The sequence below is a fragment of the Amycolatopsis kentuckyensis genome (assembly GCF_041679295.1).
GTDB lineage: Bacteria > Actinomycetota > Actinomycetes > Mycobacteriales > Pseudonocardiaceae > Amycolatopsis > Amycolatopsis kentuckyensis_A.
Genome location: NZ_JBGDMD010000014.1, coordinates 113,174 through 167,471, shown reverse-complemented (window position 1 = coordinate 167,471; position 54,298 = coordinate 113,174). Strand labels below are relative to the sequence as shown.

General features: G+C 71.6%; 58 protein-coding genes (2 of these 58 cut by a window edge). 28 read left to right on the top strand and 30 right to left on the bottom strand.

Annotated features, from left to right (window positions below; all coding sequences use genetic code 11):
* On the bottom strand, positions 1-78 hold the start of the coding sequence (locus ACERZO_RS43935; protein ID WP_372671918.1) for a class I SAM-dependent methyltransferase. 564 nt of this gene lie to the left of the window's left edge; the window shows 78 of its 642 coding nt (coding positions 1-78); the start codon lies at positions 76-78; its stop codon lies off the left edge, out of view.
* Positions 79-86: 8 nt separating this feature from the next.
* Positions 87-1,523 (bottom strand): neutral zinc metallopeptidase, encoded by a 1,437-nt coding sequence (locus ACERZO_RS43930; RefSeq protein WP_372671917.1) that lies wholly within the window; start codon positions 1,521-1,523, stop codon positions 87-89.
* Between the two features lie 128 nt (positions 1,524-1,651).
* Between ACERZO_RS43930 and glgP the strand changes: the two genes are divergently transcribed.
* Together glgP and ACERZO_RS43920 are read left to right on the top strand one after the other, a co-directional pair.
* Positions 1,652-4,180 carry an alpha-glucan family phosphorylase gene (gene glgP / locus ACERZO_RS43925; protein ID WP_372671916.1) on the top strand — a complete coding sequence of 843 codons (2,529 nt, stop codon included), beginning with the start codon at positions 1,652-1,654 and terminating at the stop codon, positions 4,178-4,180.
* Between the two features lie 63 nt (positions 4,181-4,243).
* The gene (locus tag ACERZO_RS43920; protein WP_372671915.1) at positions 4,244-5,230 is read left to right on the top strand and encodes an LLM class F420-dependent oxidoreductase; all 987 of its coding nucleotides are present in this window, start codon (positions 4,244-4,246) and stop codon (positions 5,228-5,230) included.
* Between the two features lie 230 nt (positions 5,231-5,460).
* Here ACERZO_RS43920 and ACERZO_RS43915 read toward each other — a convergent pair whose 3' ends face one another.
* Together ACERZO_RS43915 and ACERZO_RS43910 are read right to left on the bottom strand one after the other, a co-directional pair.
* The gene (locus ACERZO_RS43915; RefSeq protein ID WP_372671914.1) at positions 5,461-5,856 is read right to left on the bottom strand and encodes a rhodanese-like domain-containing protein; all 396 of its coding nucleotides are present in this window, start codon (positions 5,854-5,856) and stop codon (positions 5,461-5,463) included.
* Entirely contained in the window at positions 5,853-6,398 is a 546-nt protein-coding gene (locus ACERZO_RS43910; protein ID WP_372671913.1) for a cysteine dioxygenase, read from the bottom strand. Before ACERZO_RS43910 ends, ACERZO_RS43915 begins: the two co-directional genes overlap by 4 nt.
* A 311-nt stretch (positions 6,399-6,709) precedes the next feature.
* Here ACERZO_RS43910 and ACERZO_RS43905 point away from each other — a divergent pair, with 311 nt between their 5' ends.
* The 7 genes from ACERZO_RS43905 (at position 6,710) to ACERZO_RS43875 (ending at position 12,635) form a co-directional block, all read left to right on the top strand.
* Positions 6,710-7,531 carry an ABC transporter ATP-binding protein gene (locus ACERZO_RS43905; protein ID WP_372671912.1) on the top strand — a complete coding sequence of 274 codons (822 nt, stop codon included), beginning with the start codon at positions 6,710-6,712 and terminating at the stop codon, positions 7,529-7,531.
* 55 nt (positions 7,532-7,586) lie between these two features.
* On the top strand, positions 7,587-8,366 hold the full coding sequence (locus tag ACERZO_RS43900; RefSeq protein WP_372671911.1) for an enoyl-CoA hydratase/isomerase family protein: 780 nt from the start codon (positions 7,587-7,589) through the stop codon (positions 8,364-8,366).
* A 4-nt stretch (positions 8,367-8,370) separates the two neighbouring features.
* On the top strand, positions 8,371-9,336 hold the full coding sequence (locus tag ACERZO_RS43895) for a class I SAM-dependent methyltransferase (protein WP_372671910.1): 966 nt from the start codon (positions 8,371-8,373) through the stop codon (positions 9,334-9,336).
* A gap of 1 nt (position 9,337) precedes the next feature.
* Positions 9,338-10,498 carry a class I SAM-dependent methyltransferase gene (locus ACERZO_RS43890; RefSeq protein WP_372671909.1) on the top strand — a complete coding sequence of 387 codons (1,161 nt, stop codon included), beginning with the start codon at positions 9,338-9,340 and terminating at the stop codon, positions 10,496-10,498.
* Between the two features lie 82 nt (positions 10,499-10,580).
* Positions 10,581-11,345: an HAD family acid phosphatase gene (locus ACERZO_RS43885; RefSeq protein ID WP_372671908.1), complete on the top strand. Its 765-nt coding sequence runs from the start codon at positions 10,581-10,583 to the stop codon at positions 11,343-11,345.
* 62 nt (positions 11,346-11,407) lie between these two features.
* Positions 11,408-11,788, top strand: coding sequence for a DUF427 domain-containing protein (locus tag ACERZO_RS43880; RefSeq protein ID WP_372671907.1), 381 nt, complete (start codon positions 11,408-11,410; stop codon positions 11,786-11,788).
* A 1-nt stretch (position 11,789) separates the two neighbouring features.
* Positions 11,790-12,635 carry a LysR family transcriptional regulator gene (locus ACERZO_RS43875; RefSeq protein ID WP_372671969.1) on the top strand — a complete coding sequence of 282 codons (846 nt, stop codon included), beginning with the start codon at positions 11,790-11,792 and terminating at the stop codon, positions 12,633-12,635.
* Between the two features lies 1 nt (position 12,636).
* Here the strand turns inward: ACERZO_RS43875 and ACERZO_RS43870 are convergent, their stop codons facing one another.
* Positions 12,637-13,602 carry a chitinase gene (locus tag ACERZO_RS43870; RefSeq protein ID WP_372671906.1) on the bottom strand — a complete coding sequence of 322 codons (966 nt, stop codon included), beginning with the start codon at positions 13,600-13,602 and terminating at the stop codon, positions 12,637-12,639.
* Between the two features lie 171 nt (positions 13,603-13,773).
* Between ACERZO_RS43870 and ACERZO_RS43865 the strand changes: the two genes are divergently transcribed.
* Both ACERZO_RS43865 and ACERZO_RS43860 read left to right on the top strand, forming a co-directional pair.
* On the top strand, positions 13,774-14,715 hold the full coding sequence (locus tag ACERZO_RS43865; protein WP_372671905.1) for an SDR family NAD(P)-dependent oxidoreductase: 942 nt from the start codon (positions 13,774-13,776) through the stop codon (positions 14,713-14,715).
* Between the two features lie 10 nt (positions 14,716-14,725).
* Complete coding sequence (locus ACERZO_RS43860) at positions 14,726-15,244, top strand: GNAT family N-acetyltransferase (RefSeq protein WP_372671904.1); 519 nt, start codon at positions 14,726-14,728, stop codon at positions 15,242-15,244.
* Between the two features lie 7 nt (positions 15,245-15,251).
* On the opposite strand, the gene ACERZO_RS43855 is transcribed toward ACERZO_RS43860, so the two are convergent.
* The 6 genes from ACERZO_RS43855 to ACERZO_RS43830 form a co-directional block, all read right to left on the bottom strand.
* Positions 15,252-15,746 carry a hypothetical protein gene (locus tag ACERZO_RS43855; RefSeq protein ID WP_372671903.1) on the bottom strand — a complete coding sequence of 165 codons (495 nt, stop codon included), beginning with the start codon at positions 15,744-15,746 and terminating at the stop codon, positions 15,252-15,254.
* 34 nt (positions 15,747-15,780) lie between these two features.
* Positions 15,781-17,217 (bottom strand): FAD-dependent monooxygenase, encoded by a 1,437-nt coding sequence (locus ACERZO_RS43850; RefSeq protein WP_372671902.1) that lies wholly within the window; start codon positions 17,215-17,217, stop codon positions 15,781-15,783.
* 11 nt (positions 17,218-17,228) lie between these two features.
* Entirely contained in the window at positions 17,229-17,804 is a 576-nt protein-coding gene (locus ACERZO_RS43845) for a PadR family transcriptional regulator (RefSeq protein WP_372671901.1), read from the bottom strand.
* A 54-nt stretch (positions 17,805-17,858) separates the two neighbouring features.
* Positions 17,859-19,067, bottom strand: a complete 1,209-nt coding sequence (locus ACERZO_RS43840; protein WP_372671900.1) for an RNA polymerase sigma factor — start codon at positions 19,065-19,067, stop codon at positions 17,859-17,861.
* Positions 19,067-19,462: a YciI family protein gene (locus ACERZO_RS43835; RefSeq protein ID WP_372671899.1), complete on the bottom strand. Its 396-nt coding sequence runs from the start codon at positions 19,460-19,462 to the stop codon at positions 19,067-19,069. Before ACERZO_RS43835 ends, ACERZO_RS43840 begins: the two co-directional genes overlap by 1 nt.
* 65 nt (positions 19,463-19,527) lie before the next feature.
* The gene (locus ACERZO_RS43830; protein WP_372671898.1) at positions 19,528-19,923 is read right to left on the bottom strand and encodes an MmcQ/YjbR family DNA-binding protein; all 396 of its coding nucleotides are present in this window, start codon (positions 19,921-19,923) and stop codon (positions 19,528-19,530) included.
* A 22-nt stretch (positions 19,924-19,945) separates the two neighbouring features.
* Between ACERZO_RS43830 and ACERZO_RS43825 the strand changes: the two genes are divergently transcribed.
* On the top strand, positions 19,946-21,097 hold the full coding sequence (locus ACERZO_RS43825) for an MFS transporter (protein ID WP_372671897.1): 1,152 nt from the start codon (positions 19,946-19,948) through the stop codon (positions 21,095-21,097).
* On the opposite strand, the gene ACERZO_RS43820 is transcribed toward ACERZO_RS43825, so the two are convergent.
* Positions 21,087-21,881: a helix-turn-helix transcriptional regulator gene (locus ACERZO_RS43820; RefSeq protein ID WP_372671896.1), complete on the bottom strand. Its 795-nt coding sequence runs from the start codon at positions 21,879-21,881 to the stop codon at positions 21,087-21,089. The two genes, ACERZO_RS43825 and ACERZO_RS43820, sit on opposite strands and share 11 nt — an antisense overlap.
* Before the next feature lie 78 nt (positions 21,882-21,959).
* Between ACERZO_RS43820 and ACERZO_RS43815 the strand changes: the two genes are divergently transcribed.
* Positions 21,960-22,811 (top strand): SDR family oxidoreductase, encoded by an 852-nt coding sequence (locus ACERZO_RS43815; RefSeq protein WP_372671895.1) that lies wholly within the window; start codon positions 21,960-21,962, stop codon positions 22,809-22,811.
* Here the strand turns inward: ACERZO_RS43815 and ACERZO_RS43810 are convergent.
* On the bottom strand, positions 22,801-23,433 hold the full coding sequence (locus tag ACERZO_RS43810; RefSeq protein WP_372671894.1) for a winged helix-turn-helix transcriptional regulator: 633 nt from the start codon (positions 23,431-23,433) through the stop codon (positions 22,801-22,803). The two genes, ACERZO_RS43815 and ACERZO_RS43810, sit on opposite strands and share 11 nt — an antisense overlap.
* 60 nt (positions 23,434-23,493) lie before the next feature.
* On the opposite strand from ACERZO_RS43810, the gene ACERZO_RS43805 reads away from it, so the two are divergent.
* Positions 23,494-23,862 carry a VOC family protein gene (locus ACERZO_RS43805; RefSeq protein ID WP_372671893.1) on the top strand — a complete coding sequence of 123 codons (369 nt, stop codon included), beginning with the start codon at positions 23,494-23,496 and terminating at the stop codon, positions 23,860-23,862.
* Positions 23,863-23,866: 4 nt separating this feature from the next.
* Here ACERZO_RS43805 and ACERZO_RS43800 read toward each other — a convergent pair whose 3' ends face one another.
* A complete protein-coding gene (locus tag ACERZO_RS43800; protein ID WP_372671892.1) occupies positions 23,867-24,232 on the bottom strand; it encodes a winged helix-turn-helix transcriptional regulator in 366 nt (121 codons plus the stop codon).
* Positions 24,233-24,330: 98 nt separating this feature from the next.
* On the opposite strand from ACERZO_RS43800, the gene ACERZO_RS43795 reads away from it, so the two are divergent.
* Both ACERZO_RS43795 and ACERZO_RS43790 read left to right on the top strand, forming a co-directional pair.
* Positions 24,331-25,173 (top strand): alpha/beta fold hydrolase, encoded by an 843-nt coding sequence (locus tag ACERZO_RS43795; protein WP_372671891.1) that lies wholly within the window; start codon positions 24,331-24,333, stop codon positions 25,171-25,173.
* Entirely contained in the window at positions 25,170-25,991 is an 822-nt protein-coding gene (locus tag ACERZO_RS43790; RefSeq protein ID WP_372671890.1) for a hydrolase, read from the top strand. The genes ACERZO_RS43795 and ACERZO_RS43790 overlap by 4 nt, the downstream gene beginning before the upstream one ends.
* Positions 25,992-26,039: 48 nt before the next feature.
* Here ACERZO_RS43790 and ACERZO_RS43785 read toward each other — a convergent pair whose 3' ends face one another.
* The 6 genes from ACERZO_RS43785 to ACERZO_RS43760 all read right to left on the bottom strand — a co-directional run bounded on the left by ACERZO_RS43785 (position 26,040) and on the right by ACERZO_RS43760 (position 30,589).
* Positions 26,040-27,179, bottom strand: a complete 1,140-nt coding sequence (locus ACERZO_RS43785; RefSeq protein WP_372671889.1) for an RNA polymerase sigma factor — start codon at positions 27,177-27,179, stop codon at positions 26,040-26,042.
* Positions 27,180-27,181: 2 nt separating this feature from the next.
* Complete coding sequence (locus ACERZO_RS43780; protein WP_372671888.1) at positions 27,182-27,397, bottom strand: hypothetical protein; 216 nt, start codon at positions 27,395-27,397, stop codon at positions 27,182-27,184.
* A 67-nt stretch (positions 27,398-27,464) separates the two neighbouring features.
* Complete coding sequence (locus tag ACERZO_RS43775) at positions 27,465-27,962, bottom strand: pyridoxamine 5'-phosphate oxidase family protein (RefSeq protein ID WP_372671887.1); 498 nt, start codon at positions 27,960-27,962, stop codon at positions 27,465-27,467.
* Between the two features lie 4 nt (positions 27,963-27,966).
* The gene (locus tag ACERZO_RS43770; RefSeq protein WP_372671886.1) at positions 27,967-28,374 is read right to left on the bottom strand and encodes a YciI family protein; all 408 of its coding nucleotides are present in this window, start codon (positions 28,372-28,374) and stop codon (positions 27,967-27,969) included.
* 98 nt (positions 28,375-28,472) lie between these two features.
* On the bottom strand, positions 28,473-29,609 hold the full coding sequence (locus ACERZO_RS43765; RefSeq protein ID WP_372671968.1) for a C40 family peptidase: 1,137 nt from the start codon (positions 29,607-29,609) through the stop codon (positions 28,473-28,475).
* Positions 29,610-29,626: 17 nt separating this feature from the next.
* On the bottom strand, positions 29,627-30,589 hold the full coding sequence (locus tag ACERZO_RS43760) for a nucleoside hydrolase (RefSeq protein ID WP_372671885.1): 963 nt from the start codon (positions 30,587-30,589) through the stop codon (positions 29,627-29,629).
* 52 nt (positions 30,590-30,641) lie between these two features.
* Here ACERZO_RS43760 and ACERZO_RS43755 point away from each other — a divergent pair, with 52 nt between their 5' ends.
* Entirely contained in the window at positions 30,642-31,394 is a 753-nt protein-coding gene (locus ACERZO_RS43755) for an acyltransferase (RefSeq protein ID WP_364457597.1), read from the top strand.
* A gap of 43 nt (positions 31,395-31,437) precedes the next feature.
* On the top strand, positions 31,438-31,812 hold the full coding sequence (locus ACERZO_RS43750) for a hypothetical protein (RefSeq protein ID WP_372671884.1): 375 nt from the start codon (positions 31,438-31,440) through the stop codon (positions 31,810-31,812).
* A gap of 1 nt (position 31,813) precedes the next feature.
* Here the strand turns inward: ACERZO_RS43750 and ACERZO_RS43745 are convergent, their stop codons facing one another.
* Complete coding sequence (locus tag ACERZO_RS43745) at positions 31,814-33,139, bottom strand: APC family permease (protein WP_372671883.1); 1,326 nt, start codon at positions 33,137-33,139, stop codon at positions 31,814-31,816.
* Complete coding sequence (locus tag ACERZO_RS43740) at positions 33,136-34,011, bottom strand: carbon-nitrogen hydrolase family protein (RefSeq protein WP_372671882.1); 876 nt, start codon at positions 34,009-34,011, stop codon at positions 33,136-33,138. Before ACERZO_RS43740 ends, ACERZO_RS43745 begins: the two co-directional genes overlap by 4 nt.
* A 75-nt stretch (positions 34,012-34,086) precedes the next feature.
* Between ACERZO_RS43740 and ACERZO_RS43735 the strand changes: the two genes are divergently transcribed.
* Positions 34,087-34,794 (top strand): FadR/GntR family transcriptional regulator, encoded by a 708-nt coding sequence (locus ACERZO_RS43735; protein ID WP_372671881.1) that lies wholly within the window; start codon positions 34,087-34,089, stop codon positions 34,792-34,794.
* Between the two features lie 30 nt (positions 34,795-34,824).
* On the opposite strand, the gene ACERZO_RS43730 is transcribed toward ACERZO_RS43735, so the two are convergent.
* Complete coding sequence (locus tag ACERZO_RS43730; RefSeq protein WP_372671880.1) at positions 34,825-35,391, bottom strand: NADAR family protein; 567 nt, start codon at positions 35,389-35,391, stop codon at positions 34,825-34,827.
* 20 nt (positions 35,392-35,411) lie between these two features.
* Complete coding sequence (gene ilvA / locus ACERZO_RS43725; protein ID WP_372671879.1) at positions 35,412-36,668, bottom strand: threonine ammonia-lyase IlvA; 1,257 nt, start codon at positions 36,666-36,668, stop codon at positions 35,412-35,414.
* Between the two features lie 86 nt (positions 36,669-36,754).
* Between ilvA and ACERZO_RS43720 the strand changes: the two genes are divergently transcribed.
* Together ACERZO_RS43720 and ACERZO_RS43715 are read left to right on the top strand one after the other, a co-directional pair.
* Entirely contained in the window at positions 36,755-37,246 is a 492-nt protein-coding gene (locus tag ACERZO_RS43720) for a SigE family RNA polymerase sigma factor (RefSeq protein ID WP_372671878.1), read from the top strand.
* Positions 37,243-38,232, top strand: coding sequence for a hypothetical protein (locus tag ACERZO_RS43715; protein WP_372671877.1), 990 nt, complete (start codon positions 37,243-37,245; stop codon positions 38,230-38,232). The genes ACERZO_RS43720 and ACERZO_RS43715 overlap by 4 nt, the downstream gene beginning before the upstream one ends.
* Here ACERZO_RS43715 and ACERZO_RS43710 read toward each other — a convergent pair.
* Positions 38,222-39,646, bottom strand: coding sequence for a short-chain fatty acyl-CoA regulator family protein (locus tag ACERZO_RS43710; protein ID WP_372671876.1), 1,425 nt, complete (start codon positions 39,644-39,646; stop codon positions 38,222-38,224). The two genes, ACERZO_RS43715 and ACERZO_RS43710, sit on opposite strands and share 11 nt — an antisense overlap.
* Positions 39,647-39,874: 228 nt before the next feature.
* On the opposite strand from ACERZO_RS43710, the gene aceA reads away from it, so the two are divergent.
* Complete coding sequence (aceA, locus tag ACERZO_RS43705; RefSeq protein ID WP_372671875.1) at positions 39,875-41,155, top strand: isocitrate lyase; 1,281 nt, start codon at positions 39,875-39,877, stop codon at positions 41,153-41,155.
* A gap of 93 nt (positions 41,156-41,248) precedes the next feature.
* Positions 41,249-42,856 carry a malate synthase A gene (gene aceB, locus ACERZO_RS43700; RefSeq protein ID WP_372671874.1) on the top strand — a complete coding sequence of 536 codons (1,608 nt, stop codon included), beginning with the start codon at positions 41,249-41,251 and terminating at the stop codon, positions 42,854-42,856.
* A 157-nt stretch (positions 42,857-43,013) separates the two neighbouring features.
* On the opposite strand, the gene ACERZO_RS43695 is transcribed toward aceB, so the two are convergent.
* A complete protein-coding gene (locus tag ACERZO_RS43695; protein ID WP_372671873.1) occupies positions 43,014-46,550 on the bottom strand; it encodes a S8 family serine peptidase in 3,537 nt (1,178 codons plus the stop codon).
* 143 nt (positions 46,551-46,693) lie between these two features.
* Here ACERZO_RS43695 and ACERZO_RS43690 point away from each other — a divergent pair, with 143 nt between their 5' ends.
* On the top strand, positions 46,694-47,185 hold the full coding sequence (locus tag ACERZO_RS43690) for a SigE family RNA polymerase sigma factor (RefSeq protein ID WP_372671872.1): 492 nt from the start codon (positions 46,694-46,696) through the stop codon (positions 47,183-47,185).
* A 10-nt stretch (positions 47,186-47,195) separates the two neighbouring features.
* Positions 47,196-48,062 (top strand): hypothetical protein, encoded by an 867-nt coding sequence (locus ACERZO_RS43685; RefSeq protein ID WP_372671871.1) that lies wholly within the window; start codon positions 47,196-47,198, stop codon positions 48,060-48,062.
* Here ACERZO_RS43685 and ACERZO_RS43680 read toward each other — a convergent pair.
* Entirely contained in the window at positions 48,053-48,583 is a 531-nt protein-coding gene (locus ACERZO_RS43680) for a TetR/AcrR family transcriptional regulator (protein WP_372671870.1), read from the bottom strand. The genes ACERZO_RS43685 and ACERZO_RS43680 overlap by 10 nt on opposite strands.
* A gap of 82 nt (positions 48,584-48,665) precedes the next feature.
* Between ACERZO_RS43680 and ACERZO_RS43675 the strand changes: the two genes are divergently transcribed.
* Positions 48,666-49,124 carry a nuclear transport factor 2 family protein gene (locus ACERZO_RS43675; protein ID WP_372671869.1) on the top strand — a complete coding sequence of 153 codons (459 nt, stop codon included), beginning with the start codon at positions 48,666-48,668 and terminating at the stop codon, positions 49,122-49,124.
* Here the strand turns inward: ACERZO_RS43675 and ACERZO_RS43670 are convergent.
* Positions 49,121-49,537 (bottom strand): hypothetical protein, encoded by a 417-nt coding sequence (locus tag ACERZO_RS43670; RefSeq protein ID WP_372671868.1) that lies wholly within the window; start codon positions 49,535-49,537, stop codon positions 49,121-49,123. The genes ACERZO_RS43675 and ACERZO_RS43670 overlap by 4 nt on opposite strands.
* 142 nt (positions 49,538-49,679) lie before the next feature.
* Here ACERZO_RS43670 and ACERZO_RS43665 point away from each other — a divergent pair, with 142 nt between their 5' ends.
* The gene (locus ACERZO_RS43665) at positions 49,680-50,459 is read left to right on the top strand and encodes a methyltransferase domain-containing protein (RefSeq protein WP_372671867.1); all 780 of its coding nucleotides are present in this window, start codon (positions 49,680-49,682) and stop codon (positions 50,457-50,459) included.
* 295 nt (positions 50,460-50,754) lie between these two features.
* Here ACERZO_RS43665 and ACERZO_RS43660 read toward each other — a convergent pair whose 3' ends face one another.
* On the bottom strand, positions 50,755-52,032 hold the full coding sequence (locus tag ACERZO_RS43660; RefSeq protein ID WP_372671866.1) for a glycosyltransferase family 4 protein: 1,278 nt from the start codon (positions 52,030-52,032) through the stop codon (positions 50,755-50,757).
* Between the two features lie 116 nt (positions 52,033-52,148).
* Between ACERZO_RS43660 and ACERZO_RS43655 the strand changes: the two genes are divergently transcribed.
* On the top strand, positions 52,149-53,912 hold the full coding sequence (locus ACERZO_RS43655) for a glycoside hydrolase family 2 protein (protein WP_372671865.1): 1,764 nt from the start codon (positions 52,149-52,151) through the stop codon (positions 53,910-53,912).
* Positions 53,913-54,191: 279 nt separating this feature from the next.
* On the opposite strand, the gene ACERZO_RS43650 is transcribed toward ACERZO_RS43655, so the two are convergent.
* Positions 54,192-54,298, bottom strand: the 3' end of a protein-coding gene (locus ACERZO_RS43650; RefSeq protein ID WP_372671864.1) for an ROK family transcriptional regulator. It continues 1,012 nt past the right edge of the window; only the last 107 of its 1,119 coding nucleotides appear in the window; its start codon lies off the right edge, out of view — the gene reads right to left on this strand; its stop codon occupies positions 54,192-54,194.

Sequence of the window (54,298 nt, the reverse complement as noted above, 5' to 3'; positions counted from 1 at the left end):
CCCGCGCACCTTCTCGAGGTATCCGGGGGCGTCGGTGTCGTACGAGGAGCGCGTATCCGACAGCCACTTGTCAGCCATGGGCGACCTCAGGCGTACTGCTTGGAGCAGACCGACGAACCTTCGAGGTAGCCCCGCCGCAGGGACTCGACGCGGTCGAAACCGCTGTCCGGGCGTTTCCCGTTGACGTCCGCCGAGATCAGGCTCTCCGGCTGCAGCAGGTCCGCGATGGCCTCGTCGAGGTCACCCGCCGACAGCCGCAGGTCGCCCGGCCGGTTCGTGAACGCCGCCCACGCGCCGACCAGGCACGCCGTCCGCAGGCCCGCGTTCGCGTTGTCGATCGACGCGCCGACGCCCTTCTGGATGCCCAGCGCGTACCGCGACGCGACCTCCGAGAACGCCGCGAAGTCACCCATGCCGCCCGGGTCCTCGCCCTTCATCTCGGCCTCGCGGTCGATCGGCTGGGCCAGCTGCGAGAGCTTCGAGAGGTCGATGGCCACCGTGTTGTCGTTCGGGCAGTACGACGCCGGCGGCGTGGTCTGGCAGCTGCCGCCGTCGGCGATCTCCGGCGCGGCCACGCCGGCGCCCTTGAAGGCCTCGTCGAGGCTCTTCTTCAGCAGCTGGACGGCCTGGTCGTTGAACTTCGCGTCACCCTTGCCGGTGTCGCCCTTGTCGAACGGGCGCTCGGTGAGCCGGGCCTTGACGTTCTCGGTGTTCATCGCCGCGCACTCCTTCGGGCCCTTCTCGAACCCGGTCTGGAACGCGAAGGTGCGGTCGAACGCCGTGCCGTGCGCGCCGCGGTCGGCGCCGCTGGTGCCCGCCTGGTCGCGGATCAGGAACATCGCCGCCATCACCTGGTTCAGGCCTTCGGACGTCGACACCTGGTAGTACTTGCTCTTGTTCTCCGCGACCCACCGGAAGTACCCGCCGGCGAAGCAGTCGGCCTGCTGCTCCTTAACGACGGTCGGGGTGCTCTTGGTCATGTTGGCCTTGTCGCCGAGCCGGTACTGGACGGCGTGGCCGAACTCGTGCGCCAGCACGACGACCACGGACATCGGCCCGAACCGCTGGCGCAGCATCGGCAGCAGGACACCGCGGTCCCACGCCACCGAGTCGTCGACCGAGCAGTAGAACGCGTTCACGAGCTTCTTCACACTGCCGCAGCCGGTCTTCTCGGTGTCGGTCTGCGAGTCGTAGGACAGCAGCGACTTCACCGGCTCGAACTGCTCCCCGAAGTCGGCGGGCAGGCGCTCGTTCCAGTACGTCTGGACGTCGTCGATCGCGGCGGTGGCGAGCTTGTCGTCTTCCCCGCCGTCGGCGTTCTTGACGTCGATGGCCGGCGTGGGCGCGTCCGGCTTGAGGCCGCTCTCGAAGTGGGTCACCGGCAGCCCGGCGACCGATCCCGCACCGGTGTCCTTGCCCGGGTCGCCGCTCGCGCCGCCGCTCTTGGTGTTGCACCCGCTCACGGCCACCGCCGCGACGGCCAGCAACGCCACCAGCGTGCGCCGTCCTCCCCCTGGGATCATTCGTTCACTCGCTCTCGTGCCCCGGTACCCGACGGGCAGGACCATACCCAGGGCATACGCGGAGCGTGCACGTTATCCCCGAACTCCTCCTGCGCAGGTCGGGCCTCGGCCCGATATCGTCGCTTCCCATGCGTGCAGTCCGCCGGTTCACCGTTCGCGCCAGCCTCCCGGAGTCCCTGTCCGGCCTGGGCGCGCTGGCCACCAACCTGCGCTGGACGTGGCACCCGCCGACGCGCGACCTGTTCGCGTCGATGGACGCCGAGCTGTTCAACGCCGTGCGCGACCCGCTGCGGATGCTCACGGCGCTGCCGCCGGCCCGGCTCGACGAGCTCGCCGTCGACGACGACTTCCTCGCCCGGGCCCGCGAAGCGGCCGAGGACCTCGACAAGTACCTCTCCGAGCCGCGCTGGTACCAGCAGCGCGACGACGCCGACCTGCCGCCCGCCGTCGCCTACTTCTCCATGGAGTTCGGCGTCACCGAAGCCCTGCCGAACTACTCCGGCGGCCTCGGCGTGCTGGCCGGCGACCACCTCAAGGCCGCGTCCGACCTGGGCGTGCCGATGGTCGGCGTCGGGCTGCTCTACCGCAACGGCTACTTCCGGCAGTCGCTGTCGCTCGACGGCTGGCAGGTCGAGCACTACCCGGTGATCGACCCGAACGCGTTCCCCCTGGAGCTGCTGACCGCGGGCGGGCGGCCGGTGCTGATCGGCGTCGCGATGCCGGGCGGGCGCGAGCTGTGCGCGCAGATCTGGCAGGCCCGCGTCGGCCGGGTGCCGCTGCTGCTGCTCGACACCGACACCGAGGCCAACGACGAAGACCTGCGCGGCGTCACCGACCGGCTCTACGGCGGCGACGCCGACCACCGGCTGCGGCAGGAGATCCTGGCGGGCATCGGCGGGTTCCGCGCGGTCCGCAAGTACTGCGAGCTGACCGGCCACCCGCAGCCCATGGTGTTTCACACGAACGAGGGACACGCGGGCTTCCTCGGGCTGGAGCGCGCCCGCGAGATCGTCCAGGCCGACGGGCTCGCGTTCGACGAGGCCATGCCCGCCGTCCGCGCCGGGACGCTGTTCACCACGCACACGCCGGTCAGCGCGGGCATCGACCGGTTCCCGGTGGACCTGGTGCAGCGCTACTTCGCCGACGGCAGGCTCGTCCCGGACATCGACCCGCGCCGCGTGCTCGCGCTCGGCGCGGAGGACAACCCCGGGCTGTTCAACATGGCGCACATGGGCCTGCGGCTGGCGCAGCGCGCGAACGGCGTCTCGCAGCTGCACGGGCGCGTCACGCGCAAGATGTTCTCGCGGCTGTGGCCCGGGTTCGACCACGACGAGGTGCCGATCTCGTCGGTGACCAACGGCGTCCACGGCCCGACGTGGGTGGCACGCGAGCTGAGCACGCTGCTCGGGCGCGAGTGGGGGCTCGACGTCGGCGAAGGGCCGATGCGCGACGGCGTTTCCGACACCCAGCTGTGGGGGTTGCGCCGCGACCTGCGCGAGAAGCTGGTGCACGAGGTCCGGCGCCGGGTGCGGGCGGCGTGGCTGCAGCGCGGCGCGTCCCCGCTGGAGCTGGGCTGGGTGGACTCGGTGTTCGACCCGGACGTGCTGACGGTCGGGTTCGCCCGCCGCGTCCCGACGTACAAGCGGCTGACGCTGATGCTGCGCGACCCCGAGCGGCTGCGCACGCTGCTGCTGCACGAGGACCGGCCGATCCAGGTGGTCGTCGCGGGCAAGTCGCACCCGGCCGACGAGAACGGCAAGCAGCTGATCCAGCAGATCGTCCGGTTCGTCGACGGCGCGGACGTGCGGCACCGGATCGTCTTCCTGCCCGACTACGACATGTCGATGGCGCGGTACCTGTACCGCGGCTGCGACGTCTGGCTGAACAACCCGGTGCGGCCCCTGGAGGCGTGCGGCACGTCCGGGATGAAGTCGGCGCTCAACGGCGGCTTGAACCTCTCCATCCGCGACGGCTGGTGGGACGAGTGCTACGACGGCAGCAACGGCTGGGCGATCCCGACCGCGGACGGCGTCACCGACCCGCTGCGCCGCGACGACCTCGAGGCGGCGGCGCTGTACGAACTGCTCGGCCAGCAGATCGCGCCGCTGTTCTACGACCGCTCGGCCGACGGCGTGCCCACCGGGTGGCTGTCGATGGTGTGGCACACGCTGGAGACGCTCGGGCCGCGCGTCCAGGCGTCCCGGATGGTCCGGGAGTACGTCGACAACGGCTACCTGCCGGCGTCCCGCATGGTGGCGGCGGCGACGGGCGACGGCTACCGCGGCGCGCTGTCGCTGGCGGACTACCGCACCAAGCTGGAGGTGTCGTGGCCGCGGCTGCGCATCTTCGACTCGGAGCTGCTGATCGAGGCGGCCGAGCCGCTGGTCGTCGGCACCGAGGTGACGATCCGGGCGCGCATCGACCTGGCCGGCCTCGATCCGTCCGAAGTGGACATCCAGGCGGTGGTCGGCCGCGTCGGCGACGACGACGAGCTGCGCGACGCGGTGACGGTCCCGATGACGGCGGACGGCATCGGCGCCTTCGCGGCCCGGCTGAAGCTGCCGAGGCCGGGGTCGATCGGGTATACGGTCCGGGTGCTGCCGAAGCACGGGTTGCTGGCCGCGCCGGCCGAACTGGCGCGCGTGGTGCTGGCCTGACCTGGAGTTACTCCAGCCGGAAATCGCTGCGCACCCCGGCGTGAGCGGCGTTAGGTTGGACGCATGCGCTTCGGAATCTTCGTCCCGCAGGGCTGGCGGCTCGACCTCGCCGGCATCGACCCCGCGGACCACTGGAAGACCATGCTCGGCCTCGCGAAGCACGCGGAAGCCGGGCCCTTCGAATCGATCTGGGTCTACGACCACTTCCACACCGTGCCCGTCCCGACCGAAGAGGCCACGCACGAGGCTTGGTCGCTGATCTCGGCGTTCGCCGCCGCGACGGAGACCGTGCGGCTCGGGCAGATGTGCACGTGCATGGGCTACCGCAACCCGGCCTACCTCGCGAAGGTCGCCGCCACCGCGGACACGATCTCCGGCGGCCGCGTCGAGATGGGCATCGGCGCCGGCTGGTACGAGCACGAGTGGCGGGCCTACGGCTACGGCTTCCCCAGCGCCGGCGAGCGCCTCGGGCAGCTCGACGAGGGCGTGCAGATCATGCGCGACCTCTGGACGACCGGGACGTCCACACTGGACGGCAAGCACTATCAGACGGATGGTGCCATCCTGCGTCCGCTGCCGCCGCAGGAAGGCGGCATCCCGCTGTGGATCGCCGGCGGCGGCGAGAAGAAGACGCTCAAGATCGCCGCGAAGTACGCGAAGTACACGAACTTCGCCGGCGACCCCGAGACGTTCACCCGCAAGTCGGAGATCCTCGCGCAGCACTGCAAGGACGTCGGGACCGACTTCGACGCGATCGTCCGCTCGGTCAACCACAACATTGTCCTGGGCGAGACCGAGAAGGACGTCCAAGACAAGCTGGCCTGGCTGAAGTCCCACCTCGACAAGTACGCGCCGGCGGACGCGGCGGAGCGGTGGCACGGCGTGTTCGTGAACAGCCCCACCACCGGCACGCCCGAGCAGGTCACCGAAAAGCTCGCCGCGCTGGGCGAGCTCGGCATGTCCTACGCGATCTTCAACTTCCCGGAAGCCGCGTACGACCGCTCCGGCATCGACCTGTTCACGGAGAAGGTCGCGCCCGCGCTGGCCTGACAACCGCCGCGAATGACTCATTCGGGACGTGCGAGGTCCCGAATGAGTCATTCGCGACCTTGGTGGACTCGCCGCTGCCAGAGCCGTTGCGCTGCCGACAACTCCCCGCCAGGTGACGTGAATGACTCATTCATGTCGCCAGGCGACATGAATGAGTCATTCACTACATCCGGACCGGACCGGCCGGCCGAAACTGTCGGTGCTCCCCAGTAGCGTGGAAAACGGGGCTGCTAAGGCACCGCCGGGCTGCCGCCGGTCTGCACGGGCAGGCCGGCGGCAGCCCACGCGCGGAAGCCACCTTCGAGGTCGGTCGCGTGCGGCAGGCCCAGCCGCTGCAGGTCAGCCGCCGCCAGGCTCGACGAGTACCCCTCGTTGCACAACACGACCACGGTCGAATCGGCTGTCACTCCCGGCAGCCGCCACTCGCTGTCCGGCGCCAGCCGCCACTCCAGGTGGATCCGCTCCACGACCACCGCGCCCGGGATCTCACCCTCGGCCTGGCGGTTCGAAAACGGCCGGATGTCGACGAGCAGCGCACCCTCTTCCTGCAGCTCGCGGGCCCGCGCGGGGCCCACGCGGGCCAACCCGGACCGCGCGGCGGACAGGAAGGAATCGATGGCGCTCATCCGTGGACGATAGCGGGCAGCGGCGGGATTTCGGCCGGGACGTCGGCGAGCGTCGCGTACTCGCGCGTCGGGACCAGCGGCGGCGAGTACGCGTGGACGCTCGCCGCGGGCGCGTCGCCGATGCCGGTCACCTGGTGGGCGCGGCCGGCGCCGAAGCCGATGCCTTCGCCGGCGACGTGCGTGCGCCGCCGGATCGGGCCGCCGGGGTAGCGGTACTCCTCGCCGAGCTCGCCCTGCAGGACGGTGAACGAGCCGGACGCGCCGCCGTGGTCGTGCGGCTTGGTCTGCTGGCCGGGCAGCCACGACAGCAGCCACAGCTCGACGCCGTCGGTCAGGGCCAGCCGGGCCCACCAGCGGCCGTCCTCGTCGAACCGCAGGATGTCCTTGACGCTCGACGTCAGCTCGGTGGTGACGGTGGCCGTCAGGTCCGCCAGCTCGCGCGGTGTCCACAGCAGCCGTGCCGGGTGCAGCAGCTCGGGCAGCAGCGGGTCGGTCAGCTGCGGGTGGATTTCGACGGCGGGACGGACGATGGAAGTGGTCAACGCGGGTGCTCCTCGGACGCGAAGGTGATCAGGACGCGAGGCAGCGCGGCACCGCAGAGAAGATCAGCGAAGCCGCGCCCGCGTACACCCGGCCGAAGCGACGAGGAGCAGGTCGATCGCGCGACGGCGCCAGAACGAGCCCCGGGTGACCGGGGTGGCGTGCACGTCGGCTGACATGAACGCGATCCTGCCACACCGGAGTGGCGCGCGGCACTTCCGGCGTGCGGCGTTCCACTTCGTGGACGCGCTCCGACCAGCCGGTTCGCCGTCTCACCCGGGCGGGTGCGCACGCGCGCGCGACGGAAGACAGAATGGGCCTCGTGAGCGAGCCGATCCAGCCCAGCGAACTTGACGACCTCGTGGTCCGGATGGCCGGTGTCGGCGTCCGCCGGGGGACCAACGACCTCCTCGCCGGCCTCGACTGGACCGTGGAACTGGACGAGCGCTGGGTGGTGCTCGGGCCCAACGGGGCGGGCAAGACCACTCTGCTGCGCCTCGCCGCGGCCGAGCTGCACCCGACCACCGGCGAGGTCGACCTGCTCGGCGACCGGATCGGGCGGGTCAACATCTTCGACCTGCGCCCGCGCATCGGCTTCACGTCGGCGGCGATCGCCCAGCGCGTCCCGGGTGACGAGCTCGTCAAGGACGTCGTGGTCAGCGCCGGCTACGCGGTGCTCGGGCGCTGGCGTGAGGAATACGACACCCTCGACACCGCCCGCGCGACCGAGCTGCTCGACGCGATGGGCATCGGGCACCTGGCCGAGCGCACCTTCGGCACGCTGTCCGAGGGCGAGCGCAAGCGCGCGCTGATCGCCCGGTCGCTGATGACCGACCCGGAGCTGCTGCTGCTCGACGAGCCGGCCGCGGGCCTCGACCTGGGCGGCCGCGAGGACTTGGTCGCGCGGCTGTCCGACCTGGCGATGGACCCGGACGCGCCGGCCCTGGTGCTGGTCACCCACCACGTCGAGGAGATCCCGCCGGGGTTCACCCACGCGCTGCTCCTGCGCGACGGCCACGCGGTGGTCTCCGGGCTGGTCGACGACGTCATCACCAGCGAAAACCTCTCGAAGACGTTCGACCAGGACCTCGTGCTGGAGCGCTCCGGGGATCGCTTCTTCGCCCGCCGTCGCTAAGGTGTGGCTTACCGGCGGGTAGCCTGCTGGCACTTGTTCAACGAGGAGGAGTGACGTGGGAGAGTTCGTAACCCTCGAGGTCAAGGACGGGGTCGGCACCATCCGGCTCGACCGGCCGCCGGTCAACGCCCTGAACGCCCAGGTCACCGCCGAGCTCGCCGAGCTGGCGAAGGAGGCCACCGAGCGCGATGACGTCCGCGCGGTGATCCTCTACGGCGGCGAGAAGACCTTCGCGGGCGGCGCGGACATCAAGGAAATGGCCTCCCGCGCGTACCCGGAGATCGCCAAGTTCGGCGCGAACCTCACCGGCACCCTCGCGGCCATCGCGAACATCCCGAAGCCGGTCGTCGCGGCCATCACCGGGTACGCCCTCGGCGGCGGCCTCGAACTGGCGCTCACCGCGGACTGGCGCGTCGCCGGCGACAACGTCAAGGTCGGCCAGCCCGAGATCCAGCTCGGCGTCATCCCCGGCGCCGGCGGCACCCAGCGCCTCGCCCGGCTGATCGGGCCGAGCAAGACCAAGGACATCGTCTACACCGGACGGTTCGTCAAGGCCGAAGAGGCGCTGCAGCTGGGGATCGTCGACCAGGTTGTCGCCCCGGACGACGTCTACGCGGCCGCGCACAAGTGGGCGGCCCAGTTCGCGAACGGCCCGGCCGTCGCGCTGCGTGCGGCGAAGGCGGCCATCGACGGCGGCCTCGACACCGACCTCGCGAACGGGCTCAAGCTCGAATCGCACCTGTTCGCCGCGCTGTGGGCGACCGAAGACCAGCGGAACGGCATGAAGTCGTTCATCGAAAACGGGCCCGGCAAGGCCACTTTCGAAGGGAAATGACGCCTTGACCGACGTGAACGACCCGGCTCCGAACCCGCACGCCACCGCCGAAGAGGTCCAGGCCGCGTACGCCGACCCCAAGCTGGCGAACGTGCTCTACCACGACTGGGAAGCCGGCACCTACGACGAGAAGTGGTCGATCTCGTACGACGAGCGCTGCATCTCCTACGCCACCGACGTGTTCAACGCCGTCGCGGGCGAGGACGGCCAGCCTTACCAGCACGCGATGGAACTGGGCAGCGGCACCGGCTTCTTCCTGCTGAACCTGATGCAGGGCGGCGTCGCCAAGAAGGGCTCGGTCACCGACCTCTCGCCCGGCATGGTCCAGGTCGCGCTGCGCAACGCCGAGAAGCTCGGCCTCGACGTCGACGGCCGGGTCGCCGACGCCGAGCGCATCCCGTACGACGACAACACGTTCGACCTCGTCGTCGGGCACGCGGTGCTGCACCACATCCCGGACGTCCAGGCGGCGTTCCGCGAGGTGCTGCGCGTGCTCAAGCCGGGCGGCCGGTTCGTCTTCGCGGGCGAGCCGACCAAGGTGGGCGACTTCTACGCGCGCAAGCTCGGCCAGTTCACCTGGTTCCTGACGACCCGCGTGACGAAGCTGCCCGCGCTGAGTGGCTGGCGCCGTCCGCAGTCCGAACTGGACGAGTCGTCCCGCGCGGCCGCGCTGGAAGCCGTGGTCGACATCCACACGTTCGACCCGTCGGAGCTGGAGTCGTGGGCCCGCGGCGCCGGCGCCCAGGACGTCCGCGCGGTCACCGAGGAGTTCGCCGCGGCGCTCGCTGGCTGGCCGATCCGGACGTTCGAAGCCGCCGTGCCGCAGGAGAAGCTCACCGTGCGCTGGCGCCTGTTCGCCTACCACCTGTGGCTGCGGCTGTCCGCTGTGGACAAGAAGGTGCTGTCGAAGATCCTGCCGCGCGAGCTGTTCTACAACGTGATGATCACCGGGACCAAGCGGCCGTCCTGAATTGGGTTATTCGTTCAGCCTCGGCGACGTCGCCTACCTGCGTTCGGGCGCGGGTGTGGCGGCGCTCGCCGAGGTCTCGGCCCTGCCGCTGACCGACCGGATCGCTTCGGTCGCCGCTGTTCGCCGTCTCGTGGGCGAGGAGCACGCGGCCGCGGTGCTGGAAACCGTTCTGCTGCGCCGGAAAGCCGTGTCCAAAGTGGATTCGGACGGCTGGCTGTTCACTTCGGACGCGCTCCAGCAGGCGAGCGCGTCGATCGTGGCGCGGCACCGGGCCGCGCGGCTGGCGGGGCTCGACGTCCACGACGTCACGTGCTCGGTCGGCGCCGACCTCGTCGAAATCGCCCGGGTGGCGCGGCGCGCGCTCGGGTCCGATCTGGACCCGGTCCGGCTGGAGATGGCGCGGCACAACGGAAGCGCGGCCGGTGTCGCGTTGGGGCTCGTCCGCGCCGACGCGCTGCGGCCGGTGAGCCGTTCGGGCGTCGTCGTCGCGGACCCGGCCCGGCGTGACTCCGCCGGACGGCGCGCGTGGAAACCCGCCGACTTCGCCCCGCCCCTGGACGGCTTGGTCGACGCCTACCCGGGACGGGCGCTGTCCGTGAAGTGTGCGCCCGGCCTCGACTTCGCGCTCACGCCGTGGGCGGACGAGGTCGAACTGGTTTCCCTGGACGGTCAGGTCCGCGAATCCTGCCTCTGGCGCGGCCTGGGCACCGGTGTCACGCGCCGGGCGACCGTGCTGCGCTCGGACGGGACACAGTGGACGGTCACCGACGCCGAACCGGACGAACTGCCCACGCGCGAGCCGGGGGAGTGGATCGTCGACCCCGACGGCGCCGTCGTCCGGGCCGGGCTGGTCCGGCACTACGCGGCGCGGCACGGCTTGTGGCAGCTGGACGAGCGCATCGCGTACCTGACCGGTGACACCCCGCCGCCGGGTGTGCGGGCCTTCCGTGTCCTGGAACACGGGCCGTACACGGAGAAGGCGCTGAAGGCCGTCCTCAAGAGACACGACGTCGGGCGGCTGGAAATCCTGGTGCGGGGCCTGGACGTCGACCCGGACGCGTTGCGGCGGCGGCTGAAACCCCGTGGTGGCGCGGAAGCCTCGGTGGTGCTGACGCGGGTCGGGCGGTCGCCCGTGGCGTTCCTCTGCCGCGCCGAGAGGTGAACGGAAACTTTCGAGGGGTGGAACTCCCGGTGAACGTGACGTAGGTTCCCCGGGTCGTCAAAGTTCCACTGGAGGGTTCGCCGTGTCCGGAAAATGGTCAAGTCTCGTCAAGCTCGCCGCCGCCGCGGCCATCGGCGCCACCGTCGCCTCGGGCGCGACCGCGCTCGCCGGGTCGGACGACGCGACCGCCGCCCGCTCGAAGGAGCCGGCCAACATCGGCCAGGTCAAGAACGACGTCAAGGCCTACTACGGCGACTACCTCGACGCCGCGGGCAAGCACCACTACTCCGAGACCAGCCAGTTCGCGAAGGACAGCAACCGCGTCGTCTCCGACGCGAAGCGCTACCTGCAGCAGCAGCTCGGCCGCGTCAAGAACCCGGCGATCGTGCTGGACGTCGACGACACTTCCGAGATCACCTACGGCTGGGAGGCCGACAACGACTTCGGCTTCGACCCGGTCAAGCAGCAGCAGGCGATCGACAACGGCACGTTCGTCGCCAACAAGCCGGTGCTGGAGCTGGCCAACTGGGCCTCGCAGCGCGGCGTCAAGGTCTACTTCCTGACCGGCCGCAACGAGTTCCAGGGCCCGCAGTCGCTGAAGAACCTGGCCAACGAGGGCTACCCGGCCCCGGCGGGCGCGTTCTTCAAGCCGAAGACGACCGCGCCCGACTACCTGCCGTGCGGCCTGACCTGCAACACCGTCCAGTACAAGTCCGGCACGCGGGCGCACATCGAGGCGACCGGCGCGAAGATCGTGCTCAACGTCGGTGACCAGTTCAGCGACCTCGAGGGCGGGTACGCGCTGCGTCCGATCAAGCTGCCGAACCCGATGTACTACCTGCCCTGAGCCGGAATAACGGCCGGGCCCGGGGTGCTGCTCCTGGTACACGATTCTCTCGAGGAGCTGACATGCCGGAGAAGAAGGTGCTGGTCCCGGGCCCGGACCACCCGATCACCGTCGAGCCGACCAAGGCGCGCGTCGTGGTCAAGGCGGGCGGGCGCGTCATCGCGGACAGCCGCAACGCGTACACCCTGCAGGAGTCCACGTACCCGGCGGTCCAGTACATCCCGCTGGCCGACGTCGACGCGAGCGTGCTGGAGCGGACCGACCACGAGACGTACTGCCCGTACAAGGGCGAGGCGAGCTACTACTCGCTCAACGCGGGCGAGGTGAAGGGCGAGAACGCGGTCTGGACGTACGAGAAGCCGTACGACCCGGTCGCGCCCATCAAGGACCACGTCGCGTTCTACCCGAACGTCGTGGACTCGATCGAGCTGGTCGAGGACTGAGCTGGACCTCGATCTGCTGCGGACGTTCCTGGCCGTTCACCGGGCAGGTTCGCTGACCGGCGCGGCGCCGTCGCTGGGACTGTCCCAGCCGACGGTGACCGCGCAGGTCAGAGCCCTGGAAGAGGAGCTCGGGCAGCAGCTGTTCGTCCGCCGGGCGAGGGGCGTGACCCCGACCTCGGCGGCCGACGAGCTGGCGGCCCGCATCGCCCCGCACGTGGACGCGCTTTCCGCGTTGACGGTCGGCGAAGCCGACCCGTTCGCGGCGCCGGTGCACCTGGCCGGGCCGGCCGAGCTGACGACAGTGCGAGTCCTGCCGGCTTTGTCGGGCCTGGTCGCATCCGGACTCCAGCTGAGGGTGACGTTCGGCCTGGCCGACGACTTGCTGGCGGGCCTTTCCCAGCGCCGGTTCGACCTGGTCGTGTCGACGATCCGCCCCCGCGGCCGCGGTCTGACGGCGACCCCGCTGACGGACGAGGAGTTCGTGTTGGTGGGCCCCCGCGGCTTCACCGGCGACCCCCGTTCGGCGCCGCTGGTGGCCTATGCGGAGGACTTGCCGATCATCCGCCGTTACTGGCGATCGGTGCTGGGCGTGCGGCCACCGTCCGGGCCCGCGGTCGTCGTCCCCGACCTGCGGGGTGTGTTGGCGAGCGTGCTGGCCGGGTTCGGGGTGAGCGTGCTCCCGCGGTACCTGTGCGCGGCCGAGCTGGCTTCGGGGTCGCTGGTCGCGTTGCTCGAACCGGAGGAACCCCCGATCAACACGCTGTTCGTGGTCACCCGAGCGGAGCCCTGCCGGGCGGGGCCCGCGGCAGTACGGGACGCACTGCTCGCGGACGCCGCCCGCTGGTGACTCAGCCGGTGTACCCGGCGAAGATCTTCGCGAACTCGTACTTCGACTGCGGCACGTTGGTGCACTTGTACAGCGCGCCGGTGCACGCGTTCGCGTCGCGGCCGGCCTCCCAGAACGACAGCATGCCCAGGTGGACCGTCTTCGCGAACGCCACCAGCGCCTTCGCGTCCTTCTGGTAGAAGATCTCGTTCTGCGAGTCGTTGACACCGATCATCGGGGTCACGCCGACCTTCTTCCACGCCGCCGCGTCGCTCAGCCCGTACAGCGACTTCAGCTGCGCCTGCGTCGCCTTGGCCGCGGAAATCGCTTTCGCGCCCTGGTCGCCCGCGCCCTGGTAGTAGTCCATCGCCATGATGTTCACGAGGTCGAGGTTCACCCCGGCGTCCTTGGCCGACTTGATGACGTTGAGGCCGTCGGCGGTCAGGCCGCTCGGCAGCACCGGCAGTGTCAGCGAGATCTTCAGGCCCGGGTGGTTGTTCTGCAGCGTCTTCAAGGCCTGCGACCGGCGGGCGATCGTCGTCGGGTCGGCGATCGCCGCGCCCTCGATGTCGAAGTCGGCGTACTTCAGGCCGTACGCCTTGACGACGGCGTCGTACTCGGCCGCGACCTGCGCGGACGTGCTGCACGCCTGCGCCAGTTCGATGCCGGACGCGCCGCCGAAGGAGATCTTGACGTCGCCGCCGCCGTCCCGGATCTTCGTGATCTCGTCCTTCTGCCAGGCCGTGCGCGGGTCGTACGCGCCGAACCAGCTGGCCTTGCAGCCGTAGGAGTTGACGAACGCGAGCGTGAAGCCCTTGATGCCGCTCGCGGCCGACATCCCGGACAGGCTGGGCGACGGCCACGCGCCCATGTCGACGTAGGGCCCGACGGGGATCGGCGACCCGGCGGCGGCCTCGGCGGGGGTGCCGAGCCCGGTGCTCACGAGCGCGAGGCCGGCCAGCCCGGCCAGCAGGGAACGGAGACGCATGGTGGAACCTCCACGACGACGAGCGCGGCGGCGGGGACTTTCTGACCTGATTGGTATAGACCATTAACCGTGGTGTGGACCATCGGCCGAACGGGCTACCCCGGTGACCGGCGGTGAACACCAGTCGGTTCGACAGATGGCTGCGCGGCCGGCTCCCGTCACGCTGGGGGCATGAGCGAGAGCAACGAAGAGCCCCGCCGCTACAGCCGTCGCCGGCTCCTGGCCACCGGCGGGATCGCCGCCGGGGTGGGCGCGGTCGCCGGCGTCGCGGGCGGGGTCGCGTTCGTGCAGGGCGGGGCGTCGACGCCGCAGATCGGGCCGTCGGCGGCGCGGCGGTTCGCCGGGAAGGTCGTGCTGGTCACCGGCGCGACGTCGGGCATCGGCCGCGCGGCCGCCGTACGGTTCGCGGCCGAAGGCGGGAAAGTCGGTTTCTGCGGGCGTCGCGAGAACCTCGGCGCCGAGGTCGAGCGCCGGATCCGGGACGCGGGCGGCGAAGCGACGTACGTGCGCGCCGACGTCCGGTCCGAGGACGACGTGAAGCGCTTTGTCGACACGGTCGCGGCGAAGTACGGCGGCCTCCACGTGTGCTTCAACAACGCGGGCGTCACCATCCAGAAGCCGGTGCACGAGTACACCGCAGCCGAGTGGGACGACGTCGTCGGCACGAACCTGCGCGGGAACTTCCTGGCGCTGAAGTACGAGGTCCCGCACCTGCTGGCGGCGGGCGGCGGCACGGTGGTGGTGACGGCGTCGTCCAACGCGCTGGCCACCGACGCCGGCCGCGGCGCGTACACGGCGTCCAAGCGCGGCCTGGTCGGGCTGGTCCAGACCGCGGCGCTGGACTACGCGGAGCAGGGCATCCGCGTCAACGCGCTGGTCCCCGGCACAACGAACACGGAGCTGGTGCGCCGCGCGGGCGGCGCGATGAACCTGCCGGACGCGGTGTGGGACGCGATGGCGGCGAACTGGGCGAAGACGAACGTGCCGGGGCTGAAGCGGATGGCGACGGCGGACGAGATCGCGGTGTTCGCACTGGCGCTGGCCTCGGGCGACTTCCCGTACATGACCGGGGCGCAGCTGGTGATCGACGGCGGGAAGACCGCGCACGCCTAGACTTCCGGTGGTGCTGATCACGACGGAACGGCTCACGCTGCACGAGTGGGCCGAGGAGTACTTCGACGACTTGTTCGCGCTGGCCCAGCTCCCGGAAACGGTCCGGTACGTGGGCACGGGCGAGCCGTGGACCCACGAGTACACGCTCGCCAAGCACCAGGCGACGCTGGCCCACTGGGCGGCGCACGGTTTCGGCTGGTTCGCGGTATCGGCATCGCCCGGCTCGTTCGACGGCGTGGTATCGCTGGTGAGCCGCAGCGCGACGGAGTCCGGCTTGGCGGCACCGGCGGTGGAGATGGGCTGGTGGATCGCCCCATCGGGCTGGGGCCGCGGGTACGCGACCGAGGCGACGGCGGCGGTGCGGGACCACGTGTTTTCGTCCGGTTTCGCGGACCGGCTGCTGGCGGTGTACGAACCGGTGAACAAGGCGTCGGCGCGAGTGGTGGAGAAGCTGGGATTCGTGCCGCACAGCCGGTTCACGCTGGACGGGCGGGTCGAGCAGCGGGCGGTCTTGGACCGCCCGCGCTGACCCGCCCTCATCCCACTGATTCGAGCATCGTGATTTCGACGTAGACGTGCCCCTCGGGAACGACGACCTGGTAGGACACCTTCGGCTCGACCGAGATCCCGAGCAGCACTTTGCCGTTCGCGGTGATGTAGTAACCGTGGTGAGCCCGCGTGTACCCGGCCGAGATGGCCTTGTTCGCGAGCGCCCGGCGGACTTCGGTTTCGGTGCCGGGGCGGATCGTCTGGAAGTTCATCTGGGCCTGGTGGCCGATGACCGCCCAGCGCCGCCGGCTTTCCCGGACCAGTTCGCCGTCGCGGGCGCCGATCCGGTCGGCGAGCTTCCGCATCTCGCGCCACCGCCGGCGGACCGTGAATTCGCTGCTGTAGCCCGACAGCATCAGCACCGTCGTGAGGAAGAGGGCGATCGGGAACGCCCAGAGCAGCCACGGCCAGTAGCCGGTGGTCAGCCACAGCCCGCCCGCCACCAGGACGTACCCCACCAGCAGCCAGTAGCGTCCCCGCATGCGCCACCTCCCCCGGCCGAAGGATACGCCCGGATCAGGCCGGCGCCGGGATCGGCGCGTCGCCGATCCAGCGGTGCACCGCCTCCGCCAGCCCCTCCCGGTCCGCGCCGGAAGTCACCCAGGCCACGTGGCCGTCCGGCCGCAGCAGCACCGCCCCGACGTCCGAAGTGGACGGTGACTCGGCCGGCACGACGTCGAGTCCGGACCACGCGCCGAACGAACCGGTCAGGTCCAGCAACACCGGGCGCCCCGGATGCAGCAACGCGGCCAGGTGCGTCTCGCGACCGTCCACCACCAGCGGCACGTCCGGAGCCAGCCGCCCCGACCACGGGTGTCCGCCCGGCTCGTAACACGCGTCCAACCCCGTGATGATCTCCGCCAGCGCCCGGTTTCCCGCCGGGTGCGCGGCGATCCGGCGCAGCAAGTCGGCCCACGGCTCCGACGCGCACTCCTCCAGCGCCACCTGCGCCCGGGTGTTCGCCAGGATCCGCTCGCCCGCCGCGTGCCGCTCGGCGTGGTAGGTGTCCAGCAGTCCGGCGGGCGCCGTTCCCAGCACCGTCGCCGCGAGCTTCCAGCCCAGGTTGAACGCGTCGTCGAGGGCCACGTTCACCCCGATCGCCCCGGCCGGCGGGTGGATGTGCGCCGCGTCGCCCGCCAGCAGCACCCGGCCTTCGCGGTACCTCGACGCCAAGCGCGCCGCGTCGCCGAAGCGGGTCAGCCAGCGCGGTGACCGCAGCTCGACGTGCCGTCCCAGCACCGCGTCCACCTGCGTCTGAAGCTGTTCCAGCGTCACCGGCGCGTACTTGTCGGCCGGCGGGTCGTCCTCGCGGACCACGATCCGCACGTACCCCGGCCGCGGGATGACGAACAGCGTGCGGCCGTCCGGTCCGGCCGAAACCCCGTACGGCAGCTCGCATTCGACGTCGCCGAGCAGCGCGTACCAGCGCGCGTCGACGCCGGGGAAATCGATCCCGGCCTGCTTGCGCACCGTGCTGCGCCCGCCGTCGCACCCCACCAGGAAGCGCGCGGTGATCGTGCGGCCGAATCGTCCATTGTGGACGACGCTGGAAACGCTTTCCGGCGACTGCGTGAACGACCGCAGCTCGTGCCCCCGCAGGATTTCGACGCCGAGGTCGGTGGCCCACCCCTCCAGCACCTCCTCGACGCGGGTCTGCGGGATCCCCAGCGAGAACGGGTGATCGGTGGCCGCGCCGGCGAGCAGCAGCGGCCCGGGCAGGCCGGTGGCCGGCGCGTGCGGCACCTGGTGCCCCTCGGCGACCAGCCCGTCGGCCAGCCCGCGGCGCGCCAGCAGGTCCAGCGACCGCGAGTTGAGGTTGAAGCCGCGGCAGTACGGCGGCCGCGAAGGGTGGCGTTCGACGATCGTGGTGCGGACGCCCGCCAGCGCGAGCTCCCCGGCGACCAGCAGGCCGGCGGGCCCGGCCCCGGCGACCAGGACATCGGTTTCGAGCACGGTGGTTCCCCTCAGGAGTGGTCGGGCCACGGCAGCGAGCCGGAGCGGATTTCCGCGGCGGTGGCGCGGGCCCAGTCGAGCTCCGCCTGCCACGAGTGCCGGACGAACTCGACCTCGATCATGAACAGCCGCGGCGCACCCTTGCCGACGGTCTCGTCGAGCGCGGTGTTCGCGCCGTCGATGCGCTCGGCGAGGTGGCGCGCGCGTTCCTCGAGCGCGTCGGCCGCGCGTTCCGGGCCGAGCGCGCCGAGGTAGCTCACCGCCGCGACGAACTTCGGGTACTCGGCGACCGGCCGGCGGACCAGTTCGTCCAGCCAGGCGACGAACTCCTGGCGGCCGAGCTCGGTGTGCGCGTAGACGGTCCGCTCCGGCCGGTTGCCCTCCCGGACCGTCTCGACGGGCTCGATCCAGCGGTGCTTCGCCAGCGACTCGACGGTGTCGTAGAGCGAACCCGGGTTGATCTTGAAGCTGCTGTCCTTGTAGCGCTCGCGCAGCGTGGACGCCATTTCGTACGGGTGCATCGGGCGTTCCAGCAGCAGGCCCAGCAGGGCCAGCGCGAGGGTGTTGCGGATCTTGCGTGACGGCACTAGTCGCTCCCTATTACTCGGAACCGACTATACGGCGTTCGTCAAGACAGGCGGTCAGGCCCGAGATTGCTCCCGCAATCGCGCGGCTTGCGTCAGGAGATACCGCTGTTCCGGCGTGTTCGTCGTCCGCGCCGCGGCGGCGTCGTAGTGCCGGACGGCGGCACCGACGTCCCCGGCCAGCTCCAGCAGGTGCGCGCGGACCGCGTCGAGCCGGTGCCCGGTCAGCTCCAGCGTCTCCAGCAGCGCGAGCCCGGCCGCGGGGCCGTCCACCATCGCCGTCGCGATCGCGCGGTTGAGCGTCACCACCGGGTTGTCCGTCAGCCGCTCCAGCAGCCGGTAGGTCCGCAGGATCCGGTCCCAGTCGGTGTCCTCGACGCGCGGCGCGATGTCGTGCGCGGCGGCGATCGCGGCCTGCAGCCGGTACTCGCCCGCGTCGCCGAGCGCGAGCGCCTCGGTGACCAGCGCGACGCCTTCGCGGATCTGCGCGCGGTCCCACTTCGTCCGGTCCTGCTCGGCCAGCGGCACCAGCTCGCCCGCCGGCCCGGTCCGCGCCGGGCGCCGCGCGTCGGTGAGCAGCATCAGCGCCAGCAGCCCGGTGACCTCGCCGTCGGCCGGCAGCACCGCGTGCAGCAGCCGCGTCAGCCGGATCGCCTCGCCGGACAGCTCGGTCCGCTGCAGCCGCCCGCCCGCGCTGCTCGTGTAGCCCTCGTTGAACACCAGGTAGAGCACGTGCAGCACGGACCGCAGCCGGGCGTCGCGCTCGTCGGCGGCGGGCAGCCGGAACGGGACGTCCGACGCCTTGATCCGCGCCTTCGCCCGGGTGATCCGCTGGGCCATCGTCGCTTCCGGGACCAGGAACGCCCCCGCGATCTCGGCCGTGGTCAGGCCGCCGACCGCGCGCAGGGTCAGCGCGATCGCCGACGCCGGCGTCAGCGCCGGGTGGCAGCACAGGAACAGCAGGACCAGGGTGTCGTCGCGATCCGGGACATCGGCCGGCGGCGGTTCCCACGCGACCGCGTCCTCCCGGCGGCGCCGGGCCCGGTCGCTGCGGAGCTGGTCGGTCAGCCGGTTGACGGCGGCCTGGATCAGCCACCCGCGCGGGTTGTCCGGCAGGCCGTCGGACGGCCAGTGCCGAGCGGCCGCGAGCAGCGCCTCCTGCACGGCGTCCTCCGCGGCGTCGAAGTCGCGAAAGCGCCGCGCGACGACGCCGAGGACCTGCGGCGCGAGCGTCCGCAGCAGGTCCTCGACCACGTCGGCGGCCATCAGGCGGGCGCGCTCATCACCTGGCGGACCTCGATCGGCTGCCGGATCGGCACGCCACCCGGCCCGGGCGCGGCCGACGCCTTCGCGGCGATCTCCAGCGCGCGCTCCTCGCTCTCGACGTCGACGACCCAGTAGCCGGCCAGCAGCTCCTTGCCCTCGGGGTACGGCCCGTCGGTGACCACGGGGCTGGTCCGGCCGTCGGAGACGACCGTCTTCGCCAGGTCGGGCCCGGCCAGGCCCTGGGCGTCGACGAGCTCGCCCTTGTCGCGCAGTTCGGCGTCGAGCGCATGCTGGAAGTCGATGTGCGCCTTGATGTCCTCCGGCGGCCATTCGCCCATCGGCAGGTCGCAGCCCTCGGCCGCGGTGTAGCTCATCAGCAGCATGTACTTCGCCATGATCGGCTCCTTCCCGCGCCCCGGTGGCGCGTTCACGGGAAAGGACGGAGCCCGCCCCGCGGTCTCTACGTGGTTTGCCGATTTTCCGGCCAAATCTTCGCCAGCCGCTTCGGCGCCCGGCACAACCAGGCTTCGACCAGCACTTCTTCGAGCGTCGGGAGGTCGATCCGGTCGAGCTCGACGAGGATCGCGGGGAAGCCGCGGAAGTGCGGGGTCGTGAAGAAGACGGCCGGGTCGTCGGCGATCAGCGCGTCCTTGACCCCGACGTCCGGCAGGTAGGCGCAGAGCACCGGCCCGGTGGGTGCCCGCGCGCCCAGCGCCTCGACGTCGGCCTTGCGCAGCGGGCGCTCCCAGGCGAACCCCTTCTTGCCGATTTGCCAGGCCAGATACCCGCGGGAGCTGTCCTCGACGACCTCGGGCAGCCCGCGCGCGATCCGGCCGGCGTCGTCCCAGCCGGCCATGGAAGTCAGGATAATCGCCGAAGTGACGGGGGAACTGAAACGCGCGCGCCTGGGAGTCTCGATCGTCTTCGCCGTGTGCGGGGCGGCGTTCGCGACCTGGCTGGCGCGGGTGCCGGCGGTGCAGGAACAGCTGGGCCTGACCACGGGACAGCTGGCCACCGGCCTGTTCGGCCTGGCCTTCGGATCGGTGGTCGCGCTGCTGGGCGCGGGGGCGCTGCTCACCCGGATCGGCAGCCGCGCGGCGGTCGTGCTCGGCGCGGCCGTGCTGTGCGGCGGGCTGCCGCTGGTGGCGTTCGCGGGGTCCGCGCCGGTGTTCGTGGCCGCGCTGGTCGTGCTCGGCGTGGGCAACAGCCTGCTCGACGTCGCGATGAACGCGCACGCGGCCCGCGTCGAGGAGGGCTACGGGCGGCCGATCTTCGCCGGTTTCCACGCGTTCTGGAACATCGGCGGCCTCGCGGGCTCCGGCGTGGACGCCCTGATGGAGGCCCTGCGCATCCCGGTTTCGGTGCACTTCCCGGTGGCCGGCGCGGTGCTGCTGGCCCTCGCGCTGTGGGGCCGCGCGCTCTTCCTGGCCGGAGCCGACCGCGGCCAGGGCGAAGCGGCGTTCGCGTGGCCTAGCCGGGCGCTGGTGCCGCTGGGCGTGATCGCGTTCTGCGGGTTCGTCGCCGAAGGCGCGGTCAACAGCTGGAGCGCGGTCTACCTGGCGGACGTCACGGGCGCGACGCCCGCGCTCGCCTCCCTGGGCTACTTCGCGTTCTCCGGGACGATGATCGCGGTCCGCCTGGTCGCCGACCGGATCGTGGGCCGCGTGGGCGCGGTGCGGTTCGTCCGCGTGGCGACCACGGTCGCGGTGCTGGGGTTCGCCGTGGTCCTCGCGGCGCCGTGGCCGGTGGCGGGGATCGCCGGCTTCGCGGTGGTCGGGCTCGGCGTGGCCGGGATCGTGCCGATCGCGTGGAGCGTGGCGAGCCGCAAGCAGGCGGACGCGCCGGGCCGCGCGGTGGCGGCGGTCGCCGCCTGCGGGTACCTGGGCTTCCTGGTCGAGCCGGCGCTGGTGGGCGCGCTGGCGACGCGGGTCGGGCTGCACTGGGCGTTGTCGTCGGCGGTCGTGGTGACGTTCGGGATCCTGTTCCTGGCGCCGTCGCTGCGGGTCCGCGAAGGAGCGCTCACACGCTGAGCAGCCGCTTCAGCCCCTCGGCGGACGGCGTGCCGGGCGCCGCCGTGTAGACGAGGAGCCGGTGCTCGTGGCCGGGCACGGCGAGGATCTCGCAGTCGAGTTCCAGCGGGCCGGCGACCGGGTGCACGGTCCGCTTGGTCAATGTCCGCTGCACGACGACTTCCCGCTCCGCCCACAGCGAGGCGAACTCCGGGCTCTCGGCCAGGAGGTCGTCGACGAGCGCGCGCACGGCGGGATCGGCCGGGTAGCGCCCGCTCGCCCGCAGGTCCGCGACGCACAGCCGGGCCAGTTCGAGGCGGTTGCCGGTGATCGCGTCGCCGGTGTCGAACAGCCGCCGCAGCCGGTTGCGCCGCCGCGGCGGCCACGTGGCCGGGTCGCCGATCAGCGCGACCAGCATCCGGTTCCAGGCGACCAGGTCGTACGCCGCGTCGATCACCATCGCCGGCACGTCACCGAGGCGGTCGAGCAGCCGCAGGACGTTCCCGGGCACCGGCCGCGGCGAGGCCGCGGGAGCGGGACGCGCCAGCCGCAGCAGGTACGCGTGCTCGTCGCCGGTCAGCCGCAGCGCGCGCCCGAGCGCGGTGAGGACCTGCTCGGACGGCTGTGGCCCGCGGCCCTGTTCGAGCCGCACGTAGTAGTCGACGGAGATGCCGGCCAGCAGCGCGACCTCCGTGCGCCGCAATCCCGGCGTCTGCCGCCGCGCGCCGGGCACCAGGCCGACGTCGGCCGGTTGCAGCCGGGCCCGGCGACTGCGCAGGAACCCGCTCAGCTCCACCCTGTCCACGGTGCCATCATCACCCCGCGCCGGGGTGGTACCGCCAGTGCCTACCCCGGTCCGCGCGGCGGCGGCGAGCCTGGACGCATGACGATCTTGGTGACCGGCGCCCGCGGGAACGTCGCCCGGGCGCTGGCTTCGAATCTGCTCGAAGCCGGACACGACGTCCGCGCGGCCGGCCGCGACCCGGGGCGGGCCGAGCTGCCCGCCGGGGTCGAGGTGGTCGCGGCCGACCTCGCCCGGCCGGAGGGCTGGGACGCCGCGCTGGCCGGCGTCACGAAGGCGTTCCTCTACGCGGGTACGGCGGGCCTCGGCGGGTTCCTCTCCCGGGCGACCGGCCTGACGCAGGTCGTGCTGCTGTCCGCGCTGGGCGCGGACCCCGCGTCGGCGGACGCCATCACCCGCGCCCACGGCGAAGCCGAGCAGGCCGTGCGGGAGTCGGGGCTGCCGTGGACGTTCCTGCGGCCCGGCGGGTTCGCGGCCAACCGGCTGCTGTGGGCGGACTCCGTCCGCGACGGAGTGGTGCGCGACCCCTTCCCGGACTCGCACTCGGCGTTGATCCACGAAGCCGACATCGCCGCCGTCGCCGCTCGCGCGCTGACGTCGTCCGGGCACTTCGGCGCGACGTACTCGCTGACCGGGCCCGAGTCGCTCACCGTGCGGCAGCAGGCAGCGGTGCTCGGCCGGGTGACCGGAGCGCCGGTCCGCGTCGAAACCCAGGACCTCGACGACTACCGCCGGGAGCTGACCGCGGCGTTCGCGGCCCGCGGGCTCGGCAGCGTCGGGTCGGCCGAAGTGGTCGAAGCCCGGATCCGGCGGCTGGCGGCGCTGGTGGACCGGCCCCAGCCGACGACGGAGACGGTCCGGGACGTCACCGGCCGCCCCGCCCGGGGCTTTGCCGAGTGGGCTGCCGATCACGCCGCCGCGTTCACGCGCTGAGCGTCTCGCGCAACAGCCGCCGGACGGCCTTGCGGTCGCCGTCGACCGTCACCCGGCCGTCGGCGATCGCCGCGTCCAGGTCGGACGGCACTTCGAGCAGCGCGTTCAACGTCGGCGGGTCGGTCTGGATCGTCGCGTCCGGCGCGGCGGGCTCGCCCGGCTCGACCGTCAGCCGGCCCGGCTCGGTGCGGACCGTCCACACGCGACTGTCCAGCTCGACGCGGTGGCACGCCGTCGACCGCGGGCGGGCGAAGCCGCGGAGGAACAGCAGCACGGACGTGGTGCCCAGGTGCGCCGACGGGGGGAGGGAGAGCCGGGCGCCCCACGCGCCCAGGGACAGCACGATCGGCTCCAGCTCGCGGCCCCATTCCGTCAGCTCGTAGACCGTCGAGGCCGCCGGGGGTGGCAGTTGCCGGCGGGCGACGACGCCGTGGCCTTCCAGCTCGCGGAGCCGGTCGGTGACCAGGTTCGAGCTGGCGCCCGGCAGCGCGCGGCGGACGTCGGAGAAGCGTTGCGGCCCCAGCAGCAGCTCGCGCACGACGAGCAGCGCCCAGCGTTCCCCGACGACGTCCAGCGCGCGGGCGATGGTGCAGGCGTCTCCGTAGCTGCGGCTTGTCGGCATGGTCGTAATCTACAACTTGATGGTTGTTTTTAACAACTATAGCGGCGTACGGTGGCCGCCATGGGAAATCCGGTCGTGCACTTCGAGATCATCGGCACCGACCCGGCGCGGCTTCGCGGGTACTACGGCGAGCTGTTCGGCTGGGAGTACGACACGTCGGGGCCGGTGTCGGCCCAGGTGTCCGAAGCGGGCAACTACGGCTTCGTGGAGACGGACGGCATCCCGGGTGGCGTCGGCGGCGGGACGGAGTACGAGAGCCACGTGGTGTTCTACGTGGGCGTCCCGGACGTCGCGGCCGCGCTGGCCGACGCCGAACGCCTCGGCGGCACGCGGCGGATGGGCCCGGACCGCGCGCCCGGGCGCGACCTGGTCGTCGCCCACTTCACCGACCCGGAGGGCAACCTGATCGGCCTCGCCGGCCCGGCCTGAGGAGTCAGTCCGCCGCGTTGGCCCGGTCGATCTCCGCCATGTGCTCCTCGGCCCAGTTCCGCAGCGCGGCCAGGGGGATCTCCAGCGACCGGCCCAGGTCGGTCAGCCGGTAGTGGACCTTCGGCGGCACCGTCGGCTCGACGCGGCGGGCGACCAGGCCGTCGTTCGTCATCGAGCGCAACGTCACCGACAGCATCTTCTGCGAGACCCCCGGCATCCGCCGTTGCAGCTCGGCGAACCGCACCTCGCGGGGGTCCGCCTCGGCCAGCACCTTCACCACCATCGACGTCCACTTCGTGCCGATCCGGTCGAGCAGCCGGCGCGTCGGGCACGCCGGGTCGAACAGGTCGCCGCGCGGGGAGGGGGTCACCTGGAGCTCACCACCTGTCGGGAAAGTGCCGTCTTGGCCGTCGCCGGCAAGTTACCTACGGTTTTCTGGTAACCAATGGTAACTGCTCAGGGAGAGACATGCTGGTGAACGGCATCGAAGTCGGCGTCACGGTCACCGGGGAGGGCCCGGCCGTCCTGCTGCTGCACGGCTTCCCGCACACCCGGCGGCTGTGGACCGAAGTCGTCCCACGGCTGGCGCGGCGCCACCGCGTCATCGCGCCGGACCTGCGCGGCCTCGGCGAGTCGGAACGTCCGCCGGACGGCTACGACGCGGGCACCCTCGCCGCCGACGCCGAAGCGCTCCTCGACGCGGTAGGGGAGCCGACGGCGGCCGTCGTCGGCATCGACGCGGGCGCGCCGCCCGCGTTCATGCTGGCCATGCGACGCCCCAAGCGCGTCCGCCGACTCGTCCTGATGGAGTCGCTGCTGGGGCGCCTCCCGGGCGCCGAGGACTTCCTCGCGGGCGGGCCGCCGTGGTGGTTCGGGTTCCACGCCGTCCCGGGACTCGCGGAGACCGTCCTGACCGGACACGAAGGCGAGTACGTCGACTGGTTCCTCAACGCGGGGACGCGGGGCCGCGGGCTGCCGCGCGAGCTCCGCGACCACTTCGTCGCCGCGTACACCGGACGCGACGCCCTGCGTGCCGCGTTCGCCCACTACCGCGCGATGCCGGTCAGCGCCGGGCAGATCGCGGACGCCGTCGCGGCGGGCCGGGTCACGGTGCCCACGATGGCGATCGGCGCCCACCCGGTGGGGGACGCGCTCGCCCGCCAGCTGCGGCCGGTCGCCGACGAACTCGTGACCCACCTCGTCGAGGACTGCGGCCACATCATCCCGCTCGACCGGCCGGACGCCCTGCTCCCGCTGCTCGAGCCGTTCCTTGACCTCGACCTCGCTGGAGCTCCGACACTCGTGTCGTGACGATCTGGATCTGCGGAACCTGCGGGGTCGAGCACCCCGACACCGAACGACCCCCGGCCGGCGACTGCGCCATCTGCGCCGACGACCGCCAGTGGGTGCCCGCTTCGGGCCAGGTGTGGACGACCCTGGACGACCTCTCGGCCGGCGCTCACGAAGTCGTCCACGAGGAACTGGAACCGGGGCTGCACCGGTTCAACCGGGAGCCGCCGTTCGGCATCGGCCAGTGGACGCACCTGGTGCGGACGCCCGAGGGCAACCTGCTGTGGGACCCGCCGAACCACCTCGACGCGGCGCTCGCCGACCGGCTCGAGGAGCTGGGCGGGGCCGCGGTGATCGTGGCGAGTCACCCGCACATGTACGGCTCCCAGGTCAGCTGGAGCCACCGGCTCGGCGGCGTCCCCGTGCTGGTGCACGCGGCGGATCGGCGGTGGGTGCGGCGCGAGGACCCGGTGCTGCGCGAGTGGTCCGGCACCGAGCGGGTCCTGCCGGGCGTGACGCTGATCGAGGCGGGCGGGCACTTCCCCGGCGCCGCGGTGGCCCACGTCGCCAACGAGACCGGCGGCGTCTTGCTGGTGGGCGACACGATGGTCCCGGTGGCGGCGGCCGGCTGGGTGACGTTCATGCGCAGCTACCCGAACAAGATCCCGCTGTCGGCGGGCCTGGTGCGCCGGATCGTGGACCGGCTGGAGCCGTACGAGTTCGACCGCCTCTACGGCCTGCTGGGCGGAACGATCCTGGGCAACGCCAAGGACGCGGTCCGGCGGTCGGCAGAGCGGTACATCGCCTGGGTGAGCGGGGAAAACGACCACCTCGGCTGAGTCGCGCCGGCGGGCGTCGAGGGATGCGGCTCGCGAATCGTGGGCGCGTCAGCCGCGCAGGCGGGTGTTGAGCCGCGCGGCCTGCCGGGTCAGGTGGTCCCGCTCGGCCAGGTTCGGCGCCTTGCTGGCCGCCTCGGAGTACAACCGGGCCGCGGTCACCAGGTCGCCGTCGCGCTCGTGGAGGTACGCCGCCACCGCCGTGTGCCGGGGCAGCGTGTCGTCCACCTCCGCGAGGGCCGCGAGCCCCGCGCGCGGTCCGTCCGCTTCACCGACCGCGACCGCGCGGTTCAGCCGGACGACCGGGCTGTCGGTCAGCTTCGCGAGCTCGTCGTACCACTCGACGATCTGCACCCAGTCGGTCTCGCCGGCCGTGGGCGCGTCGGCGTGCAGGGCCGCGATGGCCGCCTGGGCCTGGAACTCGCCCAGCCGATCACGGGCGAGCGCGGCCTGCAGGATTTCGACGCCCTCCGCGATCGCCGTCGTGTCCCAGCGGCCGCGGTCCTGCTCGGCGAGCGGCACCAGGCTGCCGTCCGCCGCGATCCGGCCGGCGCGCCGCGCGTGGTGCAGCAGCATGAGCGCGAGCAGCCCGGCGACCTCCGGGTGGTCGATCGCGGCCGCGAGCTGCCGGGTCAGCCGGATGGCCTCGGCGGCCAGGTCGACATCGCCGGAGTAACCCTCGTTGAAGACGAGGTAGAGCACCCGCAGCACGGTCGCGACGTCGCCGGGCTGGTCGAACCGCACGCTGCTGACCGTGCGCTTCGCCCGGCTGATCCGCTGCGCCATGGTCGCTTCGGGGACCAGGTACGCCTGCGCGATCTGGCGGGTGGTCAGCCCGCCGACCGCGCGCAGCGTCAGCGCGACCGCCGACGACGGCGTCAGCGACGGGTGCGCGCACAGGAAGTACAGCTGGAGCGTGTCGTCCACGGTGGACACCGGCCCGGGCGCCGGCTCGACGACGTCTTCGCGCCGCCGGCGGGCGCTGTCCGACCGGGCCGCGTCGAGGAACTTGCGCCACGCCACGGTGACCAGCCAGCCCTTCGGGTCGCGCGGCGGATCGGCCGGCCAGACGCGCAGGGCCTCCACCAGCGCGTCCTGCACGGCGTCCTCGGCCGACGCGAAGTCGGCCCCGCGCCGGACGACGATCCCGAGCACGTGCGGCGTCAGGCCGCGGAGCAGGACTTCGTCCATGCTCAACCGACCCTTTCTGCCAGCTCGACGATGAGCCCCGCCGGTCCGCGCAGGTAGCAGAGGCGGAAGCTGTCCTCGTACTGCGCGATCTCGCCGACGAGCTCGCCACCGTGCTTGGTCAGGCACCCGACGCAGTCCGGGGTCCGCATCATCGCGATGTCCGAGCGGACCCCGTCCAGCCCGTTGATGAGGTCGACCACGCGGCCTTCGACCGTCATGTCGCCTTCCGGCCGGAGCCCGAGCTCGGCGAAGAACGCCGTGGAAAGTTCCCCATGGTTCCCCCTGTCAGACGGACTGGCGCTCGTCGCGCCGGCGGACGAGCTCTTCGACGGCCGACGGCAGTGTCGTCTCGAAGTCGATCAATTTCGCCCACGTCGGCGTGACCACGATGCGGACCATGCCGTCGTAGAGCGACCGCACACCCGCCTCCCACTCGACGCGCTGCTCGGGCGTCATCTCGTAGGTGCCGTTGAACTGCAGGTATTCGTCCGGGATGCCGTCGACGACGTCCAGCTCGACCGTGCCGCGGATCAGCAGGATCTTCGGCGGGTGCACCTCGGTGTCGATCGTCAGGGCGACCGCCGGGTTGCGGCGCAGCGCCGGCAGCTTGGGCGCGTTCGTCGACGTGCACAGCACGAGCTGCGAGCCGTTCCAGGTGAACCCGATCGGGATCGAGCGCGGGGTGCCGTCGAGGGCGGTGTAGGCGAGCCGGGTCAGGTCGCGGGCCAGCAGCTCGCGGCTCAGCGGGCGGTTCAGGACTTCGTCGATGGCGCTCTGGTCCATGGCGTCACTCCGTGATGGTGGTCGCCGGGCCCCAGAACGGGCGAAGCTCGAGCCATTCGGCGACCGGCTCGCCGCCCTTGCCCGGAGCGGCCGACAGCTCCGCGGCCAGCTCGAGGGCGCGCTCGTAGCTGTCGACGTCGATGATCGTCCAGCCCGCGATGAGGTCCTTCGTCTCGGCGAACGGGCCGTCGGTGACCGGCGGGCGGCCCTCGCCGTCGAACCGGACCCAGGTGCCCTGCGGGGCGAGCGCCCGGTGCTCGACGAACTCGCCGGTCTCCTCGAGCCGCTTCCCGAAGTCCTCCATGTACTTGATGTGAGCCGAGATTTCCTCCGGCGTCCACTGGTCCATGGGTGCGTCGTTGACCGATGCCGGAGCGCCTCGGTAGTGCTTCAGCAGCAGGTACTTGGCCATCGCGGTTCTCCTCGGTGCGGGTGCGGCCCATTTTGGCCGCGTTCGCACCGGGGACGCACCCGATCGCGCGTTCTCGACATCGCCCGGGAAAGTTTTTTTCAGGCGGTCGGGCGGCCCGCGCCGGCGTAGTCGTCGCCGTCGCGGCGGTAGGAGTGGACCTGCACGGCCTGGCCGGTCTGCGGCGCGTCGATCATCTGCTGGTTGCCGATGTAGAGGCCGACGTGGTGGATCTTCGTCGCCGGCTCGCCGTAGAAGATCAGGTCGCCGAGCTGCGGATCGGTCACGTGCGGGACGCTCCGGAACTGCGTGTCGGCCGTGCGCATCAGCTTGACGCCGGCGCTGCCGTACGCCGCCGTCGTCAGGCCGGAGCAGTCGAAGCCCGGGTCGTTGCCGCCGGTGCCGTTGCCGCCCCAGATGTAGGGGAGCCCGATCTTGTCGATGGCGAAGTTCACCGCGCTCAGTACCGCCGGGTTCGGCGCGGCGGAGCCCTGGCCGACCGTGCCGTAGACGTTGACCGTCGCCAGCGTCCGGTGCAGGAACAGCGGCGCCGACTGCAGCTTCGCGACCGCGTCCCACCACGGCTGGCCCTGCGACAGGTCGGTCGCGCCGTCGCACAGCGCGCGGCCGGTGGTCAGCGCGGCGTCGTCGATGTTCTGGACATCGGGCTTCCCGCCCGCGTAGCTCGCCTGGTACTTCGCCCAGAGCGCGGGGGAGAGCTGCATCGGCCCGGCGGCGTTCGGCGTCGAGACGACCTTGTTGTAGAAGTCGTGCACCTCGATCGTGCCGAGCGGCTTGTCGAGCACGCCGGTGGTGCCGATCTGCCCGCCCCGCGCCCGGCCGTGGTCGGAGGTCACCTTGCCGACCGCGGCGAGCGTCACCCAGGAGAGGTGGCAGCCGGGGATGTCCTTGCCGATTTTCGTCGTCGCCTTCGCGTAGCCGACCATCGCGCGCAGCGGGACGTCGAGCCACTGGCTGGTCTTGGACGCCCAGGCGTCGAACTCGCTCGCTTCCGGCACCTTCGGCGGCGCCGACGTCTGCGGGGGCGTGGTCGATTTCGGGACGGACGGCGTCGGCGAAGGCGTCGACGTGACCGTCGCGGCGGCGTTCGTCGTCTCCTGCTGCTTCGGCGCGAACTGGACACCGACCACGAGCGCGGCGGCGACCACGACCACCGCGGCCACCACGACGGCGGCTCTCCGGCGACGCGGCTCCTTTTCGGACGATTCTTCGGGCACGATCTCGGGCTCGTCGCTCACCGCGCGGCCCCGGTCAGCCGGTCGAGGACGAAGCCGCGCAGGCCGTCGAGGTCGGTGTCCATCGCGACCTCGATCGGGCGGCCGGGACTGAACTGCGGATCGTCCTCGCCGAGCTTCCGCCGGTCGACGAGCGTCTGCCCGCGCGCCGGCCCCAGCCCGCAGTCGACGTCGACGCGGTAGGTCTCGGTGTGCAGGATCCCCGGCGAAATCGCCTCGGCGACCGCGACGGCGTCGTGCATGACCATCCGGTCTTCGCCGAATACGCGCGTGTAGTGCTGCCGGTAGGTGGACGTGAGGCCTTCGAGGGTGGCGCCGACCGGCCCCGACGCCGCGAGCTTGGCCAGCCACTCGCCGTCGACGGCGCAGCGGTGCGTGAGGTCGAGCGGCACGAGCACGACCGGGACGTCCTCCTCGACCAGTACCCGGCGGGCCGACTCGGGGTCGCTCCAGATGTTGAACTCGGCGGCGGTGGTGCTGTTGCCGAACGTCACGCCGCCGCCCATGATCACCAGCCGCCCGATCTTCGCCGCCGCGCCCGGGTGGGCCGCGAACAGGGCGGCGATGTTCGTCAGCGGCCCGATCGGGGCGATGGTCACCGGCTCGTCCGAGGCTTCGAGGATGTCCAGCATCAGGCGGACGGCGTCGCGCTCTTCGAGCGGACGGGTCGCCTCGGGCAGCGTGTAGGAGTGGCCCGAGAGGCCGTCGCCGCCGTGGACCTCCTTGGCGTCGCGTGGTTTCGAATGGACCAGCGGCCGGCTCGCCCCGGCGGCCACCGGCACGTCGGTGCGGCCGAACAGCTCCAGCAGGCGGCGCGCGTTCGACGTCGTGCGGTCGAGGGGGACGTTGCCGAAAACCGACGTCACGCCCAGCAGGTCGACGTCCGGGGACAGCGCGGCCAGCGCGATCGCCAGCGCGTCGTCGACGCCCGGGTCGGTGTCGATGATCAGCTTCGTGCCCATCCAGCTCCCCTTGCCCGTGAACCCGTCCCGTACACAGGTTACGGTCACGGGCATGACGTCGATGTGGGGTGCGCCCGCGCTGTCGCGGGTGCGGGCCTGGCGCCGCGCGCGGCAGGACCCGCGGCAGGCGAAGTTCCTGACCGCCGACTCGCTGCGCTGGGTGCTGCGCAACCGCGCGTACACGCCCTGGTACCTGGTCCGGTACTACCGGCTGCTCAAGTTCCGGCTCGCCAACCCGCACATCATCCTGCGCGGGATGCTCTTCCTCGGGAAGGACGTCGAGATCCACTGCCGGCCGGGCTACGGGCGGTTGGAGATCGGCCGCTGGGTCCACATCGGCGACGGCAACGCGATCCGCTGCCACGAGGGTTCGCTGCGGATCGGCGACAAGTCGGTGTTCGGCCGCCAGAACGTGATCAACTGCTACCTCGACATCGAGCTCGGCGCGGCCACGCTGGTCGCCGACTGGGTGTACATCTGTGACTTCGACCACGTCATCTCGGACATCCACGTGCCGATCAAGGACCAGGGCATCGTGAAGTCGCCGGTCCGCATCGGCCCGGACACGTGGCTGGGCACGAAGGTCAGCGTGCTGAAGGGCACCCGCATCGGCCGCGGCTCGGTGCTGGGCGCGCACGCGGTCGTCCGCGGCGACATCCCGGACTACTCGATCGCGGTCGGCGCGCCGGCGCGAGTCGTGCGTAACCGCGAAGAGGACTACGCGGCCGACGCGGCCCGTCGCGAGGCTGTCGCGGACATGGCGCGGAAGGCGAACAAGGCGCTGCAGAAGACACTCGAGCAGTAGATCTACTCAGGACTCGTGGTCCTTTTCCGGGCAGACTGGCCGGGTGGGGGATCTCCGGACCGCGTGGTCGTCGGTCGTGGTGGCGTTGTGCGCCGTGGGGCTGCTGCTCGTCGTCCCGTTCCTGGTGCTGCTCGGCTTCCTGGCGAGCATCCCTGTTTTCGGCGAAGTCGGCGACGGCGCCCGTGGATATCTGACCTGGGCGTCCTGGCTCGGCGCGGGACTGCCGCTCGTGGGCGTGGTCGTTTCGGCGACGACGAGGCGGCGCGGTTGGACCTGGTTCTTCGGCAGCTGTCTCGCGGTGGCGGCGGTGGTCGCCGTTTCGAGCTGGATCGACCACGTCCGGCACGCGCCGCCACCGCCGGGCCCGCGCCACTGCGTCGAGCGCAGCGGCGGCGGCACCGACTGCCCGGGCGGCTGACCTACTCTTCGAAGGTCATCTCCGGCGGTGGCCGCCGGAACCCGCGGGTGATCGCCGCCAGGACGGCGATGCCGATCGCCAGCCAGACCAGGCCGAAGACCAGCGCGATGCCGTCGAGGTTGACCAGCAGCCACAAATCGACCACGGCACCGATCACCGGGAAGACCACCCAGGTCAGCACGCGTTTCCCGGTCCGGTCGCGCAGCCACGTCGCCAGCACGCTGACGTTGACGAACGTGAACGCGGTGAACGCGCCGAAGTTGATGAACGACGTCGACGTGCTGACGTCCAGCGCCAGCGCGACCAGCCCGACGAGCCCGGTCAGGACGATGCCGAACACCGGCGTCGCGAACCGCGGCTGCAGCTTGCCGAAAACGCGCGGCAGCACGCCGTCGCGGCCCATGGCGAACATCAGCCGCGACGCGCTCGCCTGCGCGGCGATCCCCGACGCGAACTGCGCGACCACCAGACCGGCGAGGAAGAAGGACGCGAAGAGGTTGCCGCCGATCGTCGTCGCGATTTCGAACGCGGCGGACGACTCGTCGGTGAACGCGCTGCCCGGGTGCGCGAGCTGGGTGAAGTAGGCGAGCACGATGAAGATGCCGCCGCCGATCAGCGCGGTCAGCAGGATGGCGCGGGGGATCGTCCGGCGCGGTTCGGTCGTCTCCTCGGTCAACGTCGTGACGGCGTCGAAGCCGAGGAAGGAGTACGTCGCGAGCGCGGCGCCGCCGGAGATCGTGCCCAGCGTGCTGCCCGGGTGGAAGAACGGCTGCGTGCTGGCCAGCGAGCCGCCGACGTGCAGCACCTGCTTGACCGAAAGAACGACGAAGAAGCCGATCACCAGGATCTGGAAGGCCATGAGGACGAAGTTGGCCTTTTCGGCGATCTTGATGCCGAGCACGTTGAGGATGGTCGTCACCGCGATAAAAGTGATCAACCAGAGCCAATTGGGTACGGACGGGAACTCGGCCGAGAGGTAGGCGCCGCCGATCAGCCAGATCACCATCGGCAGGAAGAAGTAGTCGAGCAGCACCGCCCACCCGACGAGGAACCCGGCGCGCGCGTCGACGGCTTTCCGGACATAGGTGTAGGCCGAGCCGGCGACGGGGTGGGTGGCGGCCATCTTCCCGTAGCTCGCGGCCGTGAACAGCATCGCGACCAGGGCGAGTAGGTACGCCGAGGGCACGGTGCCGTCGGTCGTGGTCGCGACGATGCCGAAGGTGCCGAGCACGATCAGCGGGGCCATGTAGGCGAGCCCGAACAGGACGACGCCGGGCAGCCCGAGCCGGCGCTGCAGGGTGGCCGGGGCCGCGCCCGTGGTGGTCATCGGTCGTCTCCTTCTCGTGGGCTCCAGCGGTCCGGGTCGATCCGGCCCTGGTAGAGCGGTAGCCGCAGGGGAGCGTCGGCGGGGGTGAACTGCGCCCAGAGGCGGTTGGTGCCGGCGGTCCCGTCACGGCGGACGCGCGCGACCTCGTCGAGGTCGATGGTGTGGGCGAGGACGCCGTGGCCGTTTCCCGGCAACGCGCCGAGGACGTCGCCCTCGGGGCCGACGAGCAGGCTGTCGCCCATGCCGAACGGGCCGGCCGTGTTCACGCTGGCGACGAACACCTGGTTGACGATGGCGTTCGCCCGGGCCAGGACGAGCTCCTGCGCCCGGTCGGGGGTCGTGGTCTGGACGGGGTTGAGCACCAGCTCGGCACCCATCCAGGCGAGGTGGCGGGTCACTTCGGGGAACCAGGCGTCGTAGCAGATGGAGAACCCGACGCGGCCCGCGTCGGCCAGATCGGCGACGACGAACCGGTCGCCGGGGTCGTACGGCTCGTGCGGCCGCCAGGGGAAAACCTTCCGGTACCAGCCGGCCAGCTCGCCTCGCGGGGAAAAGACCAGGGCGGTGTTGAACAGCTCGCCGTGGTCGCCTGCTTCGCAAACGGTGCCCGGCGCGAGCCAGATCCCGAGGTCGCCGGCCAGTTCGGCGAGTTCCGTGGTCCGTTTTCCGTGCAACGGCTCGGCGGCTTCGCGCAGTTGACGAGTGCGCTCGTCGCCCTCGCCGTCGACGCCGCAGAGGTGCAGCTCGGGGAAGGCGGCCAAGCGCGTGTCCGGAAACCGGCGAAGGACCGCTTCGACCTCGCCCGCGAACCCGCCGTCCCCGACGGGCCGGGGCGGCGCTTGCACGAGGGCGATCGGCAGTGGTCGCGGCATGGACGAAAAATAGTCCACCTTGAACACTTAAACAAGAGTGCTCAAGATGAGCAGTTTGTGCGGTACGGTCGTTTCATGGCGACGGCAGACCTGAGCGCCCCGGCCCTGACCGGCATCCGGCGGTTGTCGGCACTGGACACCGTCCGCGCCCGGATCGCGCTGGCGGTGGAGCTCGGCCTGCTGAAACCGGGCGAGCGCCTACCCGCGAACGCCGAGATCGCGCGGGCGTTGGGCGTCGCGGAGATCACGGTGCGAAGGGCTCTGGAGTCCCTGGTCGGCGACGGGCTGATCGAACGCCGCCGCGGCCGGGGCGGCGGGACATCGGTGGCCGCGGACCCACCGGCGGAGCGAGTCCGCGAGGTCGGCGCCTACCGCGAGTCGGCGGCGGAGGTTCGTGACCTGATCGACCACCGGATGGTCTTGGAGTCGGGCTTGGTCCAATTGGTGGCGAAGAGGTCCCCGAACCTGCCGCACCTGCGGACGTTGGTCGCGCGCATGGACTCGGCGAAGGGCTGGGCGGAGTTCCACGAGCTGGACGCGGAGTTCCACCGAACGGTGGCGGCCCCCGGCCCGGCGGCGGCGGTCGCGCAGTACGAGGTGGTGCTGGCGGAGCTGTACCGGTTCTACCTGCCGTACCCGATGGCGAAGCTGCGCGAGTCGAACCGCGACCACGCAAAGCTGGTGAAGGCACTGTCGGCGGGCGACCCGGACGCGGCGGCCCGGGTGACGCGGAAACACGTGCGCGGCCTGCACCAGACGATGTTCGTCGGCCTCGAGCAGTAGCGATGTACTGCCCGGGCGCGGCGACGTGACTCAGCGGGCCCGCAGCTGGTCGCGGACCTCCATCAGCGCGAAGCCGAGCAGGTTCAGCCCGCGCCAGTAGTCCGGCTTGGTGGCGTTCTTCTCCTCCTTCGCGAGGCCGGAGCCCCAGACGAGGTCCTTCTTGGACGCCTCGACGAGCACCGCGTCGCCGGTCCCCAGCAGGAACCGGCGCAGGTCGCGGTGGGCCTTGAACTTGGCCAGGTTGCCGTCGACGACGATGTCGAACCGGTGCCGCTCCCAGGTCGCCGCGTCGAACCCGGCGACCTCGCGGCCGAGCACTTTCGCCGTCTTCGGGTCGGGCGTCGACCGGATGAGCTCGGCCTTCTCGACGTCGCCGAACAGCAGCGCCTTGCCCGCCATCATGTAGTGCTCGGCGGTCGGGTACTCGACGCCGTCGGCCTCGAACGGGTCGACCCACCACTGGCTCAGGCAGCTCGCCGTGACCCGGCCGGACTTCGAGGGCGCGTGCCCGTAGAACAGCAGGTATTCGGGCTCCGCACCCTCGTGGACCTTTTCGCGCAACGCCTCGACACTGCGGACACCGTCGACCTTCACCATCCGCCTAGTGGACCACGCGGTCAGAGCAGGAAGTGGAACAGGGGGCTGCCCGGCTCGATCCGCTCCACCTGCAGCGGGCTCGCGTCCATCCGGGCGAGCAGTCCCGGCAGGTCGGTCGCGCGGGCGATTTCGATGCCGACCAGCGCCGGGCCCATCTCGCGGTTGGTGCGCTTGACGTACTCGAAGCGCGTGATGTCGTCCTCGGGGCCGAGTACCTGCTCGAGGAACCGCCGCAGCGCGCCCGGCTCCTGCGGGAACCCGACCAGGAAGTAGTGCTTCAGCCCTTCGTGCATCAGCGAGCGTTCGAGGATCTCGCTGTAGCGGCTGACGTCGTTGTTGCCGCCGGAGACCACGACGACGACGGTCTGCCCCGGCTCGACCCGGACCACCGAGCCGAGCGACGCCGCGGCCAGCGCGCCCGCGGGTTCGGCGATGATCCCGTCCGACTGGTACATCGCGAGCATCTCGGTGCAGATCGCGCCCTCGGCGACCGCGGTCAGCTCGGCGCCGCTCTCGCGGATCAGCGGGTAGGTGACCGCGCCGGCCTCGCGGACCGCGGCGCCGTCGACGAACGAGTCGAGCTCGGGCAGCCGCACCGGGTGCCCGGCCGAAAGAGCGGCCGCCATGCACGCCGCGCCCGCCGGTTCGACGCCGACGACCCGGACGTCCGGGTGCCGTTCACGCAGCCAGCTGCCGACCCCGGCGAGCAGCCCGCCGCCGCCGACCGGGACGACCACGACGTCCGGCACGAACCCGAGCTGCTCGACGACCTCCAGCGCGACCGTCCCCTGGCCGGCGACCGTCCGGACGTCGTCGAACGCCGGCACGAGCGTGGCGCCGGTGCGCTGGGCGTCCTCGTTGGCCGCGGCGAAGGCGTCTTCGTACGTCTCGCCGACGACGATGACCTCGATGTGCGCGCCGCCGAGCGTCGCGATGCGCTCGCGCTTCTGCCGCGGCGTGGTGCCCGGGACGTACACGCGGCCGTCGGCACCCAGCCGTCGACACGCGTACGCGACGCCCTGGGCGTGGTTCCCGGCGCTCGCGCAGACGACCCCGAGGGCGCGGGTCGGCTCGTCGAGCTGGACGATGAAGTTGTACGCGCCGCGGATCTTGTACGACCGGACGGTCTGCAGGTCCTCGCGCTTCACCCAGACCTGGGCGTCCACCCGGGACGACAGCCGCGCGCTCGGCTCCAGCGGCGTGCGGGTCACCACCCCGGCCAGCCGCTCGGCGGCCTTCTCGATGGTCGCCGCGGTCACCGTGTCGATGTCGTGCACCCCGTTGAATCTACGACTCGCGCGCGCCGGGCAACCGTCCGGGCCTCCGGGCGCATCAAAGGGGTGACGAACAGGATGGGGGTTCCATGGAGGCGGGCTTCACCGACTACGTGACGACACGGGCCGGCTGGCTCCGCAAGGTCGCGTACCTGCTCTGCGGCGACTGGCACCGGGCCGACGACCTGGTCCAGACGGCGATCACCCGGCTCTACGCGAACTGGCCGCGGGCCGCACGGGCGGACAACCTCGACGGCTACGCACGCCGGACGCTGGTCAACGCGTTCCTGGCCGAGCAGCGGACGTCGTGGTGGCGCCGGGTCGACCTGCGGGGCGCCGACCACGAGCGGCCCACGCCCGGTTCGGACGTCGAAGCGGCGCTCGACCTGCGGGCCGCGCTGGACCGGCTGCCCGCCCGCCAGCGCGCGACCGTCGTCCTCCGCTACTTCGGCGACCTGCCGGTCGCGGACACCGCGCGGGCGCTCGGCTGTTCGGAAGGCACGGTCAAGAGCCAGACCGCGAAGGCCGTGGAAACGCTGCGCGAGCTGCTGGGCGACCCCATCCGGGAGGGACGAGCATGACCGACCACGAGCTGGCCACCAAGCTGAAGGAACTCGCCGACGCGCCCGCGCCGCCGCCCCGGATCGACCTCGACCGGGCCCGCCGGCTGGGGGGACGTCGTCGTCGCGCGCGGACCACGGCGCTGGTCATCGGGTGTGCCGCGGTGGTGACGGCCGCAGGCCTCACGGCCGTGTCGGTATTCCGGACCACGCCTCCGCCCGCGCCGGCCGCCGTCCTGCCGACGGCCACCCCCACCCCCGTCGCCCCGTCGCCGACCGACAACCCGCTGGTCGCGAAGGCGAGCTTCGGCTGGCTGCCGGAGGAGGTCACGGGCATCGAGTACGCCGCGGGTGGACACGGCGACACGGTCTTGGCCATCGGCCGCGGTGACCTGGCCCCGATGATCTGGCTCTCGGTCTACGACCGCGAACCGGCCGCGCCGCGCAACCTGAGCGGCACGCCGAAGCAGGTCCCGCAGCAGGTCGGCGGCCGCGACGGCCACTGGATCACGGCCGACGCGAACGACCCCCTCAACCACGGCGACAGCTACCTGCGCTGGCCGACCCCGGACGGGCGCTGGGCCCAGCTGCACACGTACTACCTCGCCCGGCCCGACCTGCAGCAGGCGCTGGTGCGAGTGGCCGGCGAAGTGACCTTCGGCCCCCGGGCCGTACCCCTGCCGCTGCACATCAGCAGCCTCCCGCCGGCGTTCCACCTGTCCGACGCCTACACGTCCCGGCGGCCGGACCAGGACGGCGTCCCCTGGAAGCTGGTGCTCCAGTACTCGGCGAACGGGGCGCTGGTGACGATCAACGTCGCCCCGCCCGGATCCAGCCGCAAGGACGGCCTCGGCGTGCCGCGGTGCGTGAAGAAGAACGGGCTCGAGGCCTGCGTCGGGATCGACAAGGAGAAGGCCGCGGGCATCACGGCGCAGGACCTGCTGAGCCGGATCACGCTGCTCGGCCCGGACGAATCGAAGTGGACCACGCACGTGATCAGCCCTTAGGCACCGCCGGGTAGGGGACGAAGGTGCTGGTGTTCTCGTCGACGGTGAGCTGCTTGCCGATCGTCGGGAACGCGCGCTGGGAGCAAGCCGGCCGTTCGCAGACTTTGCAGCCCATCCCGATGGGCGTCGCGGCGGCCGGCTCGTCCAGGTCGAGCCCGGTCGAGTAGACGAGCCGACCGGCGTGGCGGAGTTCGCAGCCCAGGCCGACGGTGAACGTCTTGCCCGGGCTGCCGTACCCGCCGATGTTGCGCGACACCGTGCGCGCGACCCAGAAGTAGCTCTTGCCGTCGGGCAGCGTCGCGATCTGCGTCAGGATCTTCCCCGGCTGGGTGAACGCCTCGTAGATGTTCCACAGCGGACAGGCGCCGCCGACCCGGGAGAAGTGGAAGCCGGCCGCGGACTGGCGCTTCGACATGTTCCCCGCCCGGTCCACCCGCACGAACGAGAACGGCACCCCGCGCTGCTTCGGGCGTTGCAACGTCGACAGCCGGTGGCACACGGTCTCGAAGCCGACGCCGTAGTGGTCGCACAGCCGCTCGATGTCGTAGCGGAACCGCTCGGCCGTGGCCAGGAACGGTCCATAGGGGAGGATGAGCGCCCCCGCGAAGTAGTTGGCCAGGCCGACGCGGGCCAGCGAGCGCGCGGCCGGGCCGGAGAACGCCCACGAGTCGGCCAGCTCGGTGATCAGGTCGTCGTACTCGAGCAGCGCGATCTGCGAAGCCATGCGAAACGCCTGCTGCCCGACCCGCAGGCTGGGCGCCAGCCGCAGCACGCGCGTCACCGGCTCGTAGCGGTGCTGCTGACCGGCGGATTCGTCGATCCCGTCACTGGTCACCTCGACGCCGTAGCGCTGCCAGAGCCGTTCCTTCAGCGCGCCGAGCACCTGGCCGCGCTGCAGCGGGATGTCGGCGGCCATCTTCTCGGCGCGTTCGTCCAGCTCGGCGACGTAGTTCTCGCGCTCGTAGAAGAAGTCGCGGACCTCCTCGTGCGGCAGCGGCGCCGCCGCGCTCCCGTGCAGGCCCAGGCCGTTTTCCGTGGTCAGCGCGGCGGTGCTCTCGACGGCGTTGCGGTAGCTGCGGTGCAGCTTGACCAGCGCCTGCGCGATCGCCGGCAGGTTCGTCGCCAGCTCGTTCAGCTCGCTGGTGGTGACGTCGACGCCGAGGACCTCGTCGAGCAGGGCTTCCTTGACGTCGGCGACCAGCCGGGACGTGTCGTTGTTCGCGAAGAACTCGGTGTCGACACCGAACGCCTGCGTGATCCGCAGCAGCACCGGGACGGTCAGCGGGCGCGAGTTGTGCTCGATCTGGTTGAGGTAGCTGGGTGAGATCTCCAGCACACGAGCGAGGTCGGCCTGGCTCATCGCCCGGCTTTCGCGCAGATGCCGCAACCGCGCTCCGGCGAAAGTCTTCTCCATTCGTGCCCTCTTCTCCGGAAGGTTTCCGGTCCTGAACGGTTACGTGAACGGTCAAGAACGCGAATTTTCGAGCCGTTGCGAATCGGCTGATTCGCAACCTTTGCAAGGAGTCTACGGACCCTTCGCACAAATTGGCAACTTGGACAGCTGGACCGGATTTTCCCTGCCGTGCGAGGGTCGGATCAGGCAAGGCGAGCAATCGCAAACTTCGCAACACCGGGAGAACCGATGACGGAACAGGCCAAGCAGGCGGCCGCGGAGCTGGCGGCGCAGTGGGCGAACGACCCGCGCTGGGCGGGCGTGCAGCGCTCCTACTCGGCCGAAGACGTGATCAAGCTGCGCGGCAGCGTCGTCGAGGAGCACACCCTGGCCCGCCGCGGCGCGGAGAAGCTGTGGAACCTCCTGCAGACCGAGGACTACATCCACGCGCTGGGCGCCCTGACCGGTAACCAGGCCGTCCAGCAGGTCCGCGCGGGCCTGCAGGCCATCTACCTGTCCGGCTGGCAGGTCGCGGCCGACGCCAACCTGTCCGGCCAGACCTACCCGGACCAGAGCCTCTACCCGGCCAACTCGGTGCCGGCCGTCGTCCGCCGCATCAACAACGCGCTGGGCCGCGCCGACCAGATCAACTGGGCCGAGGGCAACACGGACATCGACTGGTTCGCCCCGATCGTCGCCGACGCCGAGGCCGGCTTCGGCGGTCCGCTCAACGCGTTCGAGCTGATGAAGGGCATGATCGCCGCCGGTGCTGCGGGCGTGCACTGGGAAGACCAGCTCGCGTCCGAGAAGAAGTGCGGTCACCTCGGCGGCAAGGTCCTCATCCCGACCAAGCAGCACGAGCGCACGCTGAACGCCGCCCGTCTGGCGTCCGACGTGCTGAACGTGCCGACCCTGGTCGTCGCCCGCACCGACGCGCAGGCCGCGACGCTGCTGACCAGCGACGTCGACGAGCGCGACCAGCAGTTCCTCACCGGCGGCCGCACCGCCGAGGGCTTCTACGAGGTCCGCAACGGCATCGAGCCCTGCATCGAGCGCGGCCTGGCCTACAGCCAGTACGCCGACCTGCTCTGGATGGAGACCTCGGAGCCGGACCTCGAGGTGGCGCGCAAGTACGCCGAGGCGATCAAGGCGAAGTTCCCGGACCAGATGCTGGCCTACAACTGCTCGCCGTCGTTCAACTGGAAGAAGCACCTGGACGACGCGACGATCGCGAAGTTCCAGCGCGAGCTCGGCCACATGGGCTACAAGTTCCAGTTCATCACGCTGGCCGGCTTCCACGCGCTGAACTACTCGATGTTCGACCTGGCGCACGGCTACGCCCGCGAGGGCATGACCGCCTACGTCGACCTGCAGGAGCGCGAGTTCTCCTCGGAGAGCCGTGGTTACACCGCCACCAAGCACCAGCGCGAGGTCGGCACCGGCTACTTCGACAACGTCGCGACGGCGCTGAACCCGGAGAGCTCGACCACCGCGCTCAAGGGCTCCACCGAAGAAGCCCAGTTCCACTGATCCCGGCCGCGGCCTGACGGCGGCACCCCCCTCCCGTCGTCAGGCCGCGTCCCTCCCTTCTTTCCTTCCCTGCACAGCTCGTGGAGGCACCCCATGGTTGATCGGCTGAACTACCGCATCGAGGTCACCGGGCCGGTCGAGGGCCGGTTCGCGGAGATCCTGACCCCGGCGGCGCTCGACTTCCTGGCCAAGCTGGACAACACGTTCGCCGGCCGCCGGCGCGAGCTGCTCGACGCCCGCCGCACGCGGCGCGAGGAACTGCAGTCCGGGGAGAAGCCGCTCGGCTTCCTGCCGGAGACGCGCCGGGTGCGCGAGGACAAGTCGTGGCAGGTCGCCCCGACCGCGCCCGGTCTGGAAGACCGCCGCGTCGAGATCACCGGCCCGACCGACCGCAAGATGACGGTCAACGCGCTGAACTCGGGCGCCAAGGTGTGGCTGGCGGACTTCGAGGACGCGACGTCGCCGACGTGGCACAACGTCATCGACGGTCAGATCAACCTCTACGACGCGATCCGCCGCAACATCGACTTCACCACCGAGGCCGGCAAGCGCTACACGATCGGCGACGACCCCGCGACGATCGTCGCGCGTCCTCGCGGCTGGCACCTGGTGGAGAAGCACATCCGCATCGACGGCCGGCCGGTGTCGGCGAGCCTGGTCGACTTCGGCCTGTACTTCTTCCACAACGCGCGCCAGCTGCTCGCCCGCGGCGTCGGCCCGTACTTCTACCTGCCGAAGCTGGAGAACCACCTCGAAGCGCGGCTGTGGAACGACGTCTTCCTGATGGCGCAGCGCGAACTCGGCGTCCCGCGCGGCACGATCCGCGCGACCGTCCTGATCGAGACGATCACCGCCGCGTTCGAGATGGACGAGATCCTCTACGAGCTGCGCGAGCACGCGGCGGGCCTGAACGCCGGCCGCTGGGACTACATCTTCAGCCTCATCAAGAACTTCGCCGCGCACGGCGCCGACTTCGTGCTGCCGGACCGCGCGCAGGTCACCATGACCGTGCCGTTCATGCGGGCCTACACCGAACTGCTGGTGAGCACCTGCCACCAGCGCGGCGCGCACGCCATCGGCGGCATGGCCGCGTTCATCCCGAGCAAGGACCCTTCGGTCAACGAGATCGCCGCCGAGAAGGTCCGCGCGGACAAGGAACGCGAGGCCGCCGACGGTTTCGACGGCTCCTGGGTCGCCCACCCGGGCCTGGTCCCGATCTGCCGCGAGGTCTTCGACGGCGTGCTCGGCGGCTGGCCCAACCAGCTCGGCAAGCTGCGCGAAGACGTCCACGTCACCGCCGAGGACCTGCTGGACGTGGCGAGCGCCGGCGGCGAGGTCACCGAAGCGGGCGTGCGCGCGAACATCAACGTGGCGCTGCGGTACGTCGACGCGTGGCTGCGCGGCACCGGCGCGGCGGCGATCCACAACCTCATGGAGGACGCGGCCACCGCGGAAATCGCGCGCTGCCAGGTGTGGCAGTGGATCCGCAACGGCACGAAGCTCGAGGACGGCACCGCGCTGACCCGCGAGCTCGCGGTCGAGTTCCTGGACGACGAGCTGGCCTCGGTGCGCGCCGAACTCGGTTCGGAGAACCGCCTCGACGACGCGTACGAGATCTTCACCGAAACCGCGCTGGGCGAGAAGCTGCCGAGCTTCCTCACCACGGGTGCCTACGCGCGGTACCTCACGGACGCCCGGTAGCAGGGCTCTGTTCGATGCGCTCTCAGCGGTAACGAGTGCTTCGAGCGACCGGCCTCCCCTACCTGACGAGGGGCGGCCGGATTCCACACCGTTTGGGATGGTGTGGGTCCGGACTGACCCGGCGACGGTGGCTCCCCGTCGCCGGGTCAGTTCACGTTCAGCCCACAGCGTAGGCGCGGATCACGGTCTGCCGCAAGGTGTTCCCGTCGCCGTCGGCCGCGCTGGCCCGCAGTGAGACGTACCCGCTCGCCGGATTCCGGACCGCAACAGTCCAGTGGTCGCCGGTCCTGAACGCGGCGGCGGGCTGCCAGGTGCGTCCGTCGTCCGTGGACGTTTCGACGGACAACCGGCCGCCTTCGACGTACGCCGGGAACGTGAAGACGCGGTTGCCCGGTGCGCGGTTGCGGACGTCGACCGCGGGATCGAACCGGACGGTGAGCAGCGGCAACGCTTTGCCGTCGGCGGCGGCCGACGAGCGGAACGCCCACTCGGCCGAGACGTCCGTCCACAATGGCCACCAGTCGGCATGCCGGTGGACGTCCGCGGTCAGCCGGTACGCGCCGTCGGCGTCCGGCACCGGGATCCTCGCCTGGGTCGGCGCTCCCGTCGGCTCGACGGGGATCGCGACGCCGTCCTTCGAAAGCGTCACGGATCCCGGCTCCCCGAAATCGGGTGTGCGCGGGTGCCCGGCGGCGTCACCGAACATCGGCAGCCACAGGTCGAAGACGCCGTCCTTGCGCCACGCCCACGGCCGCGGCTGCTCGCCCGCGTGCGTCACGGTCAGGCCGCGCAACGACGGTCCGGCGACCGCTTTGTTCCAGGTCAGCCGGTACTTCCGGCCCGCGGCCACGTCGAGGTCCTGGCTCAGCTCACCGCGCAAGCCTGCCGTCCACACCGCGTCCCACTTTCCGGGGGTGTAGTACTCGACGCGTTCCTGTTGCGCGGCAACGGGTTCGGTGTAGCCGTACCCGATCATCCGGCCGAAGAACCCGTACCCGGCGACGTACCGGACCTCGCCGGGCGCGCCGTCGTGGTAGGCCGTGCGCACCTCGGCGAGGTCGCGGGTCTTCGGCCGCTGCACGCGGGGAGCGCTCAGGCTTCCCTCGACGCCGTCGGCGAGTTCGTAGCGGAACTCCGGTGACGGACGGCTGACGACCGTCGCCGTTGCGCCGCCTTTCTTCGCCAGCTCGGTGAACCGCTGCGCGGTGACGCTCTGACCGCTCCAGATCACCGGCAGGGTCAACGCCGGCAACTGGCCGCCGAGGACCGTGGTCGCGGCCGCGTCACCGGACAGGTCGACCATGCCGAGCTTCGCCCCGGCCTTTTCGACGTCCGCCAGCCGCCGGTAGGCCTCGTCGATCGGGATGCCCAGCGGGAACCGGACGACCACGAGCTTGCCGTGCGCGTCGATCTTCGCGAGGTCTTCGGGCGTGCCGGCGCCGCCGGACACGACCGGGAGCGTGCTGGTCCCGGCCGGGGCGGCCGACTCCAGCCACACGCCCCGGACGGCGAACGGCTGCCCGTCGTCGGCGGTCAGCTCCAGGTCGGGCTGGGTGGCCCGGCGCGTCTGGCTGAAGGCGAAGGTCGTCGACGAGGTGCCCGGGACCGTCGCGGCGAAGGCCTCGTGGAAGCGCGGGTCGAGGTCGAACCCGTTGGAGAAGACGCACGCGCACGCCGTGATCCGGCTCAGCCGCTGGACGCTGTGGGTGCCGCCGCGCGCGGCCAGGTTGTCCGGCTCGAGCGACACGGGCTTGCCGTCTCGGGCGTCGAAGGTTTGCGTGACAGCGTGGTCGAGGACCAGCTCGGGGTGAGTGAGGAAGCTGTACGACCGTTCCTGGCCCGGCCGCGGCGTTTCGATGACGCTGTTCACGACGTACCGGCCGCGTGGCAGCCGGAAGGTGCCCGGTTCGCCTTGGGTGAGTGCGCCGGTGTCCAGGTCGACGATCGTCACCGGCGGGTAGCCCGTCGGCGTCCACGGCTTCCCGTCGCGGTTCACGAGACCGACGGTCAGGTCGTACGTCTCGTCCTCTTGCCTGAGGGACAACGCCGTTCTGGTGCTGACGCCGTCGCCGCGCGCGGTGAGGATGCCGGCGAAGGTGCCCGGGTGCCCGTCCCGTGCGGGGAAACTGAGTTCGACGGGGGTGCTGCCGCCAGCCGGCACGGTCACGGTCGCCGGGAAGGTGAGGTCCTCGACGGACGACTCGAGCGTCAGCGTCACCGGCGCCGCGCCCGAGTTGTACCAGGTCACGGCCGCTTTGCCGGTCATCCCATGGTTGGGCCATGGGAGGAATGCCGAGGCGCTGCCGGTGGCGGTGACCGTCGTGGTCGTCGCGCGGGCGACGTCGACGCGGCCGGTGCCGACCGCGGCCGGGCCGGCGTCGATCGGGGTGGCGGTGCTGGTCAAGGCCGCCTTGAGCCGGTCGGCGGTCCAGTCGGGGTGTTGCTGAGCGAGGATCGCGGCCGAGCCGGCCACGTGCGGCGACGCCATCGAAGTGCCGTCCAGCGTCTGGTAGCCGCCGCCGGGCCAGGCCGCGGTGATCGACTCGCCCGGCGCGGCGACGTCCGGCTTGGCCGCACCGTCGCCGACCCGCGGGCCCCGGCTGGAGAACGGGCTGAGGACGTCCTGTTTGGACACCGCGGCCACGGCGAGCGCGGCGTCGGCCGCCGCCGGCGTCGCGACGGACTCGTCCTGCCCGAAGTTGCCCGCGGCGACGACGAAGAGCGTGCCGTACTGGCGCGACAAGGTGTTCACGGCTTCGGACACCGGATCGGTCCCGTCGGACGGGCCGCCGCCGAGGCTCATGTTCACGACGCGGGCGTGCGCTTCGGACGCCGCCCACTGCATCCCGGCGAGGATCTGGTCGAACGTTCCGCTGCCGGAGTCGTCGAGGACCTTGCCGACGGCGAGTGTCGCGTCGGGCGCCACGCCCCGGTACTTCGCGCCGGAGCCGGCGATCGTCGACGCGACGTGCGTGCCGTGCCCCGCGCCGTCCTCGACGCTGCCCTTGCCGGTGAAGTCCTTGCTCAGCGCCACGTGCCCGGCCAGGTCCGGGTGCCCGGCGTCGATCCCCGTGTCGAGCACCGCGACCTCGACGCCGCGGCCGGTCAGCCCCGCTTGCCACGCCGCGGGCGCGCCGATCTGCGGCACGCTCTGGTCGAGGCTCGCGCGCATCTTCGCGTTCAGCCACACCTTCGCGGTGCCCGCCGCGAGCGTGGCGGGTTCCGCGGCGAGCCGGTTCCAGAACGCCGCGGCGCCCGACTTCGGCTCGTCGAGCGCGGTGTAGCCGAGCGCGGACGGCCGGGCCGCCACGCCGGTCCGCGCGGCGATCGCCGGTCCCGCCTGGCGGACCAGCAACGGCACGTGCGGCGTCCGGGCGTCGTCGTAGCCCTGCCGCAGCAGGCCGGTGACGTTGAACAGCTGCTCGTCGAGCCGCCCGGACCGGACCAGTCCGGCGGCGTCGCCGGGCAGGACGTACGCGTCGCCGCGGCGCGTGTACTGCTGGAACGGCACCGGCCGGTCTCGGCGAGCGGGCAGCACCCGCACGTCCGCGCCGCTGACGAGCACCTGGTCGCCGGTGACGAGCGTGATCCGGCTGGGTGTCACGGGTGCTTCGCCGGCGGCCACGGCGGCCGGCGCGGTGAGCACGGCCGCGGCCGAGGTCGCCGCGAGGATCGCGGCGAAAGGTCGTTTCATGGGATGTTTCCTCACTGTCGTGGGTCCCTCGGCTGGAGGAACGGCCACCGCGCGCCCGCGGGTTGCCCGATTTCCGATCTCCGAGCAACCCCGGTGCCCGCCGGTCCCGTTGGAGAGGGTGTGGGGGCGACGAGGAGGAACGCGTGAAACGGTCGGAAGAGACGGGGTTCCGCGACTACGTCACGGCGCGGATGGACGTGCTGCGGCGGACGGGGTTCCTGCTGTGCCGGGACTGGCACCTCGCCGACGACCTGGTGTCGATCACGATCGGCAAGCTGTACCGGCACTGGCCGCGGGCGCGGCGGATGGCGCACGTCGACGCGTACGTGCGCCGGATCCTGGTGCGGACGTGGCTCGACGAGAAGGCCAGGGCGTGGCGGCGGGAGGAGCCGGCGGAGACGCTGCCGGAACCGGCCGTGCTGCCCGGCGACGACGTCGTCGAACGGCTCGGCCTGCTCGAGCTGCTCGACGCGCTCCCGCCGCGGCGCCGGGCCGCGGTGGTGCTGCGCTACTACTGCGACCTGTCGGTCGAGGAGACCGCCGAGATCCTCGAATGTTCGCCCGGAACCGTCAAGAGCCAGACCGCGCGCGGGCTCGACTCGCTGCGCGCGCTCGTCGCCGCGAGCCGAAGCTGAAGGAGGGGTCATGAGCAAGGAGCAGTTCGACGCGGCGATCGGCGTCGTGCCGGTGTCCACTGTGGACGTCGAAGCGGTGCTGGACCGCGAACGCCGTCGCGCCCGGGTGCGGCGGGTGGCGATCCCGTGGACGGCCGCGGGGGCGGGCGTGGCGGCGGTGGTCGTCGGCGCGGTTTTCGTGTTCGCGCCCGGTGAGCCGGTCAGGGCGCTGGTGCCGGCCAACACGCCTTCGGCGCCGGCGTCGCCGGATCCGTGCGCCGTCAGTCCCTACCCGCCGCAGACCGGCGCGCCGATCCCGGAGAAGACGGACGTCGCGGCGAGCCGGCTCTCCGGGGTGCTGACCGCCGCCGTCCAGCAGCGGGTCGCGGCCGGGACGAAGCTGCAGCCGCACGCGCAGGGCGAGTACCCGAAGGGGAAGCAGCACGGGCCGCTGGGCTTCTACCACGTGTTCTCCGCGCGGGTGGCGCACGAGAGCTCGTGCAGCGGCGGCGAGGACTACTTCATGGCCGCGGCGACGACGGTCGACGGTTCGCGCAAGGGCAACGTCTGGGCGATCGTCACCCGGTTGGGCGGCACCGCCACCCCGGCCACCGAGTGCGGCAAGCCGCCCGTGGACACGCAGCAGTCCTGCGAGCGGAAGGCCGGGCCGCACGGCGAGACGGTCGTCGAGGAAACGCTCAGCTCCCCGGGATACGGGACCGCCAACCGGACGAACGTCACCAAACCCGACGGCACCGGTGTCATGGTGGAGGCGCAGAACGTCGCCGACGACGCCAAGCAGCCTCACCCGGACGGGCCGGACATGCCGTCGCCGCCGCTGAGCCTCGCCCAGCTGACCGCCATCGCGCTCGACCCCGGGCTGACGCTCTACCCCTGAGCCAGGAGGACCTTCGCGGCTTCGCGGGCCGTGCTCGCTTCGCCCGGTTCGCCGGTGATCGCGGCGAGCACGGTCGCGCCTTCGACGAGTGAGAACAGCTGGTCGGCGACGGTTTGGCCGGAGACGAGACCACGCAGATAGGCCCGGACTTGGTCCTTGTGCTCGCGGATCGCCGCCGCGACACCCGGTGCCGGCTCGCCGAACTCGCCGAAGGAGTTGACGAACGCGCAGCCGCGGAAGCCGGGCTCGGAAAACCAGTCCCGCAGCCAGTCGAACACGGCGAGCGGGTCGTCGCCGCGGGCGTGGACGAATGCGCGCAACGACGCCCGCCAGCGCTCGTCGCGGCGCCGGAGGTAGGCCTCGACCAGGTCGTTCTTCGCCGGGAAGGTCTGGTAGAGCCGTTTGAGCGAGACGCCCGAACGCGCGCGGACGGCGTCCATCCCGACCGCCTGGACGCCGTGGGCGTAGAAGAGCTCCTCGGCGGCCTCGAGCAACCGGTCGGTCGCCTCCGTGGGGGTCATGTCACCTGCCTCTGGTGCGGAGAATGAGCGTTCTCTAGACTACCGGAGAACGCACGTTCTCCACGTCTTCGAAGGAGTGCTCATGAGCCCGCGTCCGCCGTTCCCGCCGTTCGACGAGGACACCGCCCGCCAGAAGGTCCAGGCCGCCGAGGACGCGTGGAACACCCGCGACCCGGAGCGGGTCTCGCTCGCGTACACGGAGGATTCGGTCTGGCGCAACCGCGACCAGCACGTCGTCGGCCGCGCGGAGATCGTCAGGTTCCTGACGGCCAAGTGGGAGCGCGAGCTGGACTACGCGCTGCGCAAGGAGCTGTGGGGCTTCCGCGGCAACCGCATCGGCGTCCGGTTCCAGTACGAGTCCCGCAACGCCGACGGGCAGTGGTTCCGCAGCTACGGCAACGAGCTGTGGGAGTTCAGCGACGAAGGCCTGATGCGGCGGCGCGAGGCGAGCATCAACGACGTGCCGATCGACGCGTCGGACCGCCGGATCTTCGGCCCGCGCCCGGAGTCCGAGCACGGCGTGCTGCTGCCGGTCTTCTAGGCGGCCGAGCCGTCCCCGGTCCGGGGTGCACCCTGCGGGAGGACCTTCACCTGGCCGGGCCGGGACTTCGCCGCCAGGACCGTGAAGTGCACGGTGACGGGCTTCCCCGCGCAGCGGAAGGAAACCGGGTAGGTGCCGGGCGCGACGGCCGCGACGACGCTTTCGCCGAACAACGCCCACGGCTGGTGTCCTTCGGCGTCGGGGGCCGGGGGTGTCGTGATGCGCAGCGCCTTGGTCGTGACCGGGCCCGCTGCACCATCGCAGGCGACGGTGACGGAGACCTTCTCGCCGGGATGTCCGCTGTAGCCGGACAACTTCAGCCAGGTGGGCAGTGGTGGCGGTGACGTGGTCTGCGCGGCGGCCGCCGGCGTGAGCGCGAGCAGGAACGCGGCGGTGAGCGAGAGGATCTTCATGATGACCTCACGGAGTTCGGTTCGTGTAACCAGGGCGTTTGCGCAGGCCACAGGGTTGCCGGTCGAGATCCGACTGTGACGCTCGAGTCCGCCCTGAGCGGAACGAGGACCCGCCGGCGGCCACCTCGGCCAGGCTCGGGGCATGACGGAACCGGCGTTCGGCGGCGAAGTGAGCGAGTACTACCAGCGGTTCCGCCGCGGCTACCCGCCCGCGGTGGCGGATGCGCTGACGACGTCGTTCGCGTTGACCCTCGAGGACGTCGTGCTCGATCTCGGCTGCGGCACCGGCCAGCTCACCCGGGTCCTGGCGCCCCTGGTGGGCGCGGTGCTCGGCATGGACCCGGAACCGGCGATGCTCGCCCAGGCCCGTTCGGCGACGTCGTCGCCGAACGTGAGCTGGCTCCTGGGCGCGGACGCCGACATCGAGGCGTTGACGCCGGTCGTCGGCCCGGGCCGGCTGGCCGCGCTGACGGTGGCGCAGGCGTTGCACTGGATGGACCACGAGCGGCTGTTCACGACGGCGCGGACGTTGCTGCGCCCGGGCGGCGGCGTCGCGGTGGTGACGAACGGCGAGCCGCTGTGGCTGCAGGACACGGCGTGGTCTTCGGCGCTGCGGGAGGTGCTGTCGTCGTTTTTGGGGACACCGCCGCACCGGACGTGCGGCACGGACTCGGCGAGCCAGTCGAGCTACGCGGACGCCCTCTCTGCAGCCGGGTACGTGGTCGATTCCCGGGTCATCTCGTACGACGCGGCGTTGAGCATCGAGGAGATCGTCGGTGGCGTTTTCTCGGCCATGAGCCCGGCGCAGCTGCCCGCCGTCGACGAGCGGCCGGCGTTCACCGAGCGCGTCCGGGAGGCGTTGTCGTCGTTCGGACCACTGCGTGAGGAGGTCCGGGTCCGCGTCTTGACGGGGACCCGCTGACGATCACGCAAGGCGAATGCGTACCGGCCCGTACTGTTCCGCTGATTGTTTCCCCGGGAACCGGCGCGGATGCTCGCTGCCAGGCGCGTTCTTGCGCCGGCCTTCCCGAGGAGTCCCCATGACCAGCAGGTTGAGAGCTGTCATCGCCGTCGTTTTCGTCGCGTTGTCATTTTCGTTCGGTGCTGTGATCACGACGGCGGCGCCCACCGAGGCCCGCCCGGACTGCGTCCGGCCCTGTCACTTCTGAGCGGGCCGCTACCTACAGTTCGGGCTTTCGTCGTCGATCGACCACGGCCTACAGCTCGGGCATCCCGGCGGCAACGGGCTCGAAGGCGTTCCCGGTCGCGATCTTCGGCCGCGGCAGCTCCACCGGCTCGCCCGGCTTGGCCCGCCGGTAGACCGCGACGGTCGCCTCCGCGATCCGGCCCCAGTCGAAGTCCGCGGCCAGCCGGGACTGCGCCGCGCGCGCCCGCTCGGCCGCCGCGTCGGCGTCGCCGAGCACCGCCGTCACCGCGTTGGCCAGTTCCGCGACATCGCCGGGGCTGAACGCGAGCCCGGTCTCGCCGTGCACGACGACCTCGCCGAGCCCGCCCGCCGTCGACGCCACCAGCGGCGCCTTCGCGGCCGCGGCCTCCAGCGCGACGATGCCGAACGGCTCGTACCGGCTGGGCAGCACGACCGCGTCGGCCGCCGCCAGCGCCGCGCGCAGGTCGCGGTCGGACAGGTGCCCGACGAAGTCGACGGCCCGCCGCACCCGCAGCTTCCGCGACTGTTCGACGAGCTCGTCGAAGTGCCGTCCTTTTCCGGCGACGACCACGCGCGTCCCGGGGTGCCGGCGCCGGATGCGGGGGAGCGCGGCGAGCAGGTCCTGCACGCCCTTCTCCCACTCGAGCCGTCCGAAGTAGAGCAACAGCGGCGCACCGGCCGGGCTGTAGACCTCGCGGGCGCGAGCGATCTCCTTCGCCGGGACCTGCCAGCCGCGTTCCTCGATGCCGTTGTGGATCACCGTGACGTCCTCGGCCTCGACCTCGAAGAGGTGCGCGACCTCGCGGCGCATGGCCTGCGAACAGGTGATCAGCGCGTCGGCCCGGTTCGCCAGCCACCACTCGACCGAGTGAACTTGCTGGTTCAGCGGGTGCGACAGCCAGCCGGAGTGCCGCCCGGCCTCGGTCGCGTGGATCGTGCCGACCAACGGCACCCGCGCGGCCTCGGCGATCGCGATGGCCGGGTGCGCGACCAGCCAGTCGTGCGCGTGCACGACGTCGGGCTGCCAGCCGCGCAGCAGGTCGTGCGCGGCGCGGATCATGGCGTGCCCCATGGCCAGCGTCCAGGCGACGAGGTCGCGTTCGAACGTCACGTGCATCGGGTCCTCGGCGACCCGGATGATCCGCACACCCTCGACGACCCGGTCGGTGCGCGGGTGCGTCCCGGCGTCGGTCCCCGCCGCGTGCCGGCAGAGGACGACGACCTCGTGACCCTGCCGGGCCAGGTGCGTGGCGAGCGCGTGCACGTGCCGCGCCAGGCCACCGATGGCCACTGGCGGGTACTCCCAGGACAGCATCAGCACACGCATGGGCAGAGGTTACTCGCGAGTCGCAAGGGGTCGGCGCCGCCCGGTGCCAGCCGACCGGCCAGGCGTGTGACCAGGCTCACTGGCGACCCCGCCGATCTCTGCCACCATCGGCGGGGATGACTGCACCGGAGGACACCGGCTGGCGCCGGCTCGGCCCGCCCTTGACCACCCCGTGGACCACCGAGGTCGGCCCGGGCAACGCCCTGCCCGAGTACCCGCGGCCCCAGCTGACCCGGCCGCGCTGGCTGAACCTCAACGGCGTCTGGGAGTACGCGGGCTGGCCGTCGTCGCCGGACGAACCACGACCGTCCGGCTACGCCGAGCGCATCCTGGTCCCGTTCCCGCCGGAGTCGGCGTTGTCCGGAATCGGCCGACGCGACGAGGTCCTCTGGTACCGGCGCCTGGTCGAAATCCCGCCGGACTGGCGTGACCAGCGGATCCTCCTGCACTTCGGCGCGGTCGACCAGACGGCGAAGGTGTGGGTCAACAACCAGCTCGTCGCGACGCACGAAGGCGGCTACACGGCATTCAGCGCCGACATCACCGACGTCCTGCGCGCGTCGGAGCCGCAGGAGCTGACCGTCCGGGTCGAGGACCGCACCGACATCGAGCCCTTCCCGGTGGGCAAGCAGCGCAACGCACCCGGCGGGATCTGGTACACGGCGTCGTCCGGGATCTGGCAGACGGTGTGGCTCGAGCCGGTGCCCCAGTCTCGTGTTGAACGACTTGATCTTACCCCAGACCTCACCGGCGTGACAGTGTTCGCGCAGCTCACAGGTGGCGCGGAGGTCGTGGTCGTCGTTTCGACCACGGACGGCGAGGTCGCCCGAGGCTTGGGCGCGGCGGGGACGTCGGTGCGCGTGGACGTTCCCGAATCACGCCTCTGGAGTACCGACGACCCGCACCTCTACACGCTGCGCGTCCAGCTGCTCGACCGTCATGGCGCGCTTCTGGACGAGGTCGGCAGCTACGCCGGGCTCCGGACGATCGGCCTGCTCCCGGATTCCGAAGGCCGCCCGCGGATCGCGCTCAACGACCGGCCGACGTTCCTCCACGGCCCGCTCGACCAGGGCTACTGGCCGGACGGCATCTCGACCGCGCCCACCGACGACGCCCTGCGCTTCGACCTCGAGAAGACGAAGGAACTGGGCTTCAACTTCGTCCGCAAACACGTCAAGGTCGAGCCGGCGCGCTGGTACTACTGGGCCGACACGCTGGGCCTGGTCGTCTGGCAGGACATGCCCTCGCTGACGGTGTCGTTCGACGGCCCGCCCGGTATCGCGCCGGACCCCGTCCCGCGAGCGCGCGAGCTGTTCGAGGCGGAATTGATCAAAATGATCACGCAGCTGCGGGCGGTCCCGTCGATCGTCGGCTGGGTGCCGTTCAACGAGGGCTGGGGCGAGTACGAAACGGCCCGTGTCGCGGAATTGGTCAAAGCCCTCGACCCGACCCGGCTGGTGATCGCGAACAGCGGGGCCAACTGCTGCTTCTCCCGCCCGGACACCGGCGCGGGTGACGTCTACGACGACCACACGTACGTGGGCCCGGGGGAGCCGGCGGTGGTCGACGGCCGGGCGATCGTCGACGGCGAGTACGGCGGCCTCGGTCTCGTCCTGGAGGACCACTGCTGGCCCGGCCCGCCGAACGCGTACGAAATGACGCCGAACCGCGAGCGGCTCACCGAGCGCTACGCGGAGGTGAGCACCGCTCTGGAGCGAGTGGTGGCCGAGCGAGGTCTGTCCGGCGCGGTGTACACCCAGACGACCGACGTCGAGAACGAGGTCAACGGCCTGCTGACGTACGACCGCCGGGTGGTCAAGGTCGACGCCGAGGTGGTCGCGAAGTGCGCCCGAGCGGTGATCGACGCCGGCTCGGCCTGAGGCAATAGTCGACCCCCGGCAACGGTCGCGCCGAGCGCGGGCCGGTCGCGGCTTGGTCGGGTTTCGGCGACGGGACTCGAGCGGGCCGCGGTTGTGGTCGAATGCGGCGAAGGTGCTGCTCCTCGCCCTGCGGTCTCGCCGGCTTTGGGCGACGGCTCTGACCGTCTCGTTTGTCGTCTGGTCGGCTTTGGGCGACGGCTCTGACCGGGCCATCTCGTGTTGTCGTCTGGCCGGCTGTGGGCAACGGCCCCAACCGGGCCATCTCGCCTTAACGTCTGGTCAGCTTTCGGCGACGGCCCTGACCAGGCCATCCCGTCCGTGGTCGAGAGCCGACAACAGCGCGCCGCGCAGGGCGGCCGAGTCCGTCACCGCGCCGGCCTCCACTC

Coding starts and splice junctions, on each gene's coding strand:
- ACERZO_RS43930 (WP_372671917.1), bottom strand. CDS start 1,523: ATGATCCCAGGGGGAGGACGGCGCACGCTGGTGGCGTTGCTGGCCGTC.
- glgP (WP_372671916.1), top strand. CDS start 1,652: ATGCGTGCAGTCCGCCGGTTCACCGTTCGCGCCAGCCTCCCGGAGTCC.
- ACERZO_RS43920 (WP_372671915.1), top strand. CDS start 4,244: ATGCGCTTCGGAATCTTCGTCCCGCAGGGCTGGCGGCTCGACCTCGCC.
- ACERZO_RS43915 (WP_372671914.1), bottom strand. CDS start 5,856: ATGAGCGCCATCGATTCCTTCCTGTCCGCCGCGCGGTCCGGGTTGGCC.
- ACERZO_RS43905 (WP_372671912.1), top strand. CDS start 6,710: ATGGGCCTCGTGAGCGAGCCGATCCAGCCCAGCGAACTTGACGACCTC.
- ACERZO_RS43880 (WP_372671907.1), top strand. CDS start 11,408: ATGCCGGAGAAGAAGGTGCTGGTCCCGGGCCCGGACCACCCGATCACC.
- ACERZO_RS43870 (WP_372671906.1), bottom strand. CDS start 13,602: ATGCGTCTCCGTTCCCTGCTGGCCGGGCTGGCCGGCCTCGCGCTCGTG.
- ACERZO_RS43865 (WP_372671905.1), top strand. CDS start 13,774: ATGAGCGAGAGCAACGAAGAGCCCCGCCGCTACAGCCGTCGCCGGCTC.
- ACERZO_RS43855 (WP_372671903.1), bottom strand. CDS start 15,746: ATGCGGGGACGCTACTGGCTGCTGGTGGGGTACGTCCTGGTGGCGGGC.
- ACERZO_RS43840 (WP_372671900.1), bottom strand. CDS start 19,067: ATGGCCGCCGACGTGGTCGAGGACCTGCTGCGGACGCTCGCGCCGCAG.
- ACERZO_RS43835 (WP_372671899.1), bottom strand. CDS start 19,462: ATGGCGAAGTACATGCTGCTGATGAGCTACACCGCGGCCGAGGGCTGC.
- ACERZO_RS43830 (WP_372671898.1), bottom strand. CDS start 19,923: ATGGCCGGCTGGGACGACGCCGGCCGGATCGCGCGCGGGCTGCCCGAG.
- ACERZO_RS43815 (WP_372671895.1), top strand. CDS start 21,960: ATGACGATCTTGGTGACCGGCGCCCGCGGGAACGTCGCCCGGGCGCTG.
- ACERZO_RS43810 (WP_372671894.1), bottom strand. CDS start 23,433: ATGCCGACAAGCCGCAGCTACGGAGACGCCTGCACCATCGCCCGCGCG.
- ACERZO_RS43805 (WP_372671893.1), top strand. CDS start 23,494: ATGGGAAATCCGGTCGTGCACTTCGAGATCATCGGCACCGACCCGGCG.
- ACERZO_RS43795 (WP_372671891.1), top strand. CDS start 24,331: ATGCTGGTGAACGGCATCGAAGTCGGCGTCACGGTCACCGGGGAGGGC.
- ACERZO_RS43785 (WP_372671889.1), bottom strand. CDS start 27,179: ATGGACGAAGTCCTGCTCCGCGGCCTGACGCCGCACGTGCTCGGGATC.
- ACERZO_RS43780 (WP_372671888.1), bottom strand. CDS start 27,397: ATGACGGTCGAAGGCCGCGTGGTCGACCTCATCAACGGGCTGGACGGG.
- ACERZO_RS43775 (WP_372671887.1), bottom strand. CDS start 27,962: ATGGACCAGAGCGCCATCGACGAAGTCCTGAACCGCCCGCTGAGCCGC.
- ACERZO_RS43770 (WP_372671886.1), bottom strand. CDS start 28,374: ATGGCCAAGTACCTGCTGCTGAAGCACTACCGAGGCGCTCCGGCATCG.
- ACERZO_RS43760 (WP_372671885.1), bottom strand. CDS start 30,589: ATGGGCACGAAGCTGATCATCGACACCGACCCGGGCGTCGACGACGCG.
- ACERZO_RS43755 (WP_364457597.1), top strand. CDS start 30,642: ATGACGTCGATGTGGGGTGCGCCCGCGCTGTCGCGGGTGCGGGCCTGG.
- ACERZO_RS43745 (WP_372671883.1), bottom strand. CDS start 33,139: ATGACCACCACGGGCGCGGCCCCGGCCACCCTGCAGCGCCGGCTCGGG.
- ACERZO_RS43740 (WP_372671882.1), bottom strand. CDS start 34,011: ATGCCGCGACCACTGCCGATCGCCCTCGTGCAAGCGCCGCCCCGGCCC.
- ACERZO_RS43735 (WP_372671881.1), top strand. CDS start 34,087: ATGGCGACGGCAGACCTGAGCGCCCCGGCCCTGACCGGCATCCGGCGG.
- ACERZO_RS43730 (WP_372671880.1), bottom strand. CDS start 35,391: ATGGTGAAGGTCGACGGTGTCCGCAGTGTCGAGGCGTTGCGCGAAAAG.
- ACERZO_RS43720 (WP_372671878.1), top strand. CDS start 36,755: ATGGAGGCGGGCTTCACCGACTACGTGACGACACGGGCCGGCTGGCTC.
- ACERZO_RS43715 (WP_372671877.1), top strand. CDS start 37,243: ATGACCGACCACGAGCTGGCCACCAAGCTGAAGGAACTCGCCGACGCG.
- ACERZO_RS43710 (WP_372671876.1), bottom strand. CDS start 39,646: ATGGAGAAGACTTTCGCCGGAGCGCGGTTGCGGCATCTGCGCGAAAGC.
- aceA (WP_372671875.1), top strand. CDS start 39,875: ATGACGGAACAGGCCAAGCAGGCGGCCGCGGAGCTGGCGGCGCAGTGG.
- aceB (WP_372671874.1), top strand. CDS start 41,249: ATGGTTGATCGGCTGAACTACCGCATCGAGGTCACCGGGCCGGTCGAG.
- ACERZO_RS43695 (WP_372671873.1), bottom strand. CDS start 46,550: ATGAAACGACCTTTCGCCGCGATCCTCGCGGCGACCTCGGCCGCGGCC.
- ACERZO_RS43685 (WP_372671871.1), top strand. CDS start 47,196: ATGAGCAAGGAGCAGTTCGACGCGGCGATCGGCGTCGTGCCGGTGTCC.
- ACERZO_RS43680 (WP_372671870.1), bottom strand. CDS start 48,583: ATGACCCCCACGGAGGCGACCGACCGGTTGCTCGAGGCCGCCGAGGAG.
- ACERZO_RS43675 (WP_372671869.1), top strand. CDS start 48,666: ATGAGCCCGCGTCCGCCGTTCCCGCCGTTCGACGAGGACACCGCCCGC.
- ACERZO_RS43670 (WP_372671868.1), bottom strand. CDS start 49,537: ATGAAGATCCTCTCGCTCACCGCCGCGTTCCTGCTCGCGCTCACGCCG.
- ACERZO_RS43665 (WP_372671867.1), top strand. CDS start 49,680: ATGACGGAACCGGCGTTCGGCGGCGAAGTGAGCGAGTACTACCAGCGG.
- ACERZO_RS43660 (WP_372671866.1), bottom strand. CDS start 52,032: ATGCGTGTGCTGATGCTGTCCTGGGAGTACCCGCCAGTGGCCATCGGT.
- ACERZO_RS43655 (WP_372671865.1), top strand. CDS start 52,149: ATGACTGCACCGGAGGACACCGGCTGGCGCCGGCTCGGCCCGCCCTTG.